At 69.0% G+C, this 55,824-nt stretch carries 50 protein-coding genes and 4 pseudogenes (1 of these 54 only partly in view); 33 read left to right on the top strand and 21 right to left on the bottom strand.

Translation table 11 applies throughout. From position 1 onward, the window contains the following. Both IB278_RS31160 and IB278_RS31155 read left to right on the top strand, forming a co-directional pair. On the top strand, positions 1-867 hold the end of the coding sequence (locus tag IB278_RS31160; RefSeq protein ID WP_192327885.1) for a hybrid sensor histidine kinase/response regulator. Its footprint begins 903 nt before the window's first position; 867 of the gene's 1,770 nt are visible here — the last part of the coding sequence; the start codon falls outside the window, past its left edge; its stop codon occupies positions 865-867. Between the two features lie 30 nt (positions 868-897). Continuing rightward, positions 898-6,495: an alkaline phosphatase D family protein gene (locus IB278_RS31155; RefSeq protein ID WP_192327881.1), complete on the top strand. Its 5,598-nt coding sequence runs from the start codon at positions 898-900 to the stop codon at positions 6,493-6,495. 74 nt (positions 6,496-6,569) lie between these two features. Here the strand turns inward: IB278_RS31155 and IB278_RS31150 are convergent, their stop codons facing one another. The 4 genes from IB278_RS31150 to IB278_RS31135 form a co-directional block, all read right to left on the bottom strand. Then, on the bottom strand, positions 6,570-6,827 hold the full coding sequence (locus IB278_RS31150; RefSeq protein WP_318646723.1) for a hypothetical protein: 258 nt from the start codon (positions 6,825-6,827) through the stop codon (positions 6,570-6,572). A 125-nt stretch (positions 6,828-6,952) separates the two neighbouring features. Then, entirely contained in the window at positions 6,953-7,675 is a 723-nt protein-coding gene (locus IB278_RS31145) for an SDR family NAD(P)-dependent oxidoreductase (protein WP_192327878.1), read from the bottom strand. 131 nt (positions 7,676-7,806) lie between these two features. Continuing rightward, entirely contained in the window at positions 7,807-8,370 is a 564-nt protein-coding gene (locus IB278_RS31140; RefSeq protein WP_225613283.1) for a dihydrofolate reductase family protein, read from the bottom strand. Positions 8,371-8,430: 60 nt separating this feature from the next. Next, positions 8,431-8,679 (bottom strand): DUF1272 domain-containing protein, encoded by a 249-nt coding sequence (locus IB278_RS31135; RefSeq protein ID WP_192327872.1) that lies wholly within the window; start codon positions 8,677-8,679, stop codon positions 8,431-8,433. 137 nt (positions 8,680-8,816) lie between these two features. Here IB278_RS31135 and IB278_RS31130 point away from each other — a divergent pair, with 137 nt between their 5' ends. The 11 genes from IB278_RS31130 (at position 8,817) to IB278_RS31080 (ending at position 20,864) form a co-directional block, all read left to right on the top strand. Next, on the top strand, positions 8,817-9,560 hold the full coding sequence (locus IB278_RS31130) for an NUDIX hydrolase (protein ID WP_192327869.1): 744 nt from the start codon (positions 8,817-8,819) through the stop codon (positions 9,558-9,560). A gap of 67 nt (positions 9,561-9,627) precedes the next feature. Then, positions 9,628-10,491 (top strand): cysteine hydrolase, encoded by an 864-nt coding sequence (locus IB278_RS31125; RefSeq protein WP_192327866.1) that lies wholly within the window; start codon positions 9,628-9,630, stop codon positions 10,489-10,491. 25 nt (positions 10,492-10,516) lie between these two features. Further along, positions 10,517-11,704, top strand: a complete 1,188-nt coding sequence (gene pncB / locus IB278_RS31120; protein ID WP_192327863.1) for a nicotinate phosphoribosyltransferase — start codon at positions 10,517-10,519, stop codon at positions 11,702-11,704. 4 nt (positions 11,705-11,708) lie between these two features. Continuing rightward, positions 11,709-13,409 (top strand): NAD+ synthase, encoded by a 1,701-nt coding sequence (locus IB278_RS31115; protein ID WP_192327860.1) that lies wholly within the window; start codon positions 11,709-11,711, stop codon positions 13,407-13,409. Between the two features lie 10 nt (positions 13,410-13,419). Beyond that, positions 13,420-14,496 (top strand): NUDIX domain-containing protein, encoded by a 1,077-nt coding sequence (locus tag IB278_RS31110; RefSeq protein WP_192327857.1) that lies wholly within the window; start codon positions 13,420-13,422, stop codon positions 14,494-14,496. Beyond that, entirely contained in the window at positions 14,493-15,398 is a 906-nt protein-coding gene (locus tag IB278_RS31105) for an ADP-ribosylglycohydrolase family protein (RefSeq protein ID WP_192327854.1), read from the top strand. Before IB278_RS31110 ends, IB278_RS31105 begins: the two co-directional genes overlap by 4 nt. 220 nt (positions 15,399-15,618) lie before the next feature. Continuing rightward, positions 15,619-17,448 (top strand): tannase/feruloyl esterase family alpha/beta hydrolase, encoded by a 1,830-nt coding sequence (locus IB278_RS31100; protein ID WP_192327851.1) that lies wholly within the window; start codon positions 15,619-15,621, stop codon positions 17,446-17,448. A gap of 67 nt (positions 17,449-17,515) precedes the next feature. Continuing rightward, positions 17,516-18,190 (top strand): response regulator transcription factor, encoded by a 675-nt coding sequence (locus IB278_RS31095; RefSeq protein ID WP_015866311.1) that lies wholly within the window; start codon positions 17,516-17,518, stop codon positions 18,188-18,190. Further along, positions 18,177-19,568: a sensor histidine kinase gene (locus IB278_RS31090; protein WP_192327848.1), complete on the top strand. Its 1,392-nt coding sequence runs from the start codon at positions 18,177-18,179 to the stop codon at positions 19,566-19,568. The genes IB278_RS31095 and IB278_RS31090 overlap by 14 nt, the downstream gene beginning before the upstream one ends. Before the next feature lie 152 nt (positions 19,569-19,720). Continuing rightward, positions 19,721-20,416, top strand: a complete 696-nt coding sequence (locus IB278_RS31085; protein ID WP_015866313.1) for a TerC family protein — start codon at positions 19,721-19,723, stop codon at positions 20,414-20,416. A 13-nt stretch (positions 20,417-20,429) separates the two neighbouring features. Continuing rightward, entirely contained in the window at positions 20,430-20,864 is a 435-nt protein-coding gene (locus IB278_RS31080; protein WP_192327846.1) for a universal stress protein, read from the top strand. Between the two features lie 31 nt (positions 20,865-20,895). Here IB278_RS31080 and IB278_RS31075 read toward each other — a convergent pair whose 3' ends face one another. The 3 genes and pseudogenes from IB278_RS31075 to IB278_RS31065 all read right to left on the bottom strand — a co-directional run bounded on the left by IB278_RS31075 (position 20,896) and on the right by IB278_RS31065 (position 23,157). Beyond that, positions 20,896-21,177 (bottom strand): DUF6766 family protein, encoded by a 282-nt coding sequence (locus IB278_RS31075; RefSeq protein ID WP_225613282.1) that lies wholly within the window; start codon positions 21,175-21,177, stop codon positions 20,896-20,898. Between the two features lie 46 nt (positions 21,178-21,223). Beyond that, a pseudogene (locus IB278_RS33990) lies at positions 21,224-21,295 on the bottom strand (hypothetical protein); the annotation flags it as partial. Between the two features lie 920 nt (positions 21,296-22,215). Beyond that, positions 22,216-23,157, bottom strand: a complete 942-nt coding sequence (locus IB278_RS31065; RefSeq protein ID WP_192327843.1) for a LysR family transcriptional regulator — start codon at positions 23,155-23,157, stop codon at positions 22,216-22,218. A 102-nt stretch (positions 23,158-23,259) separates the two neighbouring features. Between IB278_RS31065 and IB278_RS31060 the strand changes: the two genes are divergently transcribed. The 5 genes and pseudogenes from IB278_RS31060 to IB278_RS31040 all read left to right on the top strand — a co-directional run. Continuing rightward, positions 23,260-24,249 (top strand): Bug family tripartite tricarboxylate transporter substrate binding protein, encoded by a 990-nt coding sequence (locus IB278_RS31060; protein ID WP_192327840.1) that lies wholly within the window; start codon positions 23,260-23,262, stop codon positions 24,247-24,249. Between the two features lie 5 nt (positions 24,250-24,254). Further along, positions 24,255-25,499: a hypothetical protein gene (locus tag IB278_RS31055; protein WP_192327837.1), complete on the top strand. Its 1,245-nt coding sequence runs from the start codon at positions 24,255-24,257 to the stop codon at positions 25,497-25,499. Continuing rightward, positions 25,496-26,425 (top strand): hypothetical protein, encoded by a 930-nt coding sequence (locus IB278_RS31050; protein ID WP_192327834.1) that lies wholly within the window; start codon positions 25,496-25,498, stop codon positions 26,423-26,425. Before IB278_RS31055 ends, IB278_RS31050 begins: the two co-directional genes overlap by 4 nt. A gap of 192 nt (positions 26,426-26,617) precedes the next feature. Continuing rightward, positions 26,618-28,147, top strand: coding sequence for a Fic family protein (locus IB278_RS31045; protein WP_192327831.1), 1,530 nt, complete (start codon positions 26,618-26,620; stop codon positions 28,145-28,147). A gap of 119 nt (positions 28,148-28,266) precedes the next feature. Continuing rightward, a pseudogene (locus IB278_RS31040) lies at positions 28,267-28,398 on the top strand (IS3 family transposase); the annotation flags it as partial. A gap of 13 nt (positions 28,399-28,411) precedes the next feature. On the opposite strand, the pseudogene IB278_RS31035 reads toward IB278_RS31040, so the two are convergent. Together IB278_RS31035 and IB278_RS31030 are read right to left on the bottom strand one after the other, a co-directional pair. Beyond that, positions 28,412-28,495 (bottom strand): annotated as a pseudogene (locus tag IB278_RS31035) (IS66 family transposase); the annotation flags it as partial. Positions 28,496-28,507: 12 nt separating this feature from the next. After that, complete coding sequence (locus IB278_RS31030; RefSeq protein WP_145746733.1) at positions 28,508-28,951, bottom strand: low affinity iron permease family protein; 444 nt, start codon at positions 28,949-28,951, stop codon at positions 28,508-28,510. A gap of 196 nt (positions 28,952-29,147) precedes the next feature. Here IB278_RS31030 and IB278_RS31025 point away from each other — a divergent pair, with 196 nt between their 5' ends. Then, positions 29,148-29,636: a DUF2231 domain-containing protein gene (locus IB278_RS31025; protein ID WP_192327828.1), complete on the top strand. Its 489-nt coding sequence runs from the start codon at positions 29,148-29,150 to the stop codon at positions 29,634-29,636. Between the two features lie 15 nt (positions 29,637-29,651). Here the strand turns inward: IB278_RS31025 and IB278_RS31020 are convergent, their stop codons facing one another. Together IB278_RS31020 and IB278_RS31015 are read right to left on the bottom strand one after the other, a co-directional pair. Continuing rightward, positions 29,652-31,430, bottom strand: a complete 1,779-nt coding sequence (locus IB278_RS31020) for a RecQ family ATP-dependent DNA helicase (protein ID WP_192327826.1) — start codon at positions 31,428-31,430, stop codon at positions 29,652-29,654. Positions 31,431-31,504: 74 nt separating this feature from the next. After that, positions 31,505-33,688: a TonB-dependent receptor gene (locus IB278_RS31015; protein ID WP_318646722.1), complete on the bottom strand. Its 2,184-nt coding sequence runs from the start codon at positions 33,686-33,688 to the stop codon at positions 31,505-31,507. Between the two features lie 166 nt (positions 33,689-33,854). Here IB278_RS31015 and IB278_RS31010 point away from each other — a divergent pair, with 166 nt between their 5' ends. The 3 genes from IB278_RS31010 to IB278_RS31000 are packed head-to-tail and all read left to right on the top strand — an operon-like array spanning position 33,855 to position 35,947. Beyond that, positions 33,855-35,069, top strand: coding sequence for a PDDEXK nuclease domain-containing protein (locus IB278_RS31010; RefSeq protein WP_192327823.1), 1,215 nt, complete (start codon positions 33,855-33,857; stop codon positions 35,067-35,069). Positions 35,070-35,123: 54 nt separating this feature from the next. After that, complete coding sequence (locus IB278_RS31005) at positions 35,124-35,372, top strand: DUF2892 domain-containing protein (protein WP_318646721.1); 249 nt, start codon at positions 35,124-35,126, stop codon at positions 35,370-35,372. After that, positions 35,369-35,947, top strand: coding sequence for an RNA polymerase sigma factor (locus tag IB278_RS31000; RefSeq protein ID WP_192327817.1), 579 nt, complete (start codon positions 35,369-35,371; stop codon positions 35,945-35,947). The genes IB278_RS31005 and IB278_RS31000 overlap by 4 nt, the downstream gene beginning before the upstream one ends. 9 nt (positions 35,948-35,956) lie before the next feature. On the opposite strand, the gene IB278_RS30995 is transcribed toward IB278_RS31000, so the two are convergent. Beyond that, on the bottom strand, positions 35,957-36,307 hold the full coding sequence (locus IB278_RS30995) for a hypothetical protein (RefSeq protein ID WP_192327814.1): 351 nt from the start codon (positions 36,305-36,307) through the stop codon (positions 35,957-35,959). A 133-nt stretch (positions 36,308-36,440) separates the two neighbouring features. On the opposite strand from IB278_RS30995, the gene IB278_RS30990 reads away from it, so the two are divergent. Beyond that, positions 36,441-36,815 (top strand): YbaN family protein, encoded by a 375-nt coding sequence (locus IB278_RS30990; protein ID WP_192327811.1) that lies wholly within the window; start codon positions 36,441-36,443, stop codon positions 36,813-36,815. A gap of 3 nt (positions 36,816-36,818) precedes the next feature. Here the strand turns inward: IB278_RS30990 and IB278_RS30985 are convergent, their stop codons facing one another. The 5 genes from IB278_RS30985 to IB278_RS30965 form a co-directional block, all read right to left on the bottom strand. Next, positions 36,819-37,841 carry a tyrosine-type recombinase/integrase gene (locus IB278_RS30985; protein WP_145746740.1) on the bottom strand — a complete coding sequence of 341 codons (1,023 nt, stop codon included), beginning with the start codon at positions 37,839-37,841 and terminating at the stop codon, positions 36,819-36,821. Between the two features lie 94 nt (positions 37,842-37,935). Further along, a complete protein-coding gene (locus IB278_RS30980; protein ID WP_192327808.1) occupies positions 37,936-41,082 on the bottom strand; it encodes an efflux RND transporter permease subunit in 3,147 nt (1,048 codons plus the stop codon). Beyond that, positions 41,079-42,578 carry an efflux RND transporter periplasmic adaptor subunit gene (locus IB278_RS30975; RefSeq protein WP_192327806.1) on the bottom strand — a complete coding sequence of 500 codons (1,500 nt, stop codon included), beginning with the start codon at positions 42,576-42,578 and terminating at the stop codon, positions 41,079-41,081. The genes IB278_RS30980 and IB278_RS30975 overlap by 4 nt, the downstream gene beginning before the upstream one ends. Continuing rightward, positions 42,575-43,807, bottom strand: coding sequence for a TolC family protein (locus IB278_RS30970; RefSeq protein ID WP_192327803.1), 1,233 nt, complete (start codon positions 43,805-43,807; stop codon positions 42,575-42,577). Before IB278_RS30970 ends, IB278_RS30975 begins: the two co-directional genes overlap by 4 nt. 76 nt (positions 43,808-43,883) lie before the next feature. Further along, the gene (locus tag IB278_RS30965; RefSeq protein WP_225613281.1) at positions 43,884-44,243 is read right to left on the bottom strand and encodes a hypothetical protein; all 360 of its coding nucleotides are present in this window, start codon (positions 44,241-44,243) and stop codon (positions 43,884-43,886) included. 215 nt (positions 44,244-44,458) lie between these two features. Here IB278_RS30965 and IB278_RS30960 point away from each other — a divergent pair, with 215 nt between their 5' ends. From IB278_RS30960 to IB278_RS30915, 10 genes are all read left to right on the top strand, one after another. Continuing rightward, complete coding sequence (locus tag IB278_RS30960; protein ID WP_192327796.1) at positions 44,459-44,746, top strand: DUF2282 domain-containing protein; 288 nt, start codon at positions 44,459-44,461, stop codon at positions 44,744-44,746. Positions 44,747-44,768: 22 nt separating this feature from the next. Then, positions 44,769-45,611 (top strand): DUF692 domain-containing protein, encoded by an 843-nt coding sequence (locus IB278_RS30955; RefSeq protein WP_192327793.1) that lies wholly within the window; start codon positions 44,769-44,771, stop codon positions 45,609-45,611. Next, positions 45,608-46,396: a DNA-binding domain-containing protein gene (locus IB278_RS30950; protein WP_192327790.1), complete on the top strand. Its 789-nt coding sequence runs from the start codon at positions 45,608-45,610 to the stop codon at positions 46,394-46,396. The genes IB278_RS30955 and IB278_RS30950 overlap by 4 nt, the downstream gene beginning before the upstream one ends. Then, positions 46,393-46,878, top strand: coding sequence for a DoxX family protein (locus tag IB278_RS30945; protein WP_145746748.1), 486 nt, complete (start codon positions 46,393-46,395; stop codon positions 46,876-46,878). Before IB278_RS30950 ends, IB278_RS30945 begins: the two co-directional genes overlap by 4 nt. Positions 46,879-46,947: 69 nt before the next feature. Beyond that, the gene (locus tag IB278_RS30940) at positions 46,948-47,754 is read left to right on the top strand and encodes a helix-turn-helix transcriptional regulator (protein ID WP_192327787.1); all 807 of its coding nucleotides are present in this window, start codon (positions 46,948-46,950) and stop codon (positions 47,752-47,754) included. Positions 47,755-47,862: 108 nt separating this feature from the next. Then, positions 47,863-48,888 (top strand): aromatic ring-hydroxylating dioxygenase subunit alpha, encoded by a 1,026-nt coding sequence (locus IB278_RS30935; protein WP_192327784.1) that lies wholly within the window; start codon positions 47,863-47,865, stop codon positions 48,886-48,888. A 41-nt stretch (positions 48,889-48,929) separates the two neighbouring features. Beyond that, positions 48,930-49,907 carry a Bug family tripartite tricarboxylate transporter substrate binding protein gene (locus IB278_RS30930; protein ID WP_192327781.1) on the top strand — a complete coding sequence of 326 codons (978 nt, stop codon included), beginning with the start codon at positions 48,930-48,932 and terminating at the stop codon, positions 49,905-49,907. Positions 49,908-50,089: 182 nt separating this feature from the next. Beyond that, a complete protein-coding gene (locus tag IB278_RS30925; protein ID WP_192327778.1) occupies positions 50,090-51,337 on the top strand; it encodes an MFS transporter in 1,248 nt (415 codons plus the stop codon). A gap of 58 nt (positions 51,338-51,395) precedes the next feature. After that, positions 51,396-52,157 carry an SDR family NAD(P)-dependent oxidoreductase gene (locus IB278_RS30920; RefSeq protein WP_145746753.1) on the top strand — a complete coding sequence of 254 codons (762 nt, stop codon included), beginning with the start codon at positions 51,396-51,398 and terminating at the stop codon, positions 52,155-52,157. Then, positions 52,154-53,071, top strand: a complete 918-nt coding sequence (locus IB278_RS30915) for a sigma-70 family RNA polymerase sigma factor (RefSeq protein ID WP_192327775.1) — start codon at positions 52,154-52,156, stop codon at positions 53,069-53,071. The genes IB278_RS30920 and IB278_RS30915 overlap by 4 nt, the downstream gene beginning before the upstream one ends. Here the strand turns inward: IB278_RS30915 and IB278_RS30910 are convergent. The 4 genes and pseudogenes from IB278_RS30910 to IB278_RS30895 form a co-directional block, all read right to left on the bottom strand. Further along, positions 53,031-53,627, bottom strand: a complete 597-nt coding sequence (locus IB278_RS30910; RefSeq protein ID WP_192327772.1) for a hypothetical protein — start codon at positions 53,625-53,627, stop codon at positions 53,031-53,033. The two genes, IB278_RS30915 and IB278_RS30910, sit on opposite strands and share 41 nt — an antisense overlap. Positions 53,628-53,658: 31 nt before the next feature. Then, on the bottom strand, positions 53,659-54,456 hold the full coding sequence (locus IB278_RS30905; protein WP_192327769.1) for a DUF899 domain-containing protein: 798 nt from the start codon (positions 54,454-54,456) through the stop codon (positions 53,659-53,661). Positions 54,457-54,578: 122 nt separating this feature from the next. Further along, on the bottom strand, positions 54,579-55,265 hold the full coding sequence (locus tag IB278_RS30900; protein ID WP_145746757.1) for a hypothetical protein: 687 nt from the start codon (positions 55,263-55,265) through the stop codon (positions 54,579-54,581). A 50-nt stretch (positions 55,266-55,315) separates the two neighbouring features. After that, positions 55,316-55,824 (bottom strand): annotated as a pseudogene (locus tag IB278_RS30895) (helix-turn-helix domain-containing protein); the annotation flags it as partial.

Below are 55,824 nucleotides of genomic sequence, written 5' to 3'. Positions count from 1 at the left end.
GTGATGGCCAGCTTCGGCGCCGCGGCGGCGGCGCGCCGGGTGGCCCTGCACACCGCCTGCCCGCCCGGCCTGGAGGTGCACACCGACCCCGACCTGCTGCGCCGCATGCTGGCCAACCTGGTGGACAACGCGATCAAGTTCTCGCCCGCGGGCGGGCAGGTCGAGGTGCGGGTCGGCGCGCGCGAGGCACCGGACGCATCGAAGGACGAGGTCGAGCTGACGGTGCGGGACAGCGGTCCCGGCATCGCCCCCGAGAACCACCGGCTCGTGTTCGAGGACCTGGTCCGGCTCCCGGCGCCGGGCCCCGGCGCCGCGGGGCATGGCCTGGGCCTGGGCATCGTGCGGCGGATGGCCGACCTGCTGGGCGTGCCGGTCGAGCTCGATTCCAGCCTCGGCGCGGGCGCCTGCTTCCGCCTGCGGCTGCCGCGCGCCGCACCCGCGGGCGGCGACGGCCCCGGGGGCGACGGCGCCGGCACGCCGTGGAGCCTGGCGGGGCGCTGCGTGCTGGTGATCGAGGACGACCCGATGGTGCGCGGCGCCTACCTCAACGCGCTCGGCGCCATGGGCTGCCGCGTGCTGTCCGCCGCCACGCTCGACGAGGCGCTCGCGCAGATCGGCGAGCCCGATGCGGTGGTGGTCGACTGCCGGCTCGGCGGCGGCGTCTCGGGCTTCGATGCCGCCGAGCGCCTGCGCGCCCGGCGCCGCGCACAGCCGGCCGGGCCTGCGCTGCCGATCGTCATGGTCACGGCCGACACCGACCCGGCGGTGGTCGAGGCGGCGCGGCGGCAGGCGCTGCCGCTGCTGCGCAAGCCCGTCGACGAGCGCGGGCTCGGCCGCGCGCTGGCTGCGGCCATCGAAGGTTCCTGAACCCGCCATCCATCCCGCGAGGATCCGAACATGAACGACGGCCGCCACCCTTCCGACCCTGCCCCCGGCGACCGCCAGCTCTCGGAGGGCGCCGAGGTGCTGGTGCGCGAGATCCTCGCCGCGCCGCCCGATGCGCTGCACTGCGAGGTGCTGGTCATCGGCAGCGGCTACGGCGGCGCCGTGGCGGCGGCACGGCTGGCGGGCGCGCTGCCGCTGGACGCGGCACCCGGCATCGCGGCGGGCGCGACACCCGTCAAGGTCTACCTGCTGGAGCGCGGCAGCGAATACCTGCCGGGCGAGTTTCCGGCCAGCTTCGCCGAGCTGCCGGGGCACGTGCGCTTCAGCATGCAGGACGGCAGGCCCGCGCGCGGCAATGCCTCGGGGCTGTTCGACCTGCGCCTGGGCGGCGACGTGAACGCGCTGCTCGGCAACGGGCTGGGCGGCGGGTCGCTCATCAATGCGGCGGTGATGGAGCGTGCCACGCCCGATGCCTTCGGGGGCGGCGCCTGGCCCGCGGGGCTCGACCTGGCCGCGCTGGAAGAAGGCTATGGCAAGGCCGAGGCCATGCTGGCGCCGGAGCAGATTCCCGAAAGCGTCTCGAAGCTCGACTCCCTGCTCAAAGCCGGCGCGCGGCTGCATGCGGCATCGCGCGGCAAGGCCCATGTCGCGATCGCCTTCGCCGACGGCACGCGCACGCCGGCCCAGGTGGCGATGCACCGCTGCCTGCGCTGCGGCGACTGCGTGAGCGGCTGCAACCACCGCGCCAAGAAATCGCTGGACACCAACTACCTGGCGCTGGCCCATGCGCGCGGCGCGCGCCTGTTCACCGGCGGCACCGCGCACCGCATCGCGGCCCTGCCGGGCGGGGCCGGCTACACGGTCGAATTCTTCTTCACCGACCGGCGCAAGGCGCGCAGCGACAACGCCCGGCCCTACGTGGTGCGCGCGCGGCGGGTGGTGGTGGCCGCCGGCACGCTGGGCTCCGCCGAGCTGCTGCTGCGCTCCAGGGCCGCGGGCCTGCCCGTCTCGCAGGCGCTGGGCGCGGGCTTCTCGGCCAATGGCGACATGATCGCGGCCGCGGCCGGACAGCGCGACGAAGCGCTGTCCAGCGCGCCCGAAGGCGACGCGCCGGCGCAGCGCGGCATCGGGCCGACCATCACCGGGCTGCTGCGCACCTGCGCGGCGCCGGGCGAACGGCCGCTGGTGATCGAGGAGTTCGCCATTCCCGCGCCGCTGCGCCGCCTGCTGGCCGAGGTGGTGACCACCACCGACGCCCTGCAGGCGCTCGCGCAGACGGACCTCGACCTGCATGCACCGGACGAGGCGCGCGATCCGCTGGCCGTGGACGACGATATGCTGCGGCACACGCCGGTCTACGGAATGATGGGCGACGACGGCGCCGCCGGCACCCTCTGCCTGGTCGGCCAAGGTACGGGCGACGCGGTGCTGGCCGATGCGCAGGTGCGCGTCGCGTGGGCCAAGGCGGCGGCCCTGCCGGTGTTCGCGGCACAGATGCGTGCGCTGCATGCGGCCCACGACGGCGCGGGCGGGCTCGGCGGGCGCGTGCTGCCCAACCCGCTGTGGCATCCGCTCCCGCCGTTTAGCAGCCTCGAGTCCCTGCTGCCTCCGTCGGGCCCGGTGCTGACGGTGCATCCGCTCGGCGGCTGCCGCATGGCCGACGGGCGCGAGCGCGGCGTGGTCGACGGCTGGGGCCGCGTCCACCATGGCGCGGCTGCCGGGCTGCTGCCCGGCCTGGCGGTGCTCGACGGCTCGATCGTACCGGTGTCGCTGGGCATCAACCCCTCGCTCACCATCGCGGCACTGGCCGAGCGCGCGGTACCGATGCTGGCCGCGGACTGGGGCCTGGCGCTGGCCGGATCGCCGCCGCCTCCGGCCTCGGAGCGCCCGCTGCGGCGCGACCTGACACATCCCCGCGCGCCGGCGCCCACGCGCGTCTCGATGCGGGAACGGATGACGGGCCGCGTGCACATCGAGGGGCAGGCCTTCGCGCTGAGCGCCGAGGTGGAATTCGAGCCCGTCGACGTGCCGGCCCTGCGCGCGACGCCGCGCGCGCTGGCCCAGCCGGCGGTGGTCCTGCGCTTCGGCACGGGCAAGGATGCGCCGACGGCGCGTTGCACCGGCACCGCATCGATGCTGGTGCGCGAGAAGAGCGACAGCATCGAGCGCATCCAGCGCAGCCATCGGCTGGCGCGCAAGAAGCTGCTGGCGCTGGCCGAGGTGCTGCTGTCCGCGCGCACCGCCATGGCGGGCCCGGACGGCGACGGCGGCAACGGCCAGCGCGAGGAAAGCGGCGCCTTCGAAGGCGCCGCCATGGCCGACCTGATGGCGCTGTGCTCCCACCTGGGGCAGGTGCGCCTCATCGTGTACGACTGGACGGTGGAACGGGCCGAAGCCGGCGCGCCGCTGAAGCAGGGCGACCGGCTGCGGCTCACCAAGCGCGTCGCCTTCGTCGAGGGCGGCAACCCGTGGCGGCAACTCAGCGAGGGCGAACTGCAGCGCGTCGGCCCCGAGGGTTCGACGCCGCTGGGCCGCATGGTGCTGGACCCTTCCTACTTCGTCGAGCAGCTGCAGCCCCTGCTGCGCGTCGAGCACCAGCAGGACATGCCGAACCAGCTCGGCGACCTCGCCGAACTGGCGCTGTGGGTGCTGCGCATCGTGCTGCAGGTCCACCTGCTGCATTTCGTGCCGCCGCCCGACTCGCCGCAGCGCATCTGGGAGCGCCTGCCCGGCGAGGTGCACGGCGTGCGTCCCGAGCCAGTCGAGCTCGCCGCCGCCGCGGCCGGCCCGGGCCGTGCACCGCCGCGGCTGCTGTCGCGCTACCGTCCGCCGGTGCGCCGCGCGGGCGCGCGGCCCGTGATGCTGATCCACGGCTACGGTGCGAGCGGCTCCACCTTCGCGCACAAGAGCATTCCCGGCAACCTGGTGCACAGCCTGCTCGCGGCCGGGCGCGAGGTCTGGGTGCTCGACCTGCGCACCAGCATCGGCTTTGCGGACCGGCCGCGGCCCTGCTGGTCGTTCGACGAGGCGGCCGAGGCCGACATCCCCGACGCGCTGCGCACCGTGCAGGCGGCGCATGCCACGCCCGGCGACCCGGCGCCCGTGCAGGTCGACGTGGTGGCGCACTGCATCGGCGCCGCCATGTTCAGCGTGGCGGTGCTGCGGCTGCCCGAGCTGCATGCGTCGATCGGCGCGGTGGTGCTGTCGCAGGTGGGGCCGCTGCTGCGCGCCACCGCCTTCAACCGCTTCCGCGGCTATGTGGCGGGCTACCTGCAGCAGTACCTCGGCACCGACGAGTTCGACACGCGCCCCGCACTCACGCCCATGAAGCGCCTGCTCGTCGATGGCCTGCTGGCAACCTTTCCCTATCCCGACGACGATGGCGAGGCCGAGCGCCTGCGCCAGGCGCCGGGCTTCGCGGCCGTGCGGCACCGGGCCGACGCCATCTTCGGCCAGACCATGCGGCTGCACAACATCGGCAAGGACACGCTCGATGCGCTCGATTCGATCTACGGCTTCGTGAAAGTGCGCGGCCTCGCCCAGGTCGGCTGCTACGCCCGCGAAGAGGTGCTGACCGACGCCGGCGGGCAGGGCCATGCGGTCGGCTTCGAGCAGCTCGGCCAGCGCTTCGGTTTCCCGGTGCTCATGCTGCACGGGCAGCGCAACGCGGTGTTCGACTGGCGCGGCTCGTACGAGAGCTTCTGGCTGCTCAAGCGCGTGTTCGGCAAGGACGAAGGCCTGCCGCGCGAGCCGCCGCAGCTGCCGGACCCGTCGGACGCTTCGAAGCCTTCCGCGGGCGACCTGTTCCTCGGCGAAGGCACCCCGCACCAGCTGCTTGTGCTCGGCGCCTATGGCCACCAGGACACGCTGATCGGCGAGAAGGCCTGCATCGACGTGTTCCCGCACATCGTGCGCTTCCTCGAGGCCTTCGACACCAAGCCCGGCCCCGGCGAGTCGGTGCCGCCCGACTGGCGGGCCAGCCTGCCGTGGACCGGCCCATGGCTCGGCCATGCGAGCCGCTCGGCGGGCAACGCGGGCCGGCTGCATTGCCGGCTGGCGCTGCGCCCGCCGCCCGCGCACGTGTCGGCGCGCGCCGTGGTCTTCGTGCCGGCGCGGCGCCGCGACGGGCGCTGGTGCTTCGACTTCGAAGGCATGGTGGCCATGGAGACCACGCGCGAGAAGCTCCTGCAGGAGGCGGTGGAGATCGACCTGTTCGACGACCGGCTCGCCGAGTACCAGGGCTTCGCGGTGCTGACGGCGCACGACGACCTGCCCATGGCGCGCGGCCCGATCGAAGTGCTGGGCCGGCGGCTGGCGGCCGGGCTGTTCGCGCAGCCGCAGGACGAGCCCATCGGCCCGATCCGCGAGCAGGTGATGCGAACGCTGGAGGCGGCCGGCGACGCGCAGCGCGAGCGCGCCGTGGTGCGCCTCGACCCCGCATGGACCGGCGCCGTGCAGCGCGAGGGCGAGCCCGCGCAGGCCTCGCTGTGCTTCGCGCTCGCCAGTTGCCAGTACCTGCCGGGCCTGGTCGACCGGCTGCCCGCCCAGGCCTCGTACCGGCGTCTCGCGCAGCGGCTCGAGCAGCTCGCGCCGCCGCACAAGCCGCAGTTGCTGGTGCTGGCCGGCGACCAGGTGTATGTCGACCAGACCGCGGGCCTTTTCGTGCCGGCGGGCGGCGACGACGTCGGCCAGGCCTATGCGCTCACCTTCAGGCTGGAGGCGCTGCGCCAGGTGATGGCCTCGCTGCCGACCTATCCGCTGCTCGACGATCACGAGGTGATGGACGACTGGGAGCCGGAGCCCGGCCTCGATGGCACGCCGGCCGTGCGCGCCGCGCTCGACGGCTACGCCGCGCAGCAGCACAAGGTGGTGCGCGGCAGCGGTCCGCATCGCGACCCGCGTCCCTTCGACTACCGCGTGGCGCCGGCCGGCTTTCCGTTCTACATGCTCGACACGCGCAGCACGCGCCAGCGCCGCGCGCTGCGCCCGGACGCGCAGGCCGCGCCGCTGGAGCAGGCGTCGATCCGCGCCGAGGCCGGGCTGGGCGACCTGAGGAAGTGGCTGGAGGCCGCACCCGCCGCATTGCCCAAGTTCATCGTGTCGCCGGTGGCGCTGTTCCCGATGCCGCGCGCGGCCGTCTTCGGCGACCCGGCGCAACGCCTGGGGCTGGACGACTGGAGCGGATACCCGGCCTCGCAGCGCGCGCTGCTCGAACTGCTGCGCGACACCGCCGCGCGGCATGTGGTGGTGCTGTCGGGCGACCGCCACATGTCGAGCGTGTCCAGCCTCTGGCTGCAGGCGGCGGACGGGCCGGTGGAGGTGATCTCGGTCGTGTCCTCGGGGCTGTATGCGCCCTGGACCTTCGTCAATGCGCGGCCCGATGCGTTCTGGCTCGACGGCCGGGTCGAGCTCGGCCCCGAGCCCGGTGCCTTCGGTGCCACCATGGTCACCGCGGCCGTGGGCACCGGCAACGGCTTTGCCGTGGTACGGGTGGAGCGCGGCGAAGCCGGCCATTGGCGCATCGGCGTCACGCTCGACCTGGACGATGGACTCACGCAATGCCATCGCGAGCTCGACCCGGCCGGAGGTCGCGGCTGGACGGTGGTGTAGCGAGGGGGATCGGGCCGGCGAATCCGGCGCTGGACCAGGCACTCGGCGCCGCATCGGCGCCGTGAGCATTCCCCTCAACGCGCGGATTCGGGCGGTTCCGGACTTTCCGGCGTGCCTGCATGCCGCGCGCCGCTTCTGCGGCGGCGACCGAACAGCAGGGCCGCGAGCGGGATCGTGGTCAACACGCCGACGGCCACCAGCGTCCATCCGATGTACTTGCGTTGCTCCGGGCTGAGCTTGTCGGAAAGCAGCAGGCCCACTCCCGCTCCCAAGGCGCCGCGGGTCCCGGCCAGCAAGGCGAGCTCGGGCAAATGAACTTCAGTTGTGAACACGGCAGAACTCCTTTCGTGCGAGGGAGCCGTCTTTCAGTATGCGCTGGGGCTGCCGGTCTTGTCCACGCCAGCGCTGCGGTGCTTGTGAAGCGCTCGCGCCGTTCAGGCAAGCCCCCATCCCGCAATCAGGAGCGGGCGCGGCCGCCGGACATGTCGAAGACGGCACCGGTGTTGAAGCGGCTGGCCTCGGTGCACAGCCACGCGACCAGGTGGGCCACCTCGTCGCGCTGGCCAAGACGGCGCAGGGGGCTGTCCTGGATCATGCGATCGACGACGTCCGGGCCGAGGTCGCGGATCATGTCGGTATCGATGGGGCCGGGTGCCACGCAATTGACAAAGACGTTTTCGCTGGCGATCTCGCGGCCCAAGGCCTTGGTGAGGGCGATGATGCCGGCACTGGCCGCCGAGTAGGCGGTGATGCCCGGCAGTCCTTCCCTGCCAGCCAGCGAGCCGAGGTTGACGATGCGTCCCGAGCGCTGCTGCAGCATGCGGGGGAGCACGGCCTGCGTGACCCGCATCGTGCCAGCGAGGTTCACGTCGATGATGCGCTGCCAGTCGCCGGGGTCGTGGTCCTTGAAGCTCGTTGCGCGGCCGAGATAGCCCGCGCAGTTGACGAGGATGTCGATGCGCTGTGCGTCCCCGAGCTCGGCCAGGCCACGCCGGATGTCGTCGGATCGCGTGATGTCGACAAGAGCGGATCGCGCGCCGGGTACCTCTGCGCGATCCGCGTCCCAGATGCAGACGCCGCACCCGTTGGCGAGAAAGAGTTCTGCAATGGCTCTTCCAATGCTCTTGGCCCCGCCCGTCACAATGGCAAACTTGCCGGCGAGATCGTATGTGTTGCTCATCGGGAGCCTCCCGTACGGCGCCTGTTGCGTCGCGTGACAGGCCGGGCGATCCGAATGCCGGCCTTGCCCTTCTTTATAGCGGTGCGCCGAACGCCGGGCAAGCCGGTCCGGACGACGTGCCTCACCGCGAACTATCCGGTCCTCAAAGGTCCGGCGAGCTTGTAGGTGCTGAGGATGACGCCGGACGGCATCGCCTTCGTGCCGGCGAGTTCGAAGGACCGCGGCGGCGTTCCCTCCGCAAAGAAGCGCTTCCCCGTGCCCAGCAGGACCGGATAGACGATCAGCAGAACCTCATCCACGAGCGCGTGTTCGAGGAGCGCCGAAGTCAGCGTCGAGCTGCCCGAGAGGATGAGGTCTGGCCCGCCATGCGACTTGATGCGGCGAACGCCTTCGACGATGTCCGTTCCGAGCTCCTCGAACGGCCCCCATTCAAGGCTTTCCGGACGGTGGGTGGCGACGTATTTCGTGGCCGCATTGAGGGCATCCGCCATCGGGCTGCGCGGGGCCTTGGGCCAGAAGGCCGACCAGATGTCGTAGGTGCGGCGGCCAAGCAGCAGGTCGAAGCTCTCGCCATACGCGGCGAGGATCGCGTCCCTGCCAGCGGGGGTGCGGTAGGCCGCGGTCCAGTCGCTGTAGGGGAAATCGTCCCCGTCGCGGGAGTGCTGGATCACGCCGTCCAGCGAGATGTGTTCCATGATTCGCAGTTTTCTCATGCGAGTCTCCGTGCAGCGCGATCGCCTGGGGCGACGCAGGGCTCAGGACGCTGCCTTGCAGCCTTCGGGGTTGAACACCCGCGTCGCCGAACCGGGGTACTTCCCGAGCTTGGCGGCCGGCCGCGAGGGGCGCGGCAGCAATTCTCCGCCGCAATTGGGACAGCTCCCGGCGAGGCGCCGGTCGGCGCAGTCGCTGCAGAACGTGCATTCGAAGGAGCAGATGCGGGCATCGGCCGAGTCCGGCGGCAGGTCTCGATCGCAGCACTCGCACCCGGGGCGCATTTGGAGCATGGGAACCTCGAAAGAGCTTGGGCGGTGGAGCTTAAACGAAGGTGGACCGGCCGGTGACGGCGAGCCTCGGCGCCTGTCGGCCGCTATATTCTCCCTTCAGAGTTGTTCTGTACAACAAAGCAAGAGGAGCCCGTGTCTTGAAGCCATCTCCCAAAAAGCAGGCCGGCCTGGATTTCCCCAGGCCGCTGGTCACCGTCGACGTGGTCATCTTCACCGTGCTGGAGGATGCGCTGAAGGTCGTGCTGGTACGCCGCCCGGACGCCGCCGACGATCCTTATCCGGGGCGCTGGGCGCTTCCTGGAGGCTTCATCGACATCGGAAAGGATGCCAGCCTGCTCGACTGCGCGCTGCGCAAGCTGCGGGAGAAGACTGGTGTTGCCGCACCGTATCTCGAGCAGCTGGGTAGCTGGGGCGACGCGCACCGCGATCCGCGGGGCTGGTCGGCCACGCATGCGTTCTTCGCGCTGATGCCGGCCCAGGCGCTCGTGCCCGGCAAGGGTGCGGATGCCGCGCAGGCCGAATGGATGGACGCCGCGGCAGCGAGCCGCAAGCGGCTGGCGTTCGATCATGCGGGGATCCTGGCCAGTGCCGTGGCGCGGCTGCGCAGCAAGGTGGAATACACCTCGCTGCCGGCCTTCCTGCTCAACGAGCCCTTCACGCTGCCGCAGCTGCAGCACACCTACGAGGTCGTGCTGGGCCGCGCGGTCGACAAGAGCGCCTTCCGCAAGCGGATGCTCGATGGCGGCTTCATGGAGGAAGCCGGCACGGTGGAGGGCACCACCGGCCGGCCGGCCATGGGCTACCGGCTGCGTGACCGGTCGCAGGCCGCCCTGTTTCCCCGCACCTTCAGCCCGCGCGACACGGAGCAGCCGGACGCTTGACTTTTCTCCTCATGGTTGTACAGTGCAACCAATGAGAGTTGTACAGTACAACTAAAAAGAGGACGCCATGAAGCAGAACATCCATCTCCTCGTGATCGATCCGCAGAACGATTTCTGCGACCTGCCGGCCGGCTGGCTCGGGACCGACCCCGCCACGGGCGCGCCGCTGCGGCCGGCCCTGCCCGTGGTGGGGGCCCATGCCGACATGCTGAGGCTGGCCGGCCTCATCCGGGAAGGGGCGGGCGGCATCGCGGGCATCACCGTCACGCTGGATTCGCACCACAGGTTCGACATCGCGCACCCCACGTTCTGGCAAGCGCGCGGCGGCGGCGCCGTCGCGCCCTTCACCCCGATCACGGCGGCGCAGGTTCGCGCCGGCGACTACCGGCCCCGCGACGCCGCGGCCCTGCCGCGCGCGCTGGCCTACCTCGACGAGCTCGAGCGCAGGGGCCGCTACACGCTGATGGTGTGGCCGGTGCACTGCGAGATCGGCAGCTGGGGCCACAACGTGCATGCCGCCGTCAAGGCTGCCTACAACGAATGGGAAGACGCACAGGCCGGCCTGGTGGAAAAGATCGCCAAAGGCAGCAATCCCTGGACCGAGCACTACAGCGCCGTCCAGGCCGAGGTGCCGGATGTCGACGATCCCGGCACCGCGCTCAACATGCGGCTGGTCGCGTCGCTCGACCGCGCCGACCTGATCGTCATCGCGGGCGAAGCCAGCAGCCACTGCGTGAAAGCCACGACGGAGCACATCGCCGCCAACCTGCCCTCGGGCAGGCCCGCCAAGCTGGTGCTGGTCACCGACTGCATGAGCCCCGTGACCGGCTTCGAGGCGCAGCACCAGGCCTTCCTGGACGACATGGCCGCACGTGGCGTGCTGCTTCACACCAGCGCCGAAGTGCTCGCACTGCTGGCGGCCAACGCCTGACGCGAACCTGCCCAAGGAGCACACCATGCAACCGATCATCCAGAGCCTGCTGGACACCGACCTGTACAAGTTCACGATGTGGCAGGCCATGCTGCACAGCCACCCGCAGACGCAGGCCGAGTACCGCTTCGTGTGCCGCAACCAGCCGGCCTATCCGCTGGCCGAGCTGCTGGCGGACGTCAACGAGCAGCTCGACCATTTCTGCTCGCTGCGTTTCGCGCCTGGCGAACTCGCCTACCTGCGCGGCCTGCGCTACATCAAGAGCGACTTCGTCGACTTCCTGCGCATCTTCAGTTTCCAGCGCGAGTTCATCACCGCTGCGGCCGAGGGCGATGCGCTGCGCATCCGTGCGGTCGGCCCGCAGGTGCACACGATGGCGTTCGAGATCTTCGTGCTCGCGATCGTCAACGAGCTGTATTTCCGCCGCTTCGATGCGAAGTCCGCGCTGGCCGAGGGCCGCCAGCGCCTGCAGGCCAAGATCGAACTGCTGCGCAGTTTCGCGGACGAGCCGGCGGCGCGGCATCCCTTCGAGTTCTTCGACTTCGGCGTGCGCCGCCGCTTCTCGCGCGACTGGCAGCGCGAAGTGGTCGGCACGCTCAAGCGCGAGGTGCCGATGTACTTCAAGGGCACTTCCAACGTGCTGCTGGCCAAGGAGCTGGAGCTGGTGCCCATCGGCACCATGGCGCACGAGTACCTGCAGACCTACCAGGCGCTCGGCGTGCGGCTGCGCGACTTCCAGAAGGCCGCGCTGGAAGGCTGGGTGCAGGAATACCGCGGCGATCTGGGCGTGGCGCTGACCGACGTGGTCGGCATGGATGCCTTCCTGGCCGACTTCGACCTGTACTTCGCCAAGCTGTTCGACGGCCTCCGGCACGACTCGGGCGACCCCGTCGCCTGGGGCGAGAAGGCGCTGGCGCACTACGCCAGGCTGCGCATCGATGCGCACACCAAGCGGCTGGTGTTCTCCGACGGGCTCGACCTGCCAACGGCGATCGGGCTGTACCGCACCTTCGCCGACCGCACCCAGACCGGCTTCGGCATCGGCACCCACCTGAGCAACGACGTCGGCCTCACGCCGCTGAACATCGTGATGAAGCTCACGGGTTGCAACGGCCAGCCGGTGGCCAAGCTGTCGGACAGCCCGGGCAAGACGCTGTGCGAAGACCAGACCTTCCTGGCCTACCTGCGCCAGGTCTTCCAGATCGGGGGGTGAGGCCATGCTCTGCATCACTGTCGCGCAGCTCAACCCCACCATCGGCGACCTGGCCGGCAACGCCGCGCAGATGATCGAGGCCGCGCGCCGGGCCGCGGCCGCGCAGGCCGACCTGGTGGTCTTCTCCGAGCTGTCGCTCACGGCCTACTACCCGGCCGACCTGCTGGAGGAAGAGGGCTTCATGGAGCGCGTGGACGACGCGTCCGGGCAGCTGCTCTCGGCGTCGCGCGAGATGCCGGCGCTGCACTGGGCGGTCGGCCTGCCGGCGCGGCGCGAGGGCGCGGGCAAGAAGCTCCGCAATGTGCTGCGCGTCATCTGCGCGGGCGAGGTGCGGCTCGAATACGCCAAGCAGCTGCTGCCGACCTACAACGTCTTCGACGAGCGCCGGCACTTCGAGCCGGGCCCCGACGTGGCGCGCGTGCTGCGCATCCGCGACACGCGCGTGGGATTCCTGATCTGCGAGGACGGCTGGAACGACGAGGGCGAGGACTATCTCGTCAATCCCTTCGACCGCATGCGCGATGCCGCGCCCGACCTCGTGGTGTCGATCAACGCGAGTCCGTCGAACATCGGCAAGCGCGAGCAGCGGCACCGCATCTTCGGTGCGGCCAGCCGCCGCAACGGCCTGCCCATCCTCTACGTCAACCAGGTGGGTGGGCACGACCAGCTGGTGTACGACGGAGCCTCGTTCGCGGTCGAGCCGCAGGCCGGCGTGGTGTACGAGGCGCGCCGCTTCGCGCAGGACGTATGCACCTTGCGCTTCGACGATGGCCGCTTCCTCACGCCGGCCGGCGAGGCGCGGCCGCGCGTGCCGCCGCAAGGCCTGCCGACGCTGGAGTTCTATCGCCAGCAGATCGTGCTGGGCCTGCGCGACTATGCGCGGCGCTGCGGCTTCCGGCAGGCGGTGGTCGGCTCGTCCGGCGGCATCGACTCGGCGCTGACGCTCGCGCTGGCGGTCGAGGCACTGGGCGCGCAGAACGTCGTGGCCGTCACGATGCCATCGCGCTTTTCCTCGGCGGGGTCGGTGGACGATTCCGAGACGCTGTGCCGCAACCTCGGCGTGCCGCTCAAGGCGCATGCCATCGCGGACATCGTCGCGCAGTTCGAGCGAGGCTTCGAGACGGCCTTTGGCCAAGGCCTCGAGGGCGTTGCACTCGAGAATTTGCAGGCGCGCGTGCGCGGCACGATCCTCATGGGCCACTCCAACAGCTTCGGCCACCTGCTGCTGACCACGGGCAACAAGTCCGAGATCTCGGTCGGCTACTGCACGCTGTATGGCGACACCAACGGCGGCCTGGGCCTGATCGGCGACCTCTACAAGACCGAGGTCTTCGCACTGTCGCGGCACTTGAACGCACAGGCCGGGCGCGAGCTCATCCCGCAGGCCATCCTCGACAAGGAACCCTCCGCCGAGCTCGCGCCGGGGCAGAAGGATGCCGACAGCCTGCCGCCGTACGAAGTGCTCGACGAAATTCTCAAGCTGCTGATCGAGGGCCGGCGGCTCGCGGGAGAAGAGTACGAACAGGCGCGCACCTTCGTCGACCGGCTGCGCGCCACGCCCGAGGGCGCGGCGCTGGTCGAGCGCATCCGCGGCATGGTGGCGCGCAACGAGTACAAGCGGCGGCAGTCGCCGCCCATCGTGCGGGTCCGGCCGCGGGCCTTCGGCTCCGGCCGCCAGATGCCGATCGCTGCCCGCTGGCACTGAGGACGATGAGATGACAAGCACGAACAAGGCGCCCGATGTCGCCGTCTACATCGGACGCTTCCAGATCTTCCACAACGCCCAGCTGGCGCTGCTGCGCCGCGCGCTCGCGGCCGCGCCCGAGTGCGTGGTGGTGCTCGGCTCGGCCTTCCAGGCGCGCACGCCGCGCAATCCCTTCACCTGGCAGGAGCGCGCCGAGATGATCCGCACCGCGCTGCCGGAAGCCGACCGCCAGCGGCTGAAGTTCCTGCCCGTGCGCGACCACTACGACCCCGCGCGGTGGGTGGCGGCGGTGAAGGAGGGCGTGGCCCGGCTGCATCCGGGCCAGCCTTCGGTGGTGCTGGTGGGGCACCTGAAGGACGCGACCAGCAGCTACCTGCGCGACTTCCCCGGCTGGGCGCTCGACGACGCCGGCAGTCGCGGCGACATCCACGCGAGCGCGCTGCGCGATGCCTACTTCGGGGCCGCCCGCGACGGCTCGCTGGAGCCGGCCCTCGCAGCGCTCGTCGGCCAGGCGCCGGACAGCACGCTGCAGTTCCTGCGCGCCTGGGCCAGCCTGCCGCCTTATGCCGTGCTGGCGCAGGAATGGGAGAGCCTGCGCCGCGAGAAGGCGCTGTGGTCCGGCTCGCCGTACCCGCCGGTCTTCGTCACGGTCGATGCGGTCGTCCAGTGCGGGCGCCAGGTGCTGCTGATCCGGCGCGGCCGCTCGCCCGGCAAGGGCCTGTTCGCGCTGCCGGGCGGCTTCATCGAGCCGCGCGAGACCGTGTGGCAGTCGGCCCTGCGCGAGCTGGCCGAGGAAACCGGGCTGCGGCTGCTGGACAGCGACATCGAAGCCGCCTTCAAGGCGGTGCAGGTGTTCGACCATCCCGACCGCAGCCAGCGCGGCCGCGTTATCACCCATGCGCACAGGTTCGACCTGGGTCCGCGCCGTCCCCCCGAACTGACCGCCGGCGACGACGCCTCGGACGCCCGGTGGGTGCCCATCGACGAACTGGCCGGCATGGAGGACCAGTTCCATGACGACCACTTCCACATCCTCGACTTCTTCTTCGGATTGACCGCGGATGGCGCGCAAGGCGGTGCCGCATGAACGACCGCGAGCGATACCGCGGCTGCCTCCTCGGGCTCGCCTGCGGCGATGCGGTGGGCACGACCGTCGAGTTCATGCCGCGGGGAACCTTCGAGCCCGTCACGGGAATGGCTGGCGGCGGCCCTTTCCGGCTGCAGCCGGGCGAGTGGACCGACGACACCTCCATGGCGCTGTGCCTGGCGACCAGTCTCGTCCGGCGGAGCGGCTTCGATCCCGTCGACCAGATGAACCGCTACTGCAACTGGCGCAGCGTCGGCTACCTGAGCAGCAACGGCGAATGTTTCGACATCGGCATCACGGTGGCCACGGCGCTGGACCGCTACCTTGTGACCCGCGATCCGTTCGCTGGCGACCTCGATCCCAGGACGGCCGGCAACGGCGCACTGATGCGGCTCGCGCCGGTCCCGATGTACTTCCGCGCCAGCGCGGACCAGACCTTCCGGTTTGCCGGCGAAAGCACGCGAACGACACATGGTGCCCGCGAAGCCATCGATTGCTCGCGGCTCTTTGCGCTGCAGCTGCGGGCAGCGTTGATGGGCGCAAGCAAGGAGCGCATTCTCGCGACCACGGTTACCGAACCCCTGTCCGACAAGGTCGCAGCCATCGCGTCGGGTAGCTACCTTGGCAAGCCGCGCGAGGCCATCAAGGGATCGGGATACTGCGTCGATTCGCTCGAGGCGGCCCTTTGGTGCTTCTTTGTCACCGGTTCGTTCGAGGAAGCCGTGCTGGCAGCGGCCAACCTGGGAGACGATGCCGACACCACGGCCGCGATTTGCGGGCAACTGGCAGGTGCGCACTACGGCGCGTCGTCCATTCCGGCAGTCTGGCTCGGACGATTGGCCATGCGCGGCGACATCGAAAGTCTCGCCGATCAACTGCTGGAATGCGCCGAGTCGTCCTGAGCGCCCCGCAGGCCACTGTCTGCATCCACATGCACTGAAGTGCGCGTCGCCGGGCGTCCTCCGACGGCCCGCCTGAACCCGAACTCCTCGCTTTTCACTTCGTGTGGTTTCCCCCAGCGTGGAAAGACGCTGTGAAGATGCACCATCGTGCAGCCCTGGCGCGCCACGGCCCGGTGGATGAATCTTCATCTGCAGTTTATTTCCTCTCTGGAGACGACGAATGGCCATTCCAAGATCCGGCGCCGCGAGCGCCGCCTTGTTCTGCTGCGTTGCAGCGCTCCTCACGGCCTGCGGCGGCAGTGGCGGCACCCGCGGCTTTCCCATCGTGAGCATTCCGCCGGACACCGGCGCACCGCCGGCGCAGAAGCTGGCCTGCGACGACAGCATGAAGACCCGCTTCGCGCCCGACACTTTGACCACGGTCCTGTTGGTCAAGGCCTTCAGGAAAGGGGACGCGCTGCTGCTCACAGGCACCGCGTCGCCGAGCACGCCGGTCGCGCAGAACGACCTGTGCTTCGTCAAGCTCAATGTCGGCCCCGGCAACCCGGGCGTGGCCAGCGCGCCGTCCACCTCGCCGGGCATCGGCATCGAGATCTGGCTGCCCACGCCGGCCAACTGGAACAGGCGCATCCACGTCAAGGGCGGCGGCGGCTGGGCCGGCGGCACCCAGGGCACCCTTACCGGCATCACGCCGATCTCCGGCAGCGCGGGATCGGCCAGCGACACCGCGGGCGTGGAGGGCGCGGTTTCCGCCACCACCGACACGGGCCATGCCATCAGCAACGGCTCGTTCGCGATGAACCCCGACGGCACCATCAACACGGTCCTGTGGAAGGATTTCTCGGAGCGCGGCATCCACGAGATGGCCGTCAAGACCAAGGCGCTGGCCAAGGCCTACTACGGCGAAGACGCGAAGTACGCCTACTGGAACGGCTTCTCCACCGGAGGACGGCAGGGCCTCAAGGAGGCCCAGGCCAACCCCGCCGACTTCGACGGCATCCTGGCCGGTGCGCCCGCCAACAACTGGACCAAGTTCATCACCACCGAGCTCTATCCGCAGATCGTCGTGCAGCGCGACCTGGGCGGCGTGGCGATCACTGCGGCCCAGCACACGACGGTCTCGAACGCCGCGATCAACGCCTGCGACATGGTCGGCGGCGTTCACCTCGGCTACGTGCCGGACCCGTCCGCCTGCCGCTACGACCCGACCACCGACGCGTCCGTGATCTGCACCGCCGATGGCGGCACCAACGCCACCGCGGGCTGCGTGACACCGGCCCAGGCGCTCGCGTTCAACAAGTTCTGGTACGGCCAGACGGCCGACGGCTCGTTGCCGAACCCCGCGGCCGACAACGGCTTCGCGGCCGCCACCGCGCCAGGGCAGAAGTGGTACGGACTGGCGCGCGGCGCCAGCCTCATGGGCCTGGCCGGCGCCGCGCCGTTCCCCATCTCCAGCGACACGGTGGCGCTCGAGCTGCAGGATCCGACGATCGCGACGCCCAGCTTCCTCAACGCCACGGGCAATGGCGCCGACGGCTGGAAATCGCTCACGTATCCGCAGCTCGCCAACGCATGGGACCGCGGCGTGGCGCTGCAAGGCGCGTTCGCCAACATCAACACCGACAGCGCCGACCTGAGCGCGTTCCGCGACCGCAAGGGCAAGCTGATCTCCTACCACGGGCTCGCCGACACGCTGATCCCGCCGCAAGGCACGATCAACTACTACAGCCGCGTCGCCGCGCAGATGGGCGGCGTCGCGGCCACGCAGGGCTTCTACCGGCTCTACCTCGTTCCCGGCATGGGCCACGGCTTCAGCAACGGCACGTCGAACGCCAATGCGAATCCGCCGCTGCCGACCAACGCGCAGCTCTACGAACTGCTGACCGCCTGGGTGGAAAAGGGCGTCGAGCCGCCGGCGCGCGTGGAAGTGGCGACGGTGGCCAGCGCCAGCTTTCCGGCCGTGAAGTCGCGGCCGCTGTGCCTTCATCCGCTGAAGGCGAGCTACACCTCGGGCGACCCCAACCTGGCCGCGAGCTATACCTGTTCCTGAGTTGCGCCGTCTCCCCCGGGGCATTGCGGTTAGCATATTCGGCTGCATACGGCCGGGGCGAGAATCAATGCGGATACTGCTGGTGGAAGACGACAAGGTGCTGGCCGACGCGCTCTCGCGCGCGCTGGTGCAGTCCGCCCATGCGGTGGACATCGTCTCCACCGGCGAAGAGGCCGACCACGCGCTCGCGCTCGGCATCTACGACCTGGCGATCCTGGACATCGGGCTGCCCAAGCTCAGCGGGCTCGATGTGCTGCGGCGGCTGCGCGCCCGCAAGTCCACCATGCCGGTGCTGATGCTGACCGCCTTCGACACCCTGCAGGACCGCGTGCGCGGGCTCGATCTGGGCGCCGACGACTACCTGGCCAAGCCCTTCGACCTGCCGGAACTGGAAGCACGCGTGCGCGCGCTGCTGCGCCGCAGCACCAATTCCACGCCGTATCTCGAGCACGGCCTGCTGCGCTTCGATACGGTGGGCCGCCGCGTGTTCTACGACAAGAAGCCGCTCGACCTGTCGCCGCGCGAGCTCGCCGTGCTGGAACTGCTGATGATGCGCGAGGGGCGCGTGGTGGGGAAGGAGCAGATGGTCAACCATCTCTACGGATGGGGCGACGAGGTCGGCGACAACGCGATCGAGGTCAACGTCTACCGCTTGCGCAAGAAGCTCGAGCCGCTCGGATGCGAGATCCGCACCGTGCGCGGCATGGGCTACCTGATGGACCGCGGCGATGCGCAAACCTGAGCCCAGGCTGCAGCGCAAGCTGCTGGCCTGGCTGCTCGGTCCGCTGGCCGTGCTGCTGGTGCTGGACACCGGCGCCGCCTACTGGAACTCGCTGCGCTTTTCCAACCTGGCCTACGACCGCGCGCTGTACGAGATCGGGCGAGAGATCGTGCTGCACGTGAAGCTCGACGGCCTGCAGCCGCGGCTCGACCTGTCCGAGGCCGCGGGCAACATCCTGCTGCTCGACCAGGAGGACCTGCTCTTCTACCGCGTTGCCAGCGAGGACGGCAAGGCACTGGGCGGCGATGCGGAAATGCCGCCGCCGCGCCCCGGCGACCCCGCCAGGCCGCGCTTCTACCGCGACACGGTGCGCGGCGAGCCGGTGCGCATGCTGGTGGCCTGGATGCCCATCGGCGGCAATCCCGAGGCACCGATGGTGCGGGTGCAGGTGGCCGAAACCCTGCACAAGCGCACCCATCTTGCGTGGGAGATGCTGGCCAACGTGGTGGTGCCGCAGTTGCTGCTGATCGTGATGGCCACGGCGGTGGTCTGGTTCGGCATCTCGCGCGGGCTCGAGCCGCTGCAGCGGCTGCGCCGCGCGGTGTCGGACCGCTCGCACCTGGACCTGAGCCCGATCGACATCCACGACGTGCCGGGCGAGGTGCGGCCGCTGGTGGACGAGGTCAACGAGCTGATGGCGCGGCTCGGTCGCACCTTCGATTTCCAGAACCGCTTCGTGGCCGACGCCGCGCACCAGCTGAAGACGCCGGTGAGCGGCCTGAAGGCCCAGATCGAGCTGGCGCTGCGCGAGAGCGACCCCGAGCGCGTGCGCCATTCGCTCGCGCAGCTCTACATCAGCGCCGACCGGCTCTCGCGGCTGGTGCGCCAGCTGCTTTCGCTCGCGCGCAACGAGCCCGGCGCGCTCGACGCCATGCAGCTGCAGCCGCTCGACCTGAATGCCTACGCGCTCGAGGTCAGCATGGACTGGGTGCCGCAGGCGCTCAAGCGCGACATCGACCTGGGCTTCGAGGGCGCCGAGCATCCGCTGGTGATCAACGCCGACCGCGACCGGCTGCGCGAGCTGATCAACAACCTGATCGACAACGCGGTGCGCTACAGCCAGGCGGGCGGCCGCGTGACCGTGCAGGTGGGCCCCGGCGACGGCGACCAGTGCCGCCTGGCCATCAGCGACGACGGCCCCAGCGTGCCGGTGGAGGAGCGTGCGCGCATCTTCGAGCGCTTCCACCGCCTGCTCGGCACGCAGGAGGACGGCAGCGGCCTGGGCCTGGCCATCGTCAGCGAGATCGCCACGCTGCACGGCGCGCGCATCACGCTGGAGGAAGACATCGACGGCGTGGGCAACACCTTCAGCGTCTTCTTCCCGCTGCGAAAGGCCTGAGCAGTGCCGCTCAGGCCGCCTTTGTAAGCTGGCTGACAGCTGGCGGACATGTGGCTGACAGCCTGCCGGCAGAAAGGTGACAGCGCAGGCCCGTAGCCTCGAACACGTCGGAACCGCCGTGGTTCCGCGTCCACTTCGAGGAGACAATCCCCATGTCGTTTTTGACCAGTCCGGATTTCTGGATTGCCCTGTCGCAGATCATCCTGATCAACATCGTCCTGAGCGGCGACAACGCCGTCGTCATCGCGATGGCCTCGCGCTCGCTGCCGCCGGCCCAGCAGAAGAAGGCGATCCTGTTCGGCAGCATGGGCGCCATCGTGCTGCGCGTGGTGCTGACCTTCTTTGCGGTCTACCTGCTGACGCTGCCCTACCTCAAGCTGGTGGGCGCTGCGCTGCTGTTCTGGATCGGCATCGGCCTGCTCAAGGGCGACGACGGCGAAGAGAACCTGGAAGGCCATTCGAGCCTGGCCGCGGCCATCAAGACCATCGTGGTCGCCGACCTGGTCATGAGCCTGGACAACGTCGTCGGCGTTGCAGCCGCGGCCAAGGGCAATGTTCCGCTGCTGGTGTTCGGCCTCGTGATCAGCATTCCGCTGATCATCTTCGGCAGCACGCTGATCCTCAAGCTGATGGACCGCTTCCCGATCATCATCACGCTCGGCGCCGCCCTGCTGGGCTGGGTGGCCGGCGAAATGGCGATGTCGGATCCGTCGATTGCCGGCTGGGCCGCCAGCCAGCATGCGCTGCACACGATCGTGCCCGCGATCGGCGCCATCTCCGTCGTGGCGATCGGCAAGTGGCTGACCAGCCGGCAACAGCAGCCGGAACCCGCCAACCAGTCGGCCTGAAGCAGGTGTCGGCGTGAGACGGCGCATTCTGGTCCCCATCGACCCGACCGAGCCGGCCCGCACGCGCTCGGCCATCGAGCAGGTCGTGCGCATTTGCCAACAGGAGGCGGCGGCCGTGCGGCTCTTGCGGGTGCAACCCGTGGTCTCCGGCCACGTCGCGATGTTCTTCGATCCGCAGGAGCTGCGGGAACTGCAGCAGAGCGCGGGCGCCGAGGAACTGCAGTTCGCGCAGAACCTGCTCGCGATGTCGGGCGTGTCCTGCAGCAGCACCGTGGCGATCGGCCGCAGCGCCGAGACCATCGTTGCGGCGGCGCGCGACTTCGGCTGCGACCGCATCGTCTTCGGACGCGACGAGCCCAGCCTCGCGGGGCGCATCTTCGGCTCGCTCGCGCAGCAGGTGCGCCAGCTGCTCGGCGCGAGCGGCGACCTGCAGGTCATCGGCTCCTGACGCGGCGGCGGCGCCGGCAAGCGCGCCGCCGTCACGCCAGGATGCATCTTTCTTCGCCATCCTCGTCCAGCGCTGGTCGGGTGTGCCGGCCGGCGTATTCGCGGTCGATCTCGTCGATCAGGACATCGGCATTCTTCGGATCCACCTCCGCCAGGATCGCATCGATCTTGGCCTCCATGCGGTCGTCGCCTTCCTGGGACTGCGGCGAGCCGACATAGATCAGGAAGGCCAGCCCGCCGATCTGGCAGAGCAGCTGCAGGAACTCCGGCTGCCAGTTCTCCAGTGTGTCCCTCTTTGATGCCAGTCCCGGCAAAGTGAACCCGGACCGCCCCTTTGATAAATTTGTTGTCGGCAGCAATCACGAAGGCGCTGCGTTTGATGAAGAGCAGCGGGCGGACCGATTCGAGCGTCGAAATCGCAGTCTTTGGCAAGCAACGGTCGAGGTCACTGGCACATCGCCCACGATCGTCATGCGTCGCATCACTCGGGTCCTCGGGCGCGGGGCGGAGGAGGCTCTGACGGCTGTCGGTCAGCCCTGGGTGGTGCGGGAGGGTTCCGACGTCGAGGTGCTGAAGGCCTCCGTTCTCGCGGGCCTGGAGGGGGTCCAAGAAGCGACGATTCGGCCTGTGGCGGACGTGCGGGTGTTGACGCCCGAGGAGGGCTTCCCGAAGTTGCCTTCGTCCGAGATGTGGCTGGAGCGGGCGAACCGTGAGTTGCCAAGGGCGGCCAAGTGCCTGTACGGGTTTCAGGTGGAGCAGCTGCCTCCGTGGGTGGCTGAATGACCCATCGCTCGGTCGCGCAGTTCACGACCTGTGCGACTCGAAATCTGAGGCGAAATCAAGCGTCGGCAACTTGGACGTTCTCGCCACCTTCGCTGCTGTGAGCTGATCTGGCTTTCGTTCGTAGCAGATCTGGATGGGGCGCCGCGCGGCCACTAAAGCTTGCTTAGAGCTTGGAGGGTGACAGCGGCTGGCATCGAGGCGTTCTTTTCCCTGAGAGGATTTTTTCCCCCTGCCTCTACCAACGCCGAACCGCTGTCGGGAGGCAGTGTGCGCGACGGGGGCGAAGTCGCCGTGAAGTCTGTGCGAGAGTTCTGTGAAGCGATACTTTCCGTCTTGTTGTCGGCCACTCTCCGTCCAGTACGGCATATACGTGCGCGCTGTGCAGGGTGCTTTAGCACCGCGCCTGGCCAACCTGCGGTAACAGGGTGTTTACGTGTCTTTGATTCTCGTAGGTTGGCGTATGTGCGGCACCGCGTGGTCCTCCTCCAAGCGAAGGAGGGGATGCACGCACGCTGGGTACGTGACCCGCAGAGCAATTGCGCTGAACGCCAAGCGTCCGCTTTAGCCTGCTAGGGCGTGAGCTCGTCAACGACAGCGTGCAGCAGCTTTATCGCCGGCTCACCGGCTGATGCAGATCGGTAGACAAGCGCGACCGGCACCCGAGAGGGCGTCATCTCGACGCGAACAACCGCAATCCGCCCCAAGCGCTGTTCTGCCGTGGCCATGGCCCGTGGCACTGCGGCCAGCCCCGCTCCGGCTGCCACCAGTTGCACGTTGGTGGCTGGATTGTTCGAGACGATGCACGGTGCCGGTACTGGGACACCCGCCCGCAGAAACTGGCTCTCAAGCGCCTGGCGGCTCAGCAGCGCCGGCTCCGGCATGATCCATTGGGCAGCCACAAGCGCGTCCCATCCGACGCGTCTTTTTCTTGCCAAGGGATGCGTGGGCGGGGCGATCACCACGTACTCGTGCTCCGCGCAACGTTTGTAGACCAAACGCGTCGCTCGCTTGGCGGCAAACGCTGCTTGATTGAACGAGGTCAACAGGGCATCGAGTTCTCCCTGCAACAGGGCCTCGAACAACTGCGGTACGGCCTGCTCGCGCAGCCGAACGACAACGCGTTCACTGCGAGCCTGCAGCAATGCCAGCACAGCGGGCAGTGCGCCGCCAGCCGCCACGGCGGGTGGTGCGCCGAGATGCAACACCGCAACGGGTTCTTCGCTCGAGGCGTGTGCCGCTTCGCTCAGATGCCCGAGCGCCGCCAGCAGCGTTGCCGCGCCCTGCACGATCACCTCGCCGCGTGTCGTGGGTGCCAAGCCGCGAGCGCCGCGCCGGAACAACGGAAACCCGAAGGCCTCTTCGACCTCCTTGAGCGTCTTGCTCAACGCGGGCTGAGACAGATGCAGCGTGGCGGCGGCCTTGCTCAGGGTGCCGCAGCGGTGCAGTTCCACCAGCAACCGCAGATGTCGGAAGCGCAGGCGTGACACCAGGCTGTCGAGTTCGTCTTGCATGGAAAGTCATTCCATTAAGTTATGGCTTATTGAAAATATATCACTGTTCTCATAAGTGCCATGCGACCTATGCTGTGCCAACGGCGCTCGCCCGCGCCAACAATGGAGACAGGCCTGATGAGACGATGTTTTGCCGCACTGCTTGCCACCTTCCTGGCGCTGCCGGCGATGAGTGCAACCGCAGCCGATTTCCCGACGGGCGGCAAAGCAATCCGCCTCGTCGTCGGTCTTGCCCCAGGCGGGCCGACAGACCAGCAGGCGCGCTTCCTGGCCGAGCAGCTGCGCAAGGAACTGGGTACCACGGTGGTCGTTGAGAACCGCCCTGGCGCGAGCATGAACATGGCCACTGCGGAAGTCGCCCGCGCCGCGGCGGACGGCTACACGCTGCTCTACAGCCCCTTGAGTCCCTTCGCCCAGAATCCGCACTCGTTCGCCAAGCTGCCATTCGACCCGTTCAAGGACTTCACGCCGCTGTCGCTTGCCAGCGTCGGTCCGCTCGTGCTGGTCGCCCACAAGTCAGTGCCGGCGGAGAATCTGAAGGAACTCGTGGCCTATGCCCGGGCCAACCCCGGCAAGCTGAACTACGCCTCGTTCGGCAAGGGCAGTTCATCGCACCTCTTCGGCCAGTGGATGGCCAGGCACTACGGCCTCGACATGGTGCACATTCCCTACAAGGGAGCCGGTGACGTGCAGAAGGATCTGGTCGGCGGGCGCGTGCAGATCATGTTCGCCGCGGCAGGCGGTGCCCTGCAGTTCGTGCGAACCGGCAACGTCAGGATGATCGGCGTCGCGGCGCCACAGCGCTCGCGGCTGCTGCCTGGCGTGCCGACACTGGTGGAGCAAGGTGGCACGGGCCTGGACATCGACGGCTGGGTCGGCGTCTTTGCGCCAGCGAACCTGCCGCCGCCCATCACGGCGCGCCTGAACGCGGCGCTTGTCAAGGTGCTTGCGACACCTGAACTGAAGCGAGAGTTCGAGAAAGGCGCGTACGAGGCGGCCTCCTCGACGCCCTCGGAATTTGCGGCGATGGTCCGTGAAGCATACGAACGCTGGGGAAAGATCGCTGCATCGCTGGGTGTGCAGAAGGAGTGATTCGCATGGATGAAGAGGTCGATGCGCTGACCCGTACCCTGGCGGCTGACATGGTTCGACAGGCTGCTTTCGGAGACAAGATCTCGGGGGGGGCCGGCGACGCGGCGACCGCGCAGTGGATCGCGGGCCGCCTCGCCGCGTCGGGCTATGACATTGAGCGTCAGGGCATCGATGTGCCTTTCTTCGATCCGATCGATTGCCGCCTGGTCGCGGGCGAGGCCGCGGCGCCGGTGTACTGGCAGTCGCCCGTCACTGCAACCGGTATGCAGGGCCTGCGCGCACCGTTGGCGGTGGTGCGCGCGCCGTATGAGGCGATGGATGCAGCCGGTCGTATTGCGCTGCTGGTCTTGCCGCATGCGCGCCATGCCTCGGTCGATTCACCTCTCGTTGCGCCCCTGATTGCGGCTGCGTCGGCAGCGGGCGCCGTCGCTCTGGTCATCGTGCCGGTCGGCCCAACCGGCGAGGTGGTGGCATTGAACGCCGGTTTCGGGGCACCCGTCGCACCGGTGCCCGTCGCGGTTCTCGCGCCGGCGCTTGCCGAACCATTCCTGCGCGCAGCGCGCAGCGGATTGCCCGCCACGCTGTTTCTGCACGGCCAGACGAGCGTGCGGCAGACCTCGAATCTGCAAGCCACGCTGCGGCGCGGCCCGCGATGGCTGTGCCTGTCCACGCCACGCACCGGCTGGTTCGGCTGCGTTGCCGAGCGCGGCACGGGAGCGGCTGCATTTCTGGCGATGGCGGCGTGGGCTGTCGAGCGCTTTCCGGACCTCTCCCTGTTCCTGCTGAATACAGGGGCGCACGAGTACCGGTTTGCCGGCGCGCACCGCGCACTGGCACAAGCCCCCGCGCCCGCCGACACCTTGGCATGGGTTCATCTGGGCGCCGCGCTCGCGGTGCGCGACCGGCTCGAATTCCGTGGCGAGTTCTTCGATCTTCCTTCGGCCGACGCGAACCGCATGACGATGGCGACCGAATCGCTGCAGGACGCCGCGCGTGCGGCCTTTCGCGGCCTTCCCGGGTTGGAGCGAATCATGACACCGATGTCTGGCGTCAGCGAGCTTGGCGCGATCGTCGAGCGCGGCTACGGCCGCGCAATGGCGGTATTGGGCATACCGCGAGCCTTTCACACGCGCGCAGACGACCTTGGCGAGGTCGATGCCCGTCTGCTGGCACCGGTCGTCCGCGCGCACATGGCGGTGGTGGAAACCGTCCATCGCCAGACCAGCCGGGCTTCGGAGGGCGTTGCATGATGCGCGCGCAGCGCTGCCTGTCGCAGCCACTGATCCATGCGGGACTCGACGCCTCGCTCGGCCACAACATCAATGGCCCGTCGCTGATTCGGGTGCCCGATTGGCTGCCCAACCCGCTCGGGCGCTACTACCTGTATTTCGCGCACCATCAGGGTCGACACATCCGGCTCGCCTATGCCGATGATCTGCTGGGCCCGTGGACCGTCCACGCGCCGGGCGTACTGCCGGTTGCAGATTCGCATTGCTCCGATCACGTGGCCTCGCCCGATGTGCATGTGGATCACGCTGCGCGAAAGATACGCATGTACTTTCACGGGGTGGCGTTCGCCGCAGGCCAGACGGACGGTCACGAAACGCAGTTCGGGGAAGCAGCGCGCTGGATCGGCAATCAACGCACCAAGCTGGCCATTTCAGATGACGGCCTGCATTTTTCGGCCCAACCACAGGTGCTGGGAGCGTCCTACTTCCGCGTGTTCGAGTGGCAAGGGCGCCAGCATGCGCTGGCAATGCCCGGCGCGTTCTATCGCATGGACGAACACGGCGGCTTCGAGCTTGGCCCGGTGCCGTTCGAGCCCAGCTTCCGGCATTGCGCAGTGCGTGTGAATGGCCCGCTGCTGCACGTCTATTTCACGCGAGTGGGCGACACGCCGGAGCGCATCCTTCACACCATCGTCGATCTCAGGCCCGACTGGACCGCCTGGAGGCACGGGGATGTCACTACGCTGTTGCAGCCTGAATTGGCCTGGGAGGGCGCTGCAATGCCTGACGCGCCATCACGCCGCGGCCCTGTCTTCGAGTTAGTGCGGCAGTTGCGTGATCCTGCGGTGTTCGTCGAAGAAGGCAAGGAATATTTGTTGTATGCCGCGGGCGGCGAGCGGGCTATAGGCTTGGCTCAGTTGCAATATGCGGGCATGCCTTTTCGATAGCATCCGTTTCTCGTGAGTCGTGACCAAGGAGGACGGGCCGCCACCGATAACTGGGTGTCAGCCCACAACACGCGCACCCTCTTGGATAGCGCTGCCAACCGACGTGGCATTGCGCCAAGCGCCAGCAGAATGACAAAATTCTGGGATCCACGGCCTAGAATGCAAAAAATCCTGTAACATTTAGGAAAAAAAATGGCCTACGTAGGCTACGAATACGTGCGGTCGAGCTTGGCCCTGCCGATCTTCGAAGTGCGCCGACCCGCTTTGGTCAAACCGGTCACGCGCATCATGTCATCTGCGGAAGCACTTGGCGTGCCGGCCTCGCTGGCGCCGGCCGACGGCGACTTTGTAGCGCACTTGCTCTTTGCCCTCAAGCATGAGGGCGTGAACCTGCAGGTGCTTGCAAGCGCATCCCAGCACCTCGCCGCCTCCGACCTGGCCGCGGCGCTTGCTGCGACTCCGAATGGACAATACGTGCGAATGCTTTGCAGCGCATGGGAACACTTCACCGGCAACCAGGTGGTGGCCCAGCCGGTCATCACCGCGGGCTATGTTGACTTGTTCGACGAGGGTCGTTACTACACGGGCGGTACCGACCGCGACTCTCGATGGCGAGTCAACTTCAACGGCCTCGGAACCTGGGACTACTGCGTCACCGTAGAGCGCACGCCCGCGATCAGGGACGGGCTGGACTTTGATGTGCTGGGGGCCACCCGTGACTTCGCCGCCTCCCTCAACAGCGAACTCCTTGATCGCACGTTGACCTGGGCGTATCTGCACGAGACCCAAGACAGTTACGCGATAGAGAAAGAGGCGCCGTCGGAAGACAAGGCGCGCACTTTCATCCACCTGCTGCGTCAGGCGCACAAGCCGCGCACCCTTGACGAGGCGTATCTGGTGGAGTTGCAGGCCTCGATCGTCTCCAATCCTTACAACCAGGCGGTTCAATACCGGACGGAGCAAAACTGGCTGAGCGACGGCGGCCGCGGTGCGCTGGGCGTGACCTTCGTGCCTCCGCGGCCTGATGATCTGCCGGCGCTGATGGATGCGTGGTCACGTTTCGCTAACGACACCGCGAAGCATCTGGATCCACTGATGGCCGCCAGCATTGCCTCTTTCGGTTTTGTCTACTTGCACCCATTCATGGACGGCAACGGACGTCTTTCCCGCTTTCTCTTTCACAAGGTCCTGTGCCAGTCCGGTCAACTGCCCGACGGCATGCTCCTCCCGGTTTCTGTGGCCATGAAGCGCCACGAGGCACAGTATCTGAGCGTCCTACAGGACTTCTCCCGTCCGGCGCGCGCGCTGGTCAACGCCAGGGCGGCCGGCGAGGGCGACTTTGAATTCACGTTCAAGTGTGACGACACGATCTTTCGCTTCTGGGATGCCACGCGCTGTGTGGAATTCGGCTTGAGCATGGCGCGCGAAGCACTGGAGGTGGAGCTGCGCAACGAGACGAACTTCATCGTTCATTTCGACGCAGTGCGCAAACAGATCGACGATCAGTACGACCTGCGTGGTTCGACGCTGGCAACGCTGGTGTCTATCGCGCTCAACAACGGCGGCGCGATCTCCAATAAAAAGCGAAAGCGCTACGCCGATGAGGTCGCGCCTCAGATCTTCGATGCGATCGAGCATAAGGCCCGAGAAGTTCTCACTGATGCCCTTGACGAATCTGATGGCGCAACAGACGACACCGACCGTGACGGGGTGCCCCGCTAAACGCTGATGCCGCCGGCACTTCCAAAGGGTCGGGGCGGTCGGACTTTTCTCGGGCCAGAACCAGACATTCGCCGCCACGGCAAAATTTCGGCTATACAGCGTCGTTCTGCTGCATGGCAGCGGGTTGGCGGGTCAGCCGTTCGATGCGCACGGACTTCGTGCTCGATGCGTTGGAGCAAGCGCTGTACGACCGCCAACCCGAGAGCGATGGCAGCTTGATTTGCCACTCGGATCGCGGCTCGCAATACGTCTGACGAAGGGCCGGATCGCGTTCTCCACCGGGTTGGAGTCCAGCGGCCAAGCGCCGTTTTCCAAGAACCGCACGAGCTTGGGCCACTGTCCGTGCAGATCAGGATTTCTTCATGCTTTGCTTTCAGTTTGCGCAGTTTCCTGGGTTGCACCCTCGTTGCCACGGCGCGCGCGCTCGCTGCGCGTGCGATCGAGCGCGGCATGGCTTCTCCTGGCGGCCGCCTCGCATTTCTCGTGCAGCTCGGCCAGTTCCTTGTCCGTGAGCTTCTCGATGCCCATGAACTCGTCACCGGCGTTCGATGACCGGATCAGCTCGTCGAGCTTGGTCTGAAGCGCCGCGCCATCGCGGTTCTGCGTGTTCTGGATCAGGAACACCATGAGGAACGTGACGATGGTGGTGCCGGTGTTGATGGTCAGCTGCCAGTTCTCGGAAAAATGGAAGAAGGGCCCCGCCGCCGCCCAGGCAACGACCAGCGCGACACAGATCAGGAATGCGATCGGACTGCCGGCCGCGCGCGCCGTGGCATTGGCGAAGGATGCGAAGAACTTGTCCATGTCGCGCAGCGTGCTGCGTTGGCAACCGCAGGGCGTCATCCTTCGTCGATAAAGAGAGTTTGAATTTTTCCCTTGCGCTTGTGAGACGGCAGCCGGCGGGTAGGAAAGTACCGACCCGCACTGGCGGCACCTGCTTGCGCGGGACCGGCCGCGGCTGCCGCTCAGATGGCAGGGTTCAGGCAATGGAGGTGATCCCATGCATGCAAGAGTCCGTTTCCTCGGCCACTCGGTGCACCAGATGCTCGTGGTGTTTCCGCTCGGGCTGCTCGCCACGGCAGTGGTGTTCGACATCATCTACCTGGCGGGACGCAGCCAGGTCATGGCCGCCGTGTCGTACTGGCTGATCGCGGCCGGCCTGGTGGGCGGCGTGCTCGCCGCGCCTTTCGGAACCCTCGACTGGCTGGCCATTCCTTCGGGCACCCGGGCGAAGCGCATCGGCGCCATGCACGGCGGCGGCAACGTGCTCGTCCTGCTGCTGTTCGTTGCGAGCTTTCTGCTGCGCGACCGCGACTATGCGCCGCAACTGAGCCAGATGGCCTGGTCCTTTGCAGGCGCGGCCCTCGCGATGGTCACGGCCTGGCTCGGCGGAGAGCTGGTGGACCGGCTGGGCATCGGTGTCGACGAGGACGCCGGCATGAACGCTTCGAGTTCGCTGCACAAGCGGCACGTGATCGCGGGCAAGTAGGGTTTGGTGCCGGAGTCAGGCGCGGCGAAGCGCGGGCACCGGGCGCACGAACTCGGGCCGGAAGCAGCGCTGGCTGCCGTCGGGAAATGCGATCGTGACGGAGACCGCATCGGCCGCCGTGACACATCCGACCCCATAGCGCGGCACGCGCACGGAGGCTCCGCGCACAAAGGCCACGGCATGCTGCGGCGGGGCCGCTTCTGCTTCTTCCTTTGCTGCCGCATCTGGCGCGGCCGCGCGGCGCTCGCGCTCGTGGCGGGCCAGCCGCACGCAGTTGTCGCAGGCACCGCAGCGCTGCGCGAGCGCATCGCTTCCAAGGCCCGACAGCAGCACCTGCCAGCGGCACAGGCCGGTCGTCGCGTAGAAGGTCATGCGTTCCAGCGCCTCGCGGTCCTGCGCGCGCTTCTCGCGGTGTTCGTCCAGGAGCGCGTCGAGTTCGGCGTCTTCGAGCGGCGGCTTCCCGCGCCAGCGCAGCCGTCCCTCGCGGTCGCGCGCCACCAGGTCTTCCTGCCGCAGCAGGCTCAGCAGCACGCGAAGCTTGCCGCGCGGCAGGCGCGCGCGCTGCTGGAGCTCCGCCTCGCTCCAGCCCGGTGCCGCGGCCGCGTTCGACATCCGCAGCAGCAGCTGCTGCAGTGCACGCAGCTCGGCCAGGTCGGGCAGCCAGCCGGCCAGGAAGAACTGCTGCACGGCGCGGTCGCGCCGCAGGTAGAGAAGAACGCAGTCGGCGCGCTCGCCGTCGCGGCCGGCGCGGCCCGATTCCTGGTAGTAGGCATCCAGGCTGGAGGGCATCTGGTAGTGCAGCACGAAGCGGATGTCCGGCTTGTCGACCCCCATGCCGAAGGCATTGGTGGCCACCATCACGCGCAGCGCGCCGGCCATGAACGCGTCCTGCGCGGCGCGCCGTTCGCCGGCACGCCGCCGGCCGTGGTACAGGCCCGCGGACTCGCCGGCGGCCGCCAGTTCGGCGAAGAAGGCCTCGGCCGCCTTGACCGTGGCGGTGTAGACGATGCCGCTGCCCCGCAGGCCCGCCACCAGCGCGAGCGCGCGCCGCAGCTTGTCTTCCTCGCGCATCGCCGGCTCGACCGCATAGTGCAGGTTGGGCCGGTACGCACCCGTGTCGACGAGGCCGGCGCGCGGAATGCCGAGCTTCTCCATGATCTCGCCGGCCACTTCGCCGTTCGCCGTGGCCGTGAGCGCCAGCACCACCGGATGGTCCAGCGTGCGCACCGCCGCACCCAACTCGAGGTAGGCGGGCCGGAAGTCGTGCCCCCACTGCGAGATGCAATGCGCCTCGTCGACCACGAGCAAGGAGGTCGGGTGCCGATGGAGCAGCGCCAGGAAATCGGCGTCGGCCAGGCGCTCCGGCGTGCTGAAGATCACGCGCGCAGAACCGTCGGCAATGGCGGCCTGGGCGACGCCGATCTCCTGTGCGGTGCACTGGCTGTTGAGCTGCACGGCGCTCACGCCCGTCGCGTTCAGCTTCTCGCACTGGTCCTTCATGAGCGCGATCAGGGGCGAGACCACCACCGTCTGTCCCGGCACGAGCACCGCGGGCACCTGGTAGCACAGCGATTTTCCCGCCCCCGTGGGCATGACGGCGAGCGTGGACTCGCCGCCGACCACGCGATCGATCACGCGGCGCTGCCCGGGCCGCAGCCGCCGGTGGCCGAACACCTCGTGGAGCACGCGGTCGACGGGTGCTTCAAGGGCAGCGCGGGTGCGTTCCTTGCGGACGGCGGCCCGCGTCGTTGTCTTCGTTTTCTTCGGCGGGGGCTTCTGGTGGTGCTCTGGCATGCGTGAGCGCCAATCTGCCCGCCGTGCGAACACCGCCCTGTGGGCGCACATCCATGCGCCGCGTCGGCCGGGTCTTAGAAGTCGATGCTGGCCGAGATGCTCAGCGTGCGCGGCGAGCCGACGAACAGGTAGCCCGCGGTCGACGTGCCCCAGTAGTCCTTGTCGAACAGGTTCTCCACGTTCATGCGGAAAGTCACGGGCTTGCCGCCGAGTCGCGTCGCATAGCGCGCGCCGGCATCGAAGCGATTCCAGCCCGGAATGTGCAGGGTGTTGGCAGGATCGACGGCGGTCTTGCCCGTGTGGATCATGCGGCCCGTGAGCGTCAGTCCGGGAAGGAACGGCATGTCCCATTCCGCGCCCAGGTTCAACTGCCAGTCCGGCACGCCGATCGCCTTCTTGCCTTCCAGCGCGCTCGTGGCCGCCTTGGTGATGACGCCGTCCATGTAGGTGACGCCGCCCAGAACGCGCACACCGCGCGCCAGCTCGCCGGCCAGGGTAGCTTCGACACCCCGGTTGCGCTGCTCGCCGAAGACGCCGAAGGTCGAACCCGAGATGCCGGCGCTCGGCTTGGTCAGCTCGAACAGGCTGACGGCCGCCACCATGCCTCCGTCGAGGTCGAACTTGACGCCGATCTCCTTCTGCTTGGACTTGTACGGCGGCATGACCGCACCCGGATTGCTGATCGCTGCGCTGATCGGAGCGACGTCCCCGCGCGACAGGCCCTCGATGTAGCTCGCATAGAGCGAGATGTTCGGCTGGAGCTTGTAGACCACGCCGGCCACCGGCGTGGTGGCGCTCTCGTCGTAGTAGGCGCCGCTCGCCTGGCCGGTGGAAAAGTCGTAGTTCTGCCCGGCCACCTGCTGCCGGCGCAGGCCCAGGGTCACGCGCAGCCGGTCGTCCATGAACGACAGCGTGTCGGCCAGTGCCACGCTGGTCAATTTGGTGTCGAGGTACGGGCGCAGCGGGTTGCTGATGCCGGCCGTGGACGGCGTCGGGAACAGCAATCCGGCATACAGGTTGGAACTGCCGCCGGGGTAGCCCGTGTAGAAGCCCAGCAGCTGATCCTGTTCGAGGCGCGAGAAGCTCAACGCCGCCTCATGCTTCACGGGGCCGGTCGAGAACCTGCCGCGCAGGCCCGCGTCCAGCGACTTGCTCTCGACGGACATGCGTTGCCAGCCGCCGAAGAACGAGTAGTTGCCGGCGGTGTCCGTGATGACCGGGTTGGATGCGACCGCGCCCCAGTTCAGCTTGCGCTGGCCGTAGCTGGCGTAGGCCGTGAGGTTGTCGTTCAGGTCGTATTCGGCCTTGAGCACCGCCGAGCCATTGCGCCCGTCGGACCAGCCCAGACCCGGATAGGGATAGCTGTTGTCCGGCGCGCGCGGCACGGCGGCGAGCGTCGGGCCCGCCTGGAACTGGCGCACGACATTGTCGATGCGCTCCTTCTGCGCCAGCAGGTCCAGCGAAGCGCGTAGTGCGCGGCCCCGATAGTCCAGGCCGACGGCGCCCAGGCTTTCACGCGTGGACTGGCCCTTGATGGCCGTGTCGCCTTCGCGCTGCGTCGCGTTGATGCGCACGCCGAACGATCCGTCCGGCCCGAAGCGCCGGCCGATGTCGACATGGCCGCCGAACACGGCGTCGGACGAGGCACTGCCGGTAAAGCGCGTGATCGGCTCGCTTTCCGCGCGCTTGGGGACGAGGTTGACCACGCCGCCCACGCTGCCGCCGGGCGTCATGCCGAACAGCGAGGCGGACGGACCCTTGATGATCTCGACCCGCTCCACCGCTTCCAGGGGGGCGCGCCAGTACGGCGTCACGCCGAACACGCCGTTCAGCGCAAAGTCGCTGCTCGGGACGCTGAAGCCGCGGATCGTGATGTCCTCGTTGAGGTTGGATCGCGCGCTGCCCATGCGCACGGACGGGTCCGCCGACAGGACGTCGGCCACCGAGCGCGCCTGGTCGTTCTCGATCGTCTGGGCGGTATAGCTGGTCACGCTGAAGGGCGTTTCCATGACGGAGACGTTGCCGAGGATGCCCATGCGCGCGCCGCGGCCCACCTGGCCCCCGCTGATCGCAGGGGGCGGCGCATCGATCGAATCGCTCTGCTCGATTGCCGCGACCGGCGGCAGCGTCGCTGTTGCGGCCGGAGCAGGTTCGTTCGTCGGCCTTGCATCCACCGTCTGCGCCAGCGCGGCGCCTGCGCAGGACGCCATGCTGGCCGCGAACGCCGCCTGCGCCGCGACGGCCAACTTCGATTTCACGCCGCGCCGGCGCCCGCACAAATGATCGACCATAAACATTCTGTCCATTGATGATAATGAGAAGTATTTATATTCGTATCATCAAAGTCAAGATGCTTGCCTGCCGATCGAGGGGGAAGGGTGCCAGATGCCTGCAGCTAGGATATGCAGTGCACAACACCAAGCCATGAGCAAAGCCATTCCTCCGCCGGGCAAGGCAAGGGCCGCCGTCCCGTTCGGCGGGTATGCCGATTTCCGCGGCGGCATCGTCGAGCTGCTCGATGCGGCGCGGCGGGCCGCCGCGCGCAGCGTCAATGCGTGGATGACGGCGAGCTATTGGGAGATCGGCCGGCGGATCGTCGAGGCCGAGCAGAAGGGCCGGCGGCGGGCGGGTTACGGCGAGCAGCTGATCGAGCGGCTCTCGATCGACCTGACGAGCCGGTTCGGCCGGGGCTTCAGCCGCCAGAACCTGCAGCAGATGCGCTCGTTTTTCCTGGCCTGGCCGATTCGCCAGACAGTGTCTGGCGAATCTCCTGCACTGCCGCCGCCCGGACAGGCAGTGCAGGAGACCGATGGGCCATTGTTCGCCAGCGATCCTGCCGGCGCTCCCGGATCATGGCCGTTGGAAGACCTCGCGCGGATGTTCACGCTGCCCTGGTCCGCCTACGTTCGGCTGCTGTCGGTCAAGGACGGCAACGCACGCCGGTTCTATGAAGCCGAGGCGCTGCGCGGCGGATGGAGCGTGCGCCAGCTCGACCGCCAGATCGGCAGCCAGTTCTACGAGCGCACCGCGCTCTCCAGCAACAAGGCCGCGATGCTCGCGAAGGGCGCGGTCCCGAAGCCGCAGGATGCGGTGACGCCCGACGACGCGATCAAGGACCCCTACGTGCTGGAGTTCCTCGATCTCCGGGACGAGTACTCCGAATCCGACCTGGAGGCGGCCCTGATCCACCGGCTGGAAGATTTCCTGCTCGAGCTCGGCGGCGACTTCAGCTTCGTCGGGCGGCAGCGAAGGCTGCGCATCGACCAGACCTGGTACCGCGTGGACCTGCTGTTCTTCCACCGGCGCCTGCGCTGCCTCGTCATCATCGACCTGAAGCTTGGCGGGCTGACGCATGCGGACGTGGGGCAGATGCACATGTACTGCAACTACGCCAGGGCGCACTGGACCCTGCCCGACGAGAACCCGCCGGTCGGCCTGATCCTCTGTGCCGACAAGGGCCAGGCGCTGGCGCGCTATGCGCTCGAGGGACTGCCCAGCAAGATCATGGCCGCGAACTACCGCACCGTGCTGCCGGATGCAGAGCTGTTGCAGAGCGAACTCGAGAAGACGCGGCGCATGCTGGAGACGCGCGGCGCCTTCCGCGGCAGGGACCAGCCGGGCGGCGCGGCCGGGCAATAGGATCCTGCGGATTTCTTTTCCGCGCCGAATCCTTTGGGCCCTGAAGCGGCCTCCATGCAAGGGTCAACAATCACCGGAGCCCGCACCATGTTTCATCTCAAACGCAATGTCCCGTCTTGGGAGCGCGCAGTTCGGCTGTGCCTCGGCGCCTTCGCCGCCCTGGGCGCTTTCTACTTCTTGCCGGCGGGGGCGCTTCGCATCCTGGGGTTCGGTGCCGCGGGAATGCTCGCGGCCACGGCCATCGCCGGGTTCTGTCCCGCCTGCGCGATGCTGGGCCGGAAGGCCGCGGGCCCCGCCCGATGATCGGCGCGTCCGCTGCGCTGATCGAGGCCGCCTGCGCCGGGGACGAGCGGGCGCTGTCGCAGTTGCTGCGCGCCTGCCAGCCCGACCTCAGGCGATTCGCGCGCCGCACTTGTTCGAACAGCGAAGACGCCGAGGATGCGGTGCAGGTGGCGCTGTGGCAGCTGCACCGCAAGATCGGAACGCTCGGCACCGTGGCGGCCTTTGCCACCTGGCTGTTCCGCATCGTCGAGCGCGAGTGCTACCGGATCTTCAAGCGCAGTGCCGCCAAGGCGCCCCCTTCAGCGCCGTTGGCGCAGGAGCTGGCCGCGCCGCAGATTCCCACGGACCTGCGCCTCGACCTCGCGCGGGCCATTGCCGCGCTGCCGGAGGCCTATCGCGTCGCGCTGATCCTGCGCGATGTCGAGGAACTGACCGCCCCCGAGGTCGCGGCAAGCCTGGGGCTGAGCGTGCAGGCCGTGAAGAGCCGGCTGCATCGCGCTCGCGCGATGGTGCGCGAGCGCCTGATGAGCGGCGGCTACTGGGATCGGGATGGCGAATCCGGATCGGATCCGGGGGCGCAGGGGACCATCGCGTAGGTCCCTTTTTCACTCGTCCAGCGCGGCATCCCTGCGCGTTCGCGCCAGCAGGCTGCGCACCGAGGACTCGAGCTCGCGCAGCTGGAGCGCAATGTCGTGCAGCTGCTCGGCAAGGGTGGTGAATCCGGCCGGGTCCTCCGCCCTGGCGGCGGCCGGGCGTGCCGGCCTGTGCGAGGCTTCCGGGCTCGCGGCGTGCATCAAGGCGGCGACGCTGGCCGCGGCGCTGCCGGCTGCATGGCGAAGCGCGTCGACGGCCTGGTCGACCTGCGCGTCGCGCCTTGCCATGGCATCCGCCACGGTGCCGCGCCAATCTTCCAGTGCGCGAGGCTCCTTGCCGAACAGGTTGTCGATCTCCTTCATGGCCTCGATTTTGTCGGAGAACGGGGTTCACATCATCCATGGCCGTCGACGGCTCTCGAACAGCCTTGGCTTAGGATGCGCCGATGCTCCTTTCGCAACTTCCGGCGGATCGCCCCGAAGGGCGCCTTTCTTCATGAGGCCCGCCGGCCCCGTCGCGAGACTGCTCTGGCGCGTGCTGGCGCTGGTGTTCGTCGCCCTCGGCCTGATCGGTGCCTTTCTTCCCGTTCTTCCGACGGTGCCGTTCCTGCTCGCAGCCGCCTGGGCCGCCGGGCGCGGCTGGCCCGCGCTCGAACACCGGCTGCTCGCGCATCCCCGCTATGGCGAGTACATCCGCCAGTGGCGCCAACGCGGAGCGGTGCCCCGCCGCGCGAAGTGGACCGCGACGGCCATGATGGCGCTGAGCTCGGCCGTATTGCTGGCCACCGCCGTCCCCGTCGCCGTGAAGATCGGCGCGCCGGTGCTCATGGCGGCCGTCGCGATCTGGCTGTGGAGCCGACCCGACAACTGATCGTCAGACGACCTCGGCCGGACCGGTGAGCACGCGCTGGTACTTGCCCATCGCCTCGGGTTCCACGCCGAGCCAGCGCGCCACCTGATCGAGCGTGGCGCCCCTGCGCAACTGGCGCAGCGCGAAGGTGTGGCGCAGCAGGAAGGAGCCGCCGCCGGCCGCCTCGATGCCCGCGTCCTGGAGCACCTGCTTGGCGGCAACGTACTGCGCCTCCTTGCTCCAGGGCTTGCCGCTGCGCGTGGCCGGGAACAGGAACTCGCCCGCAATCAGCGTCTCGGCGCGTACCTTGAGCCAGTGCTGGAGAAGCTCGCCGGCCCACGGAGCGACCGGCGCCTCGCGCGCCGGCGAATTGCCGTTGCCCGGCACCGCAACCTTCCACGGCCGATCGCGCCGGCCCGCCATCTGCGATGTCGGCGCATCGAGCCGCAGCAGGCGGACGTCGCCCGGCGTGAGCCCTGCGCCCAGCTGCAGGGCAACGGCCGTCCGGTTGCGCAGCGCCTGCCAGCTCAGCGCGGCCTGGGCATGCCGGTCGCCCGCCGCGCCGGGGCGTGGCCGGGCGCTCGAGAGAAAGACGATGAGGTGCCGGGCCTCGGAGACCGAGAGGAATTCCGGCAGCGGATCGGTCCGCGCCGAATCCGCGTAACGAATCTCCGGCTGCGTCGCGATCCAGTCCGCGGCGGCGGTGTTGACGGGAATGTCGTGCGTCTGTGCATGGTGGCGCAGCACCCGGTCGATCAGCCGGAGCAGGCGCAGCGCATAGCGCGGCGACAGCGACAGGTCGTCGCTTTTCATGCCGAAGCGCGCCTGCTGGAACGCCGACAGGTCGCCCTTGTCCAGCGAGGCCAGCGTCACCGCGGGCGACTGGCCGAGGCACCAGGCCGTGAAACTGCCCCACATGTCCCGGTAGACCGCGATCGAGGAGGGCTGCCGCAAGGCGCCGTTTTCCTGCTGCGCGGCCAGCCAGCTGGCAAACGCCGCCTGATGCGATTCGCCGGAGGGTTCGGGGAAGAGGGGAAGGGACGGCATAGAAAATACGCTAACGGCAGGCCTTTGTATTGGAGAGCAGTGCGGAGGAGGTTTCGGGAAGGATCTGGAGGGGCAGATTGTGAATGGCGTGCCGTTAGTGTATTTGCTCGCCGGGCTCTTCTGCACCCTGCCGGCGACGCAGCAAATACCACGCGGCCGGTACAACCAGCATGCTCAGGAGCGGCGCGGTGACCATGCCACCCACCATCGGCGCGGCAATGCGCGTCATCACCTCCGAGCCGGCGCCGCTGCCAAGGAGGATGGGCAGCAGGCCCGCCATCACGACAGCCACGGTCATGGCCTTGGGCCGCACGCGCAGCACGGCGCCTTCGCGGATCGCAGCGCGCAAGGTCTGGTCGTTCATCGGCTCGCCGGCGGCCAGGCGCCGCGCCAGCGCGTTCTTGAGGTAGACCAGCATCACCACTCCGAACTCGGCCGCCACGCCGGCCAGCGCAATGAAGCCCACCGCCGTGGCGACGGAGAACGAGTGGCCCATGGCCCAGACGAGCCAGAAGCCGCCGACCAGAGAGAACGGCACGGCCGCCATCACCAGCGCCGCGTCGCCGAACGACCGGAACAGCAGGTAGAGCAGCACGAAGATCACCGCCAGCGTCGCGGGGACGACCAGCTTCAGCCGCTCGGTCGCGCGCTCCAGGTATTCGAACTGGCCGGACCACGACACCGCGTAGCCGGCGGGCATCTTCACCGCGCGGCCGACCGCCGCCTGCATGTCGGTGACGGCCGAGCGCAGGTCGCGCCCGCGCACGTCCACATAGACCCAGCCCGACAGCCGCGCGTTCTCGCTGCGCAGCATCGGCGGACCGTCTTCGATGCGGATCCTTGCGACCTCGCCCAGCAGCAGTTGCGCGCCCCGGGCCGTAACGAAGGGCAGTTGCCGCAGGCGTTCGAGCGAGTCGCGGATCTCGCGCGGATAGCGCAGGTTGATCGGATAGCGTTCGCGCCCCTGGACGACCTCGCCCACGTTGTCGCCGCCGATGGCCGTGGACACCACGGCCTGCACGTCCGCCACCGAAAGCCCGTGGCGTGCCGCCGCGAGCCGGTCGACGTCGACATCGATGTAGCGCCCGCCGGTCAGCCGCTCGGCCAGCGCCGACGACACGCCGGGAACGCTCTTGACCGCCGCCTCGATCTGCGAGCTCAGCGCATCGATGGTGGCCAGGTCCGCGCCTGCCACCTTGATGCCCACCGGGCTCTTGATGCCCGTGGCCAGCATGTCGATGCGGTTGCGGATCGGCGGCACCCAGACGTTGCTGAGCCCCGGCACCTTGACGGCGCGGTCCAGTTCTTCGACGAGCCTGTCGGCCGTCATGCCCGCGCGCCATTGCGCTTTGGGCTTGAACTGGATGGTGGTCTCGAACATCTCGAGCGGCGCCGGATCGGTGGCCGTGTCCGCGCGGCCCGCCTTGCCGAACACGCGCTCGACCTCGGGCACGGTCTTGATCAGCCGGTCGGTCTGCTGCAGCAGCTGGGACGCCTTCGACACCGAAAGCCCGGGCAGCGCGGACGGCATGTAGAGCAGGTCGCCCTCGTCCAGCGGCGGCATGAACTCGCCGCCGAGCCGCATCATCGGCACCGCGGTAAGGGCCAGCAGCACGGCCGCCATCGCCAGCGTTCCCTTGGGAAAGCGCAGCACCAGGTCCAGCGCGGGCCGGTACGCCGCCATGAGCAAGCGGTTCACCGGGTTGGAAGCTTCATGCGGAATGCGCCCGCGGACAAGATAGCCCATGAGCACCGGGATCAGCGTCACCGACAGGCCCGCCGCGGCCGCCATGGCGTAGGTCTTGGTAAAGGCCAGCGGCGAGAACAGCCGTCCCTCCTGCGCCTCGAGCGAGAACACCGGCACGAAGGACAGCGTGATCACCAGCAGCGAGAAGAACAGCGCCGGCCCCACCTCCACGGACGCGTCGGCCACCAGCCGCCACCGCTCGGCCACCGCGGGCGGCCGCCCCTGCGCGGCCTCGAAGGCCTCGATGTGCTTGTGCACGTTCTCCACCATGACGATCGCGCCGTCCACCATGGCGCCGATCGCAATCGCGATGCCGCCCAGCGACATGATGTTGGCGTTGACGCCCTGCCAGTGCATGACGATGAACGCGGCCAGCACGCCGATCGGCAACGCTACGACCGCGACCAGCGCCGAGCGCAGGTGGAACAGGAAGAACGCGCAGACCAGCGCCACCACGATGAACTCCTCGATCAGCTTGGAGCGCAGGTTCTCCACCGCGCGGTCGATCAGCAGCGAGCGGTCGTAGGTGGGCACGATCTCGACGCCCGGCGGCAGGCTGGGCTTGAGCGCTTCGAGCTTCGCCTTGACGGCCTCGATGGTCGAGCGCGCGTTCTTGCCCGAGCGCATGACGACCACGCCGCCGGCCACTTCGCCTTCGCCGTCCAGCTCCGCGATGCCGCGGCGCATCTCGGGGCCGATCTGCACGGTCGCCACGTCGCGCAGCAGCACCGGCGTGGCGACCGTCACCGACAGCGGGATGCTCCGGAAATCGTCGAGCGAGCGCAGGTAGCCGCGCGAGCGCACCATGTACTCCGCCTCGGCGAACTCGACGACCGAGCCGCCCGACGCCTGGTTGGCCTTCCCCAACGCCTCCACGACCATTTGCTGCGTGATGCCGAGCGCACGCATGCGGTCGGGGTCGAGCACCACCTGGTACTGCCGCACCATGCCGCCAATGCTGGCCACCTCGGCCACGTCGGGCACGGTCTTGAGTTCGAACTTGAGGAACCAGTCGTTGAGCGCGCGCAGCTGCCCGATGTCGCGCGTGCCGGTGCGGTCGATGAGCGCGTACTCGTAGACCCAGCCCACGCCGGTGGCATCGGGGCCCAGCGACGCGTTCGCGCCCGCGGGAACCCTGCTCTGCACCTGGTTGAGGTATTCGACCACGCGCGAACGCGCCCAGTACGGATCGGTCTTGTCATCGAACAGCACATAGACGAACGAGTCGCCGAAGAACGAATAGCCGCGCACGGTCTTGGCACCGGGCACGCTGAGCATGGTGGTGGTCAGCGGATAGGTGACCAGATCCTCGACCACCTGGGGCGCCTTTCCGGGGTAGGGCGTGCGGATGATCACCTGCGTGTCCGAGAGATCGGGCAGGGCGTCGAGCGGCGTGTGCGCCACCGACCACCCTCCCGCGGCCACCAGGAACAGGGTCGCGATCAGCACCAGGAAACGGTTGCCGACCGACCATCGGATCAGGGCGGCGATCATTTGCCGGCACCCGATGGCAACCGTTGAATGGAGACCAGTTCGTAGCCCACGGGGCCGCCTTCCCTGAACTCGAAACGCACCGGGTCGCCCGGCTTGATCTCGGGGAAGACACTGGGCGAGGCCTTGCCAAAGCCCATCGTCATGGCGGGCCACTGGAGCGTCGCGACCGGCCCGTGCGAAATGGTGATGCCGTCGGGCGCCACGCTCTCGACCTTGCCTTCGGCCCGGTGAGTGACCACGGCCGATGCCGAGGCGCTTGCGCCCGGTGTGGCCGCAGGCGCCGCCATGTTGCCGAGCACGGAGCGAAGCCGCGCTTCGGAGTCGATCAGGAACTGGCCGCTGGCCACCACCTGCTCGCCCTCGGTCAGGCCCGAAACGACCTCGGTGTCGTCGCCCACGTCCGCGGCCGTCGACACGTCGCGCGGCTCGAAGGCGCCGTCGGTCCTGCGCACGATGACCACCGTACGCCGACCGGTGCGGATGACGGCCTCCGAAGGCACGACCAGCCGGCTGCTCGCGGGCCCCGCCACCTGCAGCCGCAGCAGCATGCCGGGCGTGAGTTTTCCACTCCTGTTGTCGACCTCGAAGCGGGCCTTCAAGGTGCGCGTGGCGGTGTTGATCTCGGGCAGAATTTCGTCGAGCACACCGTCGAACGACTGCGATGCGTCGGCCTGCACAACGGCCTTGGCCTTCTGCCCGCGCGCGAGGCCAAGTGCCTGCGCTTCCGGAATCTCGGCCACGGCCCAGACCTTCTGCAGGCCCGCGATGCGGAACAGCGTCATGCCGGGCGTGACCGCGGCGCCTTCGCGCACGCCCAGCTCGGCCACCACGCCATCGACCGGCGCGGCGAGCACGTAGCGCGCCTGCGCCGTGCCGGTCTCCTCGCTGCGCCGGATGAGTTCGGCGGGAATCGACAGGGCCCGCATGCGGTCGCGGGCCGCCGCCACGAGATCCGGCGAAACGCCCGAGCGCCTGAGCGCGAGCCACTCGTTCTGCGGCCCGAGCCAGTCGGGCGCGAAGATGGTGGCCAGGGCCTGGCCCTTGCGCACACGCTCCATCGGTGCGCGAACCGACAGGCGCTCGACGTGGCCGGCCACGCGGGTCTGCACCGCGGCGTTGAGCCGCTCGTCGAACTGCACGGAACCGATGGCTTCGAACGATGCAGATGCTTCGGTGCGCCGCACCTTCGCATACCGGATGCCGAGGTTCTGCTGCGCGGCGGGGCTGATCTTCACGCCCGCCAGGCCCGCGGTGCCGGTGTCGGCATACACGGGCACCAGTTGCATGTCCATGAACGGCGACTTGCCCGGTTTGTCGAAGCGCGGGCCGGGCACCATCGGGTCATGCCAGTAGAGGACCTTGCGGCCATCGGGAGCGGTGGCCGCTGCCATCGATGCATCCGTGGCCTGGCCCGTCGTGCGGCCCAGGTAGAAGGCGCCGGCGGCGAGCAGCAGGGCGGCCAGCAGCGATGCGCCCATGATGAGTTGTCGGTTCATTGCGCCACCTCGGCAGCGAGCGGCCGGAAGGCCAGCTGGATTCGGGTCCGCGCGAGATCGCGCTGCAGCGCCAGAAGCTTGCGCTGCGCTTCGAGCTCGGCATGCCGCGCCTCGAACAGCGCGGCGAGGCTCGCCTGGTTGGAACGGTAGGCCGCGGTCGTGGCGGCCGTCCTCTGGCCGGCAGGAACGACCACACCGGCCCGATAGCGCTCGATGCGCTGCTGCAGGCGCTCGGCATCGCTCGCGAGCGCACGGTATTCGGCGCCGGCGGCGCGGGTGGCCTCGGCCAGATCGGCTTCGGCTTTTTCGACCAGCGCCAGTTTTGCGGCGGTGTCGCGGTCCTGCCGTTCGCCAGGCGCCACGGGCAGTGGAATGCTCACGCCCATCGACACCATGTCGGCATAGCCGCTGCGCTGGCCGTAGGCGAGCTCCCAGGTCCAGTTGGGCTTGCGGTTGGAGGCGGTGACTGCCGCCGCCTGCCGGGCCACGTCGGCGTCGCGCTGCAGCGCGGCCACCGTGGCGTGCGCGGCCACATAGGCTTCTTCAGCGGGCACGGGAAGCTCGCCGACGGGCATCAGCTCATCGGCTTGCACGCCCACCCAGCGTTCGAGCGCCACGCGCGCGGCGCTCTGCTGCTGCCGGATGTCCGCCGCATCGTCCTGTACGACGCCTCTTGCGCCCGCGATCGCGAGCACCTCCTGGCTGCTGCCGGCGGCTGACGACAGGCGCGCACGCGAGGCTTCCAGCTCTTCGCGCGCGTGGTGTTCCGCCAGCACGGCGAGCTTCAGGGTTTCGCCGGCGTAGAAAGCGTCCAGGTACGCGAGCGCGGTCTGCAGGCGGGTCTGCGCCGCGGCCACCTGCGCCTGCACCCTTTCGCGTCCGAGCGATGCATCGGCGGCGGCCTGGCGTGCCGCGCGCTTGTCGGCGGACAGCCATTCCTGGCTGATGCCGATGCGTTTCATCGTCATCGATTCGCGCGCGGTGTGGAAGCGGTCCGGCCCGGTCGCGGGCAGGTTGTCGACGCCGACGCGCAGCACGGGATCGGGAAGCTGGGCCGCGGCCTGCGCCGCCTGCGTGGCGCCCTGCACGCCGGCGCGCGCGGCGCGGGCAGTCTCGGAGCGCCGGGCGGCGAGCTCGAGCGCGGCTTCGAGGGACAGGGGCGCGGCCGTCGCAAGGCACGGCAGCAGCACAACAGCCAAGGCGGTTGCGCGGGAAAAGAAAATGGACATGGCAACTCCGCGGACGAACGAGGCAATCGCTGGCAAGCGGACGCGCCGCACCAGCACCGGTCAGTCGACGGAGGGGTCAGACGCGAAGTCTGAGGGTCGCAAGAAAAACGGGATCGGGCGGCGGATGCTGCCGCTCGGGCAGCGCCTGGCGCGGAAGCGGCTCGGCAAGCGCCGTCAGCATCAGCGGCACGGCCAGCACCTGCACGATGGCAGGCAGCGAAGGCGTGGCGGCCTTCACCGGTTCGAACGACAGCGACATGTCGGCGGCATGCTGGTGGCACAGCACCGGCTGGGCGGTGTCCATGCCCTCGCAGGGCTCGCCCGGTGCCATCGTCATTTCGGCCGCCGATGCCGCGTCCGCCGCCCCGGGACAGACGTAGCTTGCCAGCGCCAGCTGCGAGAACAGCAGCGACAGGACCACGAGGAACGCGGTCATGCAATGTCGGGGAAGGCGGTAGCCGCTCATGAGGCCCGCAGTGTATCGCCGGCAACCGATCGCCACCACCGGTGCGCTCCATTCTCTTGCGCCCGACAAAAAAACTTCCGCATCGCGCAGGGGCCTGTAACCGCCGCCCTACAGGCCGCGAACTAGCAAGGGACTGCGCATTGGGCGCGGTTGCAATTTCTCAATCAATTTTTTGGAGTTCATCCATGATCAACCGTTCGTTCGCGATCACCGCTCTTGCACTGGGTGCCCTTGCCGCCGGCTCCGCCATGGCGCAGGACAAACCGATGGCCGACAAGATGGCCAGCATGGAAAAGTGCTACGGCGTCTCGATGGCCGGCAAGAACGACTGCGCCGCCGGCCCCGGCACCACCTGCGCGGGCACCGCCAAGGTCGACTACCAGGCCAACGCCTGGAAGAACGTCCCGGCCGGCACCTGCACCACCATCAAGACGCCCAAGGGCATGGGTTCGCTCACGCCGATCAAGTCCTGATCGCGGCACCGCGCACGCCGCCATGTCCGACATCCCCGGGGCCGGCCTCGGCCTCAAGCCAGAGCACTACGAGACCGCGCTCGGCGCGCGTGCCGAGGGCCTGTGGTTCGAGGTGCATCCCGAGAACTACATGGTGGCGGGCGGGCCGCGCATCGGATGGCTGGAAGCGATCCGTGCGCACCATCCGGTGTCGCTGCATGGCGTCTCGCTCTCGCTCGCAGGCGAGGCAGAACCCGATGCGGCGCATCTTCAGCGGCTGGCGGCGCTTGCCCGGCGCATCCAGCCCGCGCTGGTCTCCGAGCACCTGGCGTGGTCCGCATGGAACGGCCAGTACCTTCCGGACCTGCTGCCCTTTCCGCGCAGCACCGCCGCGCTGCACCGCATCGCCGCCCACATCGCGTGCACGCAGGACGCGCTGGGCATGGTGATCGCCATCGAGAACCCGTCCCACTACCTGCAGCTCGACGGGCATGAATGGGACGAGATCGATTTTCTGGCCGAGCTGTCGCGCCGCACCGGCTGCAGGCTGCTGCTCGACATCAACAACGTGTACGTGTCCGCACGCAACCTGGGTTTTTCGGCTGTGAGCTGGATCGACCGCTTTCCGCAGGCGCTGGTCGGGGAGATCCATCTCGCGGGGCACAGCGCCGATCCCACGCTCGGCGATGCGCTGCTGATCGATTCGCACGATGCGCCCATCGCACCGGAGGTCTGGCAGCTGTACCGGCGCTTCGTCGACCGCGCCGGCGCCCGGCCCACGCTGATCGAGCGCGACGGCAACGTGCCGGCCTTCGAGGAACTCATGGCCGAGCAGGCACGGGCCGCGGCCGAGCTGCGTCGCGTGGCGCAGGAGGCCATGGCATGAACACGCCGCACGATCAATTCCAGCAAGCCTTTGCGCAGGCCCTGTTCGCTCCGGCGGAAGCCGCGCATCCCTCAGTGCGGGCGCTCGCCATGCAGCCCGCTTTCGCGGTGTACCGCAACACCGTGACGAAGGCCTGCATCGATGCGCTGCAGGCCAACTTCCCGACCGTTGCGCAGCTGGTGGGCGAGGAATGGTTTCGCGCCGCCGCCGCACGCTACGTGGCGGCCCATCTGCCGAGCGATGGGCGCCTGCTGGACTACGGCGGCGGCTTCCCCGATTTCCTGCGCGGCTTCGAGCCGGCCGCCGAGCTCGTCTACCTGCCCGGCGTGGCGCAGCTCGACACGCTCTGGCGCGAAGCCCATGCCGCACAGGACGCGCCGGCCGCCGACGCCGCATGGATCGCCCGCCGCACGCCGGCGCAGATGGCGGCCCTGGCCCTCGCGCCCCATCCCGCGGCCCGCTGGGCCTGGTTCGACGAACAACCGGTCTACAGCATCTGGGAGCGCCATCGCCGGCCGGGCGCCGTGGGCGATGAACTGGCCTGGCGAGGCGAGGGCGCCTTGCTGACGCGGCCCGGCGACACGGTGAACTGGCACGAAATCACCCAGGCCGGCTGCGCCTTCCTCGACGCCTGCGCCAGCGGCGCAAGCCTTGCCGAGGCGGCGGAGCGCGCGCTGGCGGCCGACCCGGCGGCAGACATCTCGGCCGTGTTCGCGGCCCTGTTGCGGTCCGGCGCATTCGCCGGCACTTCGGCTTCACCAGCATCCAACGAAAGAGCACCATGAGCACCACCCCCGAGGCTTCCGCATCGATCGAAGGCAGCGACCATCGCGGTCTCCGCGCGCACTGGAACGCAATGGCCGAACGCCTCACGCGCGTCGTGGCCCACGATGCGCTGGCACTGGCCACGCGCGTGGCCGTGGCGGCCATCTTCTTCTACTCGGGCCGCACCAAGGTCGAGGGCTTCCTCACGCTGACCGACAGCGCCTACGAGCTGTTCCGCACCGAATACAAATTGCCGTTCGTGCCGCCCGAAATCGCCGCGCACCTCGCGGCCTACTCGGAGCATCTGTTCCCGCTGCTGCTGGTGCTGGGCCTGTTCACGCGCCTGTCGGCACTGGCCCTGCTGGGGATGACGCTGGTGATCCAGGTCTTCGTCTACCCGGACGCATGGCCAACGCACCTCTCATGGGCCGCGCTGCTGCTGTACCTGGCAGGCCGCGGCGCGGGCCGCCTGTCGCTCGACCACGCGCTGGGCATTCGCTGACGCACCGGCACCCGGCCCGCGGGCTTCCACCCTGTTGAATCGGGCGCGGCTTGCCTATATTGGGCCGCCATGCCTTCCACCTGGTTTCTCGACACGCCGCCTGCGGGCCAGCTGCTGGACGCCGGCGCCGTCGCGCACCTGCTCGATGCAGGCAATGAGCAGGCGCCCGCGCTCCACATGCTCGACTTCATCAACCACGTGGTGCCGGTCGAATACATCTCGCTCGTGGAGTACATCGACGGCGTTCCATCGCAGGTCGAAGGGCATTCGGCCGGCCGGCGCGACAACATCACGGCCGAGTGCTTCTCCCTCTACAAGAAGCGGTTCCGGCAGGCGGACGACATGACCCGCCTGGCCGCGCGCATGGGCGGGGAGGCATTGGCCCATGCACCCGTCACCGCCTTGCTGTACGACGCGGCGGACATTCCCGACCCCGCATGGCGCGAGCAGATCTTCGTCGGCCGCCAATTGACGGGTCGGCTGAGCTTTCTCTATTCGCCCGTGCCGCGGACGGTCTTTGCCATCAACCTGTATCGCAACCGGCAGAACGGCAGGTTCGCGCAAGCGGATGTCGCGCAACTGCTCGGCCTTGCGCCCCTGCTGAAGCGCGCACATCGCAATGCGCTGTTCGCGCAGCTCGCATCGCCCGATACGCCGCTGCGCGTGGCGAGCATCGAGCGCACGCTGCAGCGCACAGCGCCGCAGCTGTCGCCGCGCGAGCGCGAGGTCTGTGCGCGCATCGCCTGCGGGATCGGCGCCGACGGCATCGCCGCGGACCTGGGCATTGCCGCGTCGAGCGTCGCCACGCTGCGCAAGCGCGCCTACCTGAAGCTCGCGATCCACGGGCGGCAACAGCTCCTGCGCTTCATCCATTAGGGTCTGTTCACACTATGCAAGGGTTCGCCCCGAGGGTTTTGTACCCTTCTGCGAGGACAGACGAGCGCCGCGCGAATTCCTACATTGCCTGGACTCTTGGAGACAGGCATGTGGCTTCGAAACTGCTGGTACGTCATTGCGTGGGATCACGAAATTTCCGCGAACGCGCTGTTCACGCGCACGGTGCTCGGCGAGCCCATCCTGGTCTATAGAACCGAAGGCGACGAACTCGTTGCGATGCAGGACCGCTGCTGCCATCGGCATGCGCCGCTGTCGCGCGGACGCCGGGAAGGCGACTGCGTGCGCTGCGGCTACCACGGCCTCAAGTTCGCGGCCGACGGCGCCTGCGTGGAAGCGCCCGGTCTGGCCAGCATTCCCGCGAAGGCGCGCGTGCGGACCTACCCGGTGGTCTCGCACAACAAGTGGATCTTCGTGTGGATGGGCGATCCGTCGCGCGCGGACCGCGCCTTGCTGCCGGACAACTTCTCGTGTGACCATCCCGACTGGCGCTACAGGCCCGGCTATGTCCACTACGACACGCCCTACCTGCTGGTGTGCGACAACCTGCTGGACTTCTCGCACCTGAGCTATGTGCACGAAGGCACGCTGGGCGGATCGACGGCCATCGCCCAGGCCGTGCCCAGGATCGAGAAGGTGCCGCGCGGCATCCGCGTGACGCGGCACGTGCCCGACGTGCCCCCGTCTCCGTTCTGGAAGTCGTTCCAGAGCTTCGACCGCAACGTCGACCGCTACTTCATCTACGACTTCCTGCTGCCCGGCACCTTGCTGATGAAGTCGGGCGGCGCGCCGGTGGGGCAGGCCGAGGGCGACTTGCGCGGCGGCGTGCAGCTGCACAGCTGCCAGGCGCTCACCCCCGAGACGGCCACGACCACGCACTACTTCTTCCAGCAATCGCACCGAAGCAGCATCGCGGACCCCGCGGTCACCGAAGCCATCTACCAGGGCCTGGTCACCGCGTTCGAGGAAGACCGCGCAATGATCACCGCGCAGTACCTGAACATCGATCCCGAAGCGCGGATGCTGCCGCTCGCGATGGACGCCGCGCTGGTCCAGTACCGGCGGCTGCTGCAGCAAGAGGTCGAGCGCGAGCAGCGCACCTCGCAGGCCGCCTGACGCACCGGGCCGCATAGCCAGAACAACTCCAGGAGACCCCGATGCGCCGCCACTTCCTCACCCTCGGCTTCACCATGCTCGCCGCGCTGCCGCTTGCGGCGCTTGCGCAAGGCAACTTCCCAGGCAAGCCGATCCGCGTCGTCGTCACGGCCCAGGCCGGCGGTGCCAACGACTTCGTCGCGCGCCTGATCGGCGAGCATGCCGCGAAGGCGCTGGGCCAGCCCTTCGTGGTCGACAACCGCGCCGGCGCCAACGGCGCGGTGGGCCTGGGCGAAGTGGCACGCGCTGCGCCCGACGGCTACACGATCGCGGTCACGCTCGGCGACTCGCTCATCAACAACGTCGCGCTCTACAAGACGCTGCCCTACGACCCGCAGCGCGACTTCGTCTTCCTGACGCAGGTCGTGCGCAGCCCGGCCCTCCTGTCGGCCAACCTCGAGCTCGGCGTGAAGGACATGGAAGGCTTCCGCAAGCTCGCGGCCCGGCCGGGCCAGCAGCTCAGCTATGGCACCTGGGGACCGGGCGGGCTCGGCCATCTGGCGGGCGAGGCGCTCAACCGCAGGCTCGATGCGCACATGGTGCACGTGCCGCAGCGCGGCGAGGCGCCCGTCATGGCCGACCTGCTGAGCCACACCGTGAGCGTCGGCCTCACGTCGGCGGGCCTCGCGCGCCAACATGTGCAGGCGGGCAAGGTCGTTCCGCTCGCGATCATGGGGCGCGAACGCTCGGCGGTGCTGCCGCAGGTGCCCACGATGCGCGAACTGGGCTTCGACGATCCGCTGTTCGAGGCGGCGGTATGGATCGCGTTCGTCGCGCCCGCCAGGACGCCGCCCGCGGTGGTCGAGCGGCTGACGGTGGCGCTGCGCAATGCCGCCGCCATGCCCGAGATCCAGGCGCGAATGGCGGAGCGCGGTCTGGAAATGCTCAACACCACGCCCGAGCAGTTCAATGCGAACTACCGGCGCGACTTCGAGGTGATCACCCGGCGCATGCGGGAGTTCGGCATCGAGGCGCAGTAGCCACCGCAGCGGCACCGAAGTGCGCCGTGCCCGCCGCGCGGCGCCGGCGCATGTCTGGCTCCTTTGCGAAGTCTTGAACGTCCTGGTTAGACCTCTGCGCTGAAAAGCGCGCCCGAAGAGGTGAATTCCTTTATAGTCAACCAATCAGTTCACTATTTTCGACCTTCCACTGGAACAAGACAATGAACACTGCTGCCTTCGCGCGTCCGGCCGACGCGCTCGACTCGAACTGGTCCCTCGTGGCCGCCGGCGCGCTGATGACCTGCGTGGCCATCGGCGTGCTGTTTTCGCTGGCCGTTTTCCTGGAACCCATGAGCGCGGCCACCGGCTGGTCGCGCGCGGGTGTTTCCAGCGCCATGACGCTGGCCTTCCTGAGCATGGGCGTGGCCGGTTTCGGCTGGGGCGCCTTGAGCGACCGCTACGGCCCGCGCGTGGCGGTGCTGGCCGGCACGGTGCTGCTCGGACTCTCGACCGTGCTGGCCAGCCGCGCATCGACCTTGCTCGAATTCCAGCTCTTCTACGGCGTGCTGATGGGCCTCGCGGCCGGCAGCTTCTTCGCGCCGGTGATCGCCACTGCCGCGTCCTGGTTCGACCGGCACCGCAGCCTGGCCGTCTCGCTGGTCTCGGCGGGCATGGGCGTGGCGCCCATGACCATCTCGCCACTGGCCGCGTGGCTGGTCACGCACCACGACTGGCGCACGGCCCAGCTGATCATCGGCATCGGCGCATGGATCGTGCTGCTGCCGGCGGTCTGGCTCATTCGCGCGGCACCACGCGCAGCCCACAGGGACGCTTCGGCGGGAGGCGCCGCCCCGGCAGCGGAGATGAAGGTCGGACAAGCGCTGCGCTCGCGTGCCTTCCTGGTGCTCGGCATCACGTTCTTCGCGTGCTGCGCGGCGCACTCCGGGCCGATCTTCCATACGGTGAGCTATGCCATCGGCTGCGGCTTGCCGACCTTCGCGGCCGTCACCATCTACAGCATGGAAGGGGCGGCGGGCCTCGGCGGGCGGTTGCTGTTCGGCGTGCTGGCGGACCGGCTGGGCGCCAAGCGGGTGCTGGTGGCCGGCCTGCTGATCCAGGCCTTGGCCGCCGCGAGCTACCTGCTGGTGAAGCAGCTCGGCGGCTTCTATGCCGTGGCCATCGTCTTCGGCCTTGCCTATGGCGGCGTGATGCCGCTCTATGCGGTGCTGGCGCGGGACTACTTCGGTCCCCGCATCCTGGGCACGGTGCTGGGCGCGGCGTCGATGCTGTCGAGCCTGGGCATGGCGCTCGGCCCGGTGCTCGGCGGCTGGCTGTTCGACCGCTACGGCAGCTACACCTGGATGTACATCGGCTCGATGACCGTGGGGCTTGGCGCCGTGGCCATCGCGCTCACGTTCCCGCGGACCGGTGCCGCCAACAAGCAGCCGCAGCTTCAGCCGGCCGGCTGACTCCTTTGGCAGGCCTGGATCGTCCTGGTTCCATCCACACCAACAACGGAGCCAGATCATGAGCATCATCAAGGACAAGAACATCGTCGTCACCGGCGGAAGCCGCGGCCTCGGCCTGGGGCTGGTCGAAGCGCTGGTCGCGCAGGGCGCCAGGGTGACGGTGGTCGCGCGCGACGCCGGTGCGCTCGAAGCCGTGCGCGCCCGGCTGGGCGTGGCCACCGTCTCCGCGGATGTGACGGACGAGGCCGCGGCCCACCGCATCCTGGCCGAGGTCCGCCCCGAGATCCTGGCGCTGAACGCCGGCGCGCCGCCGCGCATGGGCCGGCTCGACCAGCTGAGCTGGGCCGATTTCAGCGCGCCATGGGAGACCGACGTCAAGGCCGGGCTCTACTGGCTGCAGGCGGCGCTCAGGCTGCCGCTCGCGCCCGGCAGCCGCGTGCTCGTGGGATCGAGCGGCGCAGCGCGCAACGGCTCGCCGCTCTCGGGCGGCTATGCCGGCGCCAAGCGCATGCTCTGGTTCATGGCCAGGTATGCCAACGGCATTTCGGAACAGCAGAAGCTCGGCATTCGCTTCCAGGCGATCGTGCCGATGCAGATGATCGGCGGCACCGGCGTGGGCGACGCGGGGGCCGCCGCCTATGCGCGCGCCATGGGCGTTGCGCCCGGCGAGTTCCTCGCGCGCTTCGGTACGCCGATGCCGCCGCGCGCCTTCGGCGACAAGGTGGTTTCGATGCTGGACGACCCGGCGTGGGCCAAGGGCTTCGCCTTCGGCTTCGGCGGCGACTCGGGCATCACGGTGCTCGAGGAGGCGGCCGCATGAGTGCAGCACAGGCGCCTTCGCCGGACCTCGGCGGCACCCAGGCGCAGCTGGCGGCGCTTGCCGAGGCGCTGCGGCCCGAGCTGCACCGCTACTGCGCGCGGCTGATGGGCTCGGTCATCGAGGGCGAGGACGTCGTGCAGGACACTTTCGAACGTGCCTTCGCGGCCGTGCATGGCATGGACGAGGCCACGCCGCTTCGGCCCTGGCTGTTCCGCATCGCCCACAACCGCGCGCTCGATCTGCTGCGCGGCCGCACGATCCGCATGGCCGAGCCGATAGCCGCTGCCGACGACCTGGCCGACACCGCCAACCCCGACCCGATGGAGATGCTGATGCGCCAGGAAGCTGTCGAGACCGCGGTGTCGCGCTTCGCGGAACTCCCGATCCACCAGCGCAGCGTGGTGGTCCTGAAGGACGTGCTCGGCGAATCGCTGGCGGAGATCGCCGCGGTGCTCGACCTCACGGTCGACGCCGTGAAGGGCCATCTTGCGCGCGGGCGAGCGCGACTGCGGGAGATCCACGCACAGCCGCCCGGCCCGCCCGCAGCACCGCCACCGCCGTCCGCCGCGCTTGCGCGCTATGTCGCGCTCTTCAACCAGCGTGACTGGGACGGCGTGCGCGCGCTGCTCGCCGACGACGTGAGGCTGGTCCAGTCGGCGCATCCGGTGCGCGCCGGCCGCGCCGACGTCGGCATGTTCTTCACGCTCTACGCAAAGATCGATGGCGTGTGGCTGGCCCCGGCATGGCTCGAGGGCCGCGAGGTGATCGCGGTGTTCGACCAGCGCGGCGATCCGGAACCCGGCTACATCATGTGGCTGGAGTGGCGGGGTGGCCGCATCAGCCTGATCCGCGACTACCGCCACATCCGCTACGTCACGGCTGATGCGCGGCTGCAGCTGATGGCTTGCGCCTGAGTCTTCGAAGCCAGCGGCCGCCGGCATCGAAGCCGCGGCAAGCGCCCACCGCGATCGCACCGGTGACCGCGAGCATGGCCGCGGTGTGGACGCCGACCGCCGCGAGCGCCAGCAGCAGCGAGTCCGACGAGCTGAACGCCGTCGCTGCGCCATCGCCGATGCACAGCGGGATCAGTGCCGGCACCAGCATCAGGCCGGCGCCGTGCGCGGTGGACACCATGAAGGACCAGAGCGCCATTCCCGCATGCCCCGCCGGTGCGCGCGCCGCACTGGGCGTGCGGCCCCACAGGTGAAGCGCCGCGAAGAGCACCACCAGCACACCCGCCAGCATCTGCAGCAACGCGCGGTCCAACGACAGGCCGAAGGCCACCGCACCGGCCACCAGCGCCACCGAGGCGGCATGGCCGATCGCGATCGGCAGCAGCGCCCGCAAGGCCTGCCTGCGGTCGCGCGAACGCAGGCCCCAGGCGGCGGCCCACATCCAGCCGCTGGCAGGGTTCAGCCCGTGCAGGGCGCCGACGCCCGCAACCGCGAGCCACGGCCAGAGGCTTGCCATGGTGTGCCTGCCGGTTCAGCGCGTTGACCGGTCAGTCGGACGCGTGGCAGCACGAACCCGCCGCGGCCGCCGGCTTCGCGGCCGGCGCCGGCTCGTAGCGGTCGTGGTGGCGCACCCAGTCCATCGCGTGGACCGGGTTTGGCTCGTCGCGGCCCTTGGGCGTGAGGTCGAGCAGGCTGTAGGTGCCCATCATCACTTCCACGCCGCGCTCGTAGGTCGAATAGGTGTGGAACACCTCGCCCGCGTCGTTTCTATAGAACACGCTGATGCCGGGGGCCTCCTGCGCGGGGAAGGGCCGCACACTGTAGTTGTAGTAGACCTCGCCTTGGCCCTCGGCCCACTGCTGTGGCGTGAAGCTCACGTTGAAGTCGTAGTTGAAGTCGCTGCCGTGTGCCGAGACCCACCTGAACTGCCAGCCCATGCGCCGGCGGAAGCGTTCGATCTGGTCCAGCGGCGCGCGCGAGACGACCAGGAGCGTGACGTCGCGGTTTTCCAGGTGCACCTTCATCCCGCCGAGGTGGTCGGACATGTAGGAGCAGCTCGGGCAGCCCTGTTCCCAGTCGGGGCCGAGCATGAAGTGCTGTACCAGCAGCTGGCGGCGGCCTTCGAACAGGTCGGCCAGCGCGCGCGGGCCCTCAGGTGTGTCGAAGACGTAGTTCTTCTCGACGCGGGTCCACGGCAGCGCGCGGCGCTCGCGGGCGACCTGGTCGCGCAGGTGCGTGAGTTCCTTTTCGCGCGCCAGCAGCGCCTTGCGCCGGGCCAGCCACCGGTCCTTCGAGACGACGGGGTGGTTCGTCACGGTGTTCTTTTCGGCAATGGCGGTGTTCATGCGTTTCTCCTTGGGCTCGGTGAGCCGATGTGGGTTTCGTCCATGCGCGGCGCCACCCGCCTGGTGGCCGGCGCGCTCGTCTTCGGCAGGCAAGCCGAAAGGGGGTTGTCGCGGTGGGCCGCTCAGGCCCGGGCGGCTTTCGGGCGCCGCACGGCGCGGACCTTGCCGCTGCCGCCGCCACCGCAGTAGAAGAGGTCGGCGCCGTCGGACTCGAGCCCGCTCACGTTGGCGCCGCGCGGCATCTCCAGCCGCTCGAGCACGGCGCCGCTGTCGGGGTCGACGCGGCGCAGCTCGCTCTCGTCGCCTTCCCAGGTGGCGTGCCACAGCTCGCCGTCGACCCAGGTCACGCCGGTGACGAAGCGGTTGGACTCGATGGTGCGCAGCACCGCGCCGCTCACCGGGTCGATCTGGAGGATCTTGCGGTCGCGGTACTGCCCGATCCAGAGGCTGCCCTCGGCCCAGGTCAGGCCCGAGTCGCCGCCGTGGCCGGGCGTGGGAATCGACGCCAGCACCTTGCCGCTGGCCGGATCGATCTTGTCGATGCGCGCCTCGGCGATTTGATAGAAGTAGGTGCCGTCGAAGGCGGTGCCGGCGTCGCAGGCGCAATCGAGGGTGCGCGTGGTCTCGCCGCTCGCGGGGTCGAAGGCCACCAGCTGCGCGCCGGTGGCCGCCCAGACGCGCTCGCCGTCATGGGTCACGCCGGCCACGCTGGTGGCGCCGGCAAAGGGACCGTACTCGCGCACGATCTCGGCCGTGCGCGGTGCGGCCTCAGGCTTGTCTTTCTTGCTCGCTGCTGTGCTGCTGTTCATCGCGGGCTCCTGGTGTGGCGGGCTCCGGAATCGGCGCCTTGGAGACAACTCTATTCAATCGGCAGCGCGGCGGGGAGTAACAAGATCGTCGTGAATCCCGTCAGCGGCGGCGCGAGCCAGCGCTGCGCCCGCGCCCGGCCGATGGCGCGCACCCGCCCCTCGGCCTCGAGTTCGGCCAGCGCGCGCTGCACCGTGCGCTGGCTCGCGTCCAGCGCCAGCGCCAGCGCCGAGGTCGACCACGCTGCCCCGTCGGACAGCAGCGCCACCAGCGAAGCCTGCTCGCCGTCGATGGGTGGCGCGAGCACGACCACCTCGCGGGCATCGCGCGGCCTGAGCACAAAGCCGCGCGCCGTGGCCTCGATGCCGGCCTCGGCCGCGACCAGCGCGCGCAGGCGGCCGATCTCGACCCGCAGGCGCGCGCGCAGCGTCTCGTCGGGATGTCGGGTGTTGAACGCGTAGGCGATCAGCGCCTCGCGATCGACGTCGCCGGGCCAGGCCTCGGCGAGCGCCCGCGCCAGCGCGAACAGCACCGGCCGGCGCGCCAGCGGCCGCCATGCGC

The organism is Variovorax sp. VRV01, from assembly GCF_014852545.1.
Classification (GTDB): Bacteria; Pseudomonadota; Gammaproteobacteria; order Burkholderiales; family Burkholderiaceae_C; genus Variovorax; species Variovorax beijingensis_A.
The sequence above is the reverse complement of the archived record's forward strand: the minus strand, read 5'-3'. Positions and strand labels throughout refer to the sequence as shown.

Excerpts from the sequence above, each read along its gene's own strand:
- IB278_RS31025 (WP_192327828.1), top strand. The coding sequence starts at position 29,148 with ATGCATGCAAGAGTCCGTTTCCTCGGCCACTCGGTGCACCAGATGCTC.
- IB278_RS31105 (WP_192327854.1), top strand. The coding sequence starts at position 14,493 with ATGAACGACCGCGAGCGATACCGCGGCTGCCTCCTCGGGCTCGCCTGC.
- IB278_RS30995 (WP_192327814.1), bottom strand. The coding sequence starts at position 36,307 with ATGAAGGAGATCGACAACCTGTTCGGCAAGGAGCCTCGCGCACTGGAA.
- IB278_RS31000 (WP_192327817.1), top strand. The coding sequence starts at position 35,369 with ATGATCGGCGCGTCCGCTGCGCTGATCGAGGCCGCCTGCGCCGGGGAC.
- IB278_RS31045 (WP_192327831.1), top strand. The coding sequence starts at position 26,618 with ATGGCCTACGTAGGCTACGAATACGTGCGGTCGAGCTTGGCCCTGCCG.
- IB278_RS30970 (WP_192327803.1), bottom strand. The coding sequence starts at position 43,807 with ATGTCCATTTTCTTTTCCCGCGCAACCGCCTTGGCTGTTGTGCTGCTG.
- IB278_RS30900 (WP_145746757.1), bottom strand. The coding sequence starts at position 55,265 with ATGAACAGCAGCACAGCAGCGAGCAAGAAAGACAAGCCTGAGGCCGCA.
- IB278_RS30935 (WP_192327784.1), top strand. The coding sequence starts at position 47,863 with ATGTGGCTTCGAAACTGCTGGTACGTCATTGCGTGGGATCACGAAATT.
- IB278_RS31005 (WP_318646721.1), top strand. The coding sequence starts at position 35,124 with ATGCAAGGGTCAACAATCACCGGAGCCCGCACCATGTTTCATCTCAAA.
- IB278_RS30955 (WP_192327793.1), top strand. The coding sequence starts at position 44,769 with ATGTCCGACATCCCCGGGGCCGGCCTCGGCCTCAAGCCAGAGCACTAC.
- IB278_RS30960 (WP_192327796.1), top strand. The coding sequence starts at position 44,459 with ATGATCAACCGTTCGTTCGCGATCACCGCTCTTGCACTGGGTGCCCTT.
- IB278_RS30965 (WP_225613281.1), bottom strand. The coding sequence starts at position 44,243 with ATGACCGCGTTCCTCGTGGTCCTGTCGCTGCTGTTCTCGCAGCTGGCG.
- IB278_RS31060 (WP_192327840.1), top strand. The coding sequence starts at position 23,260 with ATGGAGACAGGCCTGATGAGACGATGTTTTGCCGCACTGCTTGCCACC.
- IB278_RS30985 (WP_145746740.1), bottom strand. The coding sequence starts at position 37,841 with ATGCCGTCCCTTCCCCTCTTCCCCGAACCCTCCGGCGAATCGCATCAG.
- IB278_RS31085 (WP_015866313.1), top strand. The coding sequence starts at position 19,721 with ATGTCGTTTTTGACCAGTCCGGATTTCTGGATTGCCCTGTCGCAGATC.
- IB278_RS31100 (WP_192327851.1), top strand. The coding sequence starts at position 15,619 with ATGGCCATTCCAAGATCCGGCGCCGCGAGCGCCGCCTTGTTCTGCTGC.
- IB278_RS31030 (WP_145746733.1), bottom strand. The coding sequence starts at position 28,951 with ATGGACAAGTTCTTCGCATCCTTCGCCAATGCCACGGCGCGCGCGGCC.
- IB278_RS31065 (WP_192327843.1), bottom strand. The coding sequence starts at position 23,157 with ATGCAAGACGAACTCGACAGCCTGGTGTCACGCCTGCGCTTCCGACAT.
- IB278_RS31020 (WP_192327826.1), bottom strand. The coding sequence starts at position 31,430 with ATGCCAGAGCACCACCAGAAGCCCCCGCCGAAGAAAACGAAGACAACG.
- IB278_RS31155 (WP_192327881.1), top strand. The coding sequence starts at position 898 with ATGAACGACGGCCGCCACCCTTCCGACCCTGCCCCCGGCGACCGCCAG.
- IB278_RS30915 (WP_192327775.1), top strand. The coding sequence starts at position 52,154 with ATGAGTGCAGCACAGGCGCCTTCGCCGGACCTCGGCGGCACCCAGGCG.
- IB278_RS30910 (WP_192327772.1), bottom strand. The coding sequence starts at position 53,627 with ATGGCAAGCCTCTGGCCGTGGCTCGCGGTTGCGGGCGTCGGCGCCCTG.
- IB278_RS31140 (WP_225613283.1), bottom strand. The coding sequence starts at position 8,370 with ATGGAACACATCTCGCTGGACGGCGTGATCCAGCACTCCCGCGACGGG.
- IB278_RS31115 (WP_192327860.1), top strand. The coding sequence starts at position 11,709 with ATGCTCTGCATCACTGTCGCGCAGCTCAACCCCACCATCGGCGACCTG.
- IB278_RS30940 (WP_192327787.1), top strand. The coding sequence starts at position 46,948 with ATGCCTTCCACCTGGTTTCTCGACACGCCGCCTGCGGGCCAGCTGCTG.
- IB278_RS30920 (WP_145746753.1), top strand. The coding sequence starts at position 51,396 with ATGAGCATCATCAAGGACAAGAACATCGTCGTCACCGGCGGAAGCCGC.
- pncB (WP_192327863.1), top strand. The coding sequence starts at position 10,517 with ATGCAACCGATCATCCAGAGCCTGCTGGACACCGACCTGTACAAGTTC.
- IB278_RS31050 (WP_192327834.1), top strand. The coding sequence starts at position 25,496 with ATGATGCGCGCGCAGCGCTGCCTGTCGCAGCCACTGATCCATGCGGGA.
- IB278_RS30950 (WP_192327790.1), top strand. The coding sequence starts at position 45,608 with ATGAACACGCCGCACGATCAATTCCAGCAAGCCTTTGCGCAGGCCCTG.
- IB278_RS30975 (WP_192327806.1), bottom strand. The coding sequence starts at position 42,578 with ATGAACCGACAACTCATCATGGGCGCATCGCTGCTGGCCGCCCTGCTG.
- IB278_RS31095 (WP_015866311.1), top strand. The coding sequence starts at position 17,516 with ATGCGGATACTGCTGGTGGAAGACGACAAGGTGCTGGCCGACGCGCTC.
- IB278_RS31125 (WP_192327866.1), top strand. The coding sequence starts at position 9,628 with ATGAAGCAGAACATCCATCTCCTCGTGATCGATCCGCAGAACGATTTC.
- IB278_RS31090 (WP_192327848.1), top strand. The coding sequence starts at position 18,177 with ATGCGCAAACCTGAGCCCAGGCTGCAGCGCAAGCTGCTGGCCTGGCTG.
- IB278_RS30930 (WP_192327781.1), top strand. The coding sequence starts at position 48,930 with ATGCGCCGCCACTTCCTCACCCTCGGCTTCACCATGCTCGCCGCGCTG.
- IB278_RS30925 (WP_192327778.1), top strand. The coding sequence starts at position 50,090 with ATGAACACTGCTGCCTTCGCGCGTCCGGCCGACGCGCTCGACTCGAAC.
- IB278_RS31010 (WP_192327823.1), top strand. The coding sequence starts at position 33,855 with ATGAGCAAAGCCATTCCTCCGCCGGGCAAGGCAAGGGCCGCCGTCCCG.
- IB278_RS30945 (WP_145746748.1), top strand. The coding sequence starts at position 46,393 with ATGAGCACCACCCCCGAGGCTTCCGCATCGATCGAAGGCAGCGACCAT.
- IB278_RS30905 (WP_192327769.1), bottom strand. The coding sequence starts at position 54,456 with ATGAACACCGCCATTGCCGAAAAGAACACCGTGACGAACCACCCCGTC.
- IB278_RS31055 (WP_192327837.1), top strand. The coding sequence starts at position 24,255 with ATGGATGAAGAGGTCGATGCGCTGACCCGTACCCTGGCGGCTGACATG.
- IB278_RS30980 (WP_192327808.1), bottom strand. The coding sequence starts at position 41,082 with ATGATCGCCGCCCTGATCCGATGGTCGGTCGGCAACCGTTTCCTGGTG.
- IB278_RS31110 (WP_192327857.1), top strand. The coding sequence starts at position 13,420 with ATGACAAGCACGAACAAGGCGCCCGATGTCGCCGTCTACATCGGACGC.
- IB278_RS31145 (WP_192327878.1), bottom strand. The coding sequence starts at position 7,675 with ATGAGCAACACATACGATCTCGCCGGCAAGTTTGCCATTGTGACGGGC.
- IB278_RS31135 (WP_192327872.1), bottom strand. The coding sequence starts at position 8,679 with ATGCTCCAAATGCGCCCCGGGTGCGAGTGCTGCGATCGAGACCTGCCG.
- IB278_RS30990 (WP_192327811.1), top strand. The coding sequence starts at position 36,441 with ATGAGGCCCGCCGGCCCCGTCGCGAGACTGCTCTGGCGCGTGCTGGCG.